This is a genomic window from Megalodesulfovibrio paquesii, assembly GCF_054653055.1.
In genome coordinates, this window is sequence record NZ_BAAIGQ010000007.1 from 342,228 (window position 1) to 399,078 (window position 56,851).

Consider the following 56,851-nt stretch of genomic DNA (forward strand, 5'->3'; position numbering starts at 1 on the left):
TGATGGCTGTGAAGGGCAGTTTGTGCCCCAGCTCATTGCGGCGGACGGTTTCGAAGCGGATGGGATTCAGGACGGTGACCGCGTCCACCACCCAGCGGATTTCCGGCTTCCAGTAAATGGCCTCCAGCACGCCGCGGGCCGCGGAAGGGGTGATCGTGTCGTAACTGACCCGCTCCGCCTTCATCTCCGGCCGCGTAAAACAGGCGCGCTCTCCCCAGACAAGCATCGTGACGCCATACGGCATGGGCACCTCCTTGAGGCTCTGGCCAGGACGACGGTGCAGAGAGGATGATCTTTAAGTAATCGTTTCAACCCACGTCCTGGCCTTAATTGAAAATATAATTCATAACAACACGCAAAAGACTTAATCCGATTGACGATAGCAATGTACGGGGAGGAGGCCAGAGTGTCAATATGATATTTAATAATAGAAGAGGAAAACCAGTGTTCAACTGATGAGGTTTTCAGGTCGGCTATACGTCGGATCTGTGCAGTCCAAGCCGACGGTTTCGGAATACAGGTCCGGATTCTCCAGCACGGCCACGCCGCCCCCTGCCAGCCGGAGCGCGCCGGCCTTGGCCAGGTCCAGGAACTCCTGGTGGTGCACCTGCACGGTGTGCCGCTGCAGCTGGCGCAGGATGGGGCCGGGGAACTCGGCGAATTCCAGCCGATCCACAAGCGTCCGTGTCTCGGCATCCAGGGCCACCACCACGGGCTGCATGACGTCGTCCATCAGTCGGAATGCGTTGCTGACGGCTTTGAAGGGGAATTCGAGGTACGTCTTCTGGGACAGGCCGATCTGGAGCATGTTCATGATGCGGGGCTTGTCCAGCTGTTCAGCGCCCTTGACCCAGAAGAGGTGGCGGAAATACTGCTCCACCGCGGCCGGGGCAAAGGGGTCGTCACCGTGGTGGCGGAGGACTTCTTCGGTGATCTCTGCGCGTTGCCTGGCGTCTCCGTGTTTCGGGAGACCGGTCTCGGGGCGGAAGAGCACCACCAGCCCTGGCTCGGCGCTGCGGCCTTCCCGGTTGCAGCGGCCGGCGGCCTGGGCTGCGGAATCCAGGCCGCACAGCTCCCGGAAGACGATGGGCAGGTCAATATCCACCCCGCATTCAATCAGGGATGTGCTGACCACAAGGCAGGGCAGCCCGTCCCGCAGGCGGCTGCGGATTTCGTCCAGCGCCCGGCTGCGGTGGGCCGGGGTCATGGTGGCGCTCAGGTGCCGGCAACCCTCGCGATGCTGCAGCCGATGAAAAAGCTCCCGGGCCCGGCGGCGGGTGTTCACGACGAGCAGGGACTGCGGATGGGGCGCCAGCCGGGCTTCGAGGGCGTCGTCCGTCAGCACGCCGGCCCATTCCAGGCGTGTCCGGCGCAAGCCAGTGTGCAAGGAGTTAGGATCGCGGATAATCTCCCGGACGTTCCCGGCAGGCAGGCCGAAGCGGAAGTCCTCCCGTTTGAGCAGCGCGGGCTGCGTGGCCGTGCAGAGGACTATGGTTGCGCCGTAATGGCGGGTCAGTTCCTGCAGGGCTTCCAGGCAGGGGCGCAGCAGGGGCTGGGGCAGCATCTGGGCTTCGTCCAGGATGATCACGCTCCGGGCCAGGGCGTGGAGCTTGCGGCAACGCGAAGGCTGGTGCGCAAAGAGGGATTCGAAGAACTGCACCGCCGTGGTGGCGATGACGTGGGCGTCCCAGTTTTCCGCGGCCAGGCGGTGCCGCCGGGCCGCGGCGTAAGATGCCGGCGCAGCGCGTTGCCTGCCATTGCGTTGGTCAGACTCTTCGTCCTGGGGGGCGTCATCCTTATCCGCCTCGTCCAGTGCATAGGCGCTGTGGTGCTCCAGCACGGCGTCTTCCCGGCCGAGGAACTCCCGGAAGACGTCGGCATTTTGTTCAATGATGCTCGTGTACGGGATCACGTACACGATGCGGCGCAGGTCGTGGGCCAGGGCGTGGCGCAGGGCGAAAGCCATGGAAGAGAGGGTCTTGCCACCGCCTGTGGGCACGGTGAGGGTGAACAGCCCCGGCGGCAGTGCGGCCGCGGTCAGGCAGTCTTCCAGCACCTGGGCGCGCAGATTGTTGACCGGGCCGGGGTGCTCGCGTGCGGCCTGGGCGGCTTTTGCTTCCAGACGGGGAAAGAAGCGTTCGGCCAGTTCCGGCAACGCAGCCCAGCCGGCCCGGGCCTGATACTGCGCCGGGTTGAGGAAGCGTTCCGTGTCCAGAAAATCCGCATCCACCAAACAGGAATACAGCATGCGGATGAAAAAGGAGATGGCAAAGGGGGAGGGGGTATTGCCCAAAGGCCAGAAAGTGGGCTGCACGGGGTGTAGCCCCAGGCTTTCCGGCGGACAGCGATGCACGGTGCGCTTGAGACGGCTGCGAAGATCGACGTTGGGGGTGCCTTGCCCATCGGGCAGGCCGCCATGATGCCCGGCGATGCAGGCGGCCAGCATCTTGCCAAGATCCCCCCACTGCTCGGCGGCCCATTGCGCCCCGCAGGATGCATGATCCCCGCCGCGCCGGCGGCGCTCGGGGTTCTGGTCTCGCAAATACTCCTGAAATTCCGGGCTACATTTGCCAAGATCATGCAGCAAGCCAGCCGCTTCGCCCCACGACCCGGCACAAAAGGCCTCGGCAAACCCGCGGGCCAGGGCGGCGGTACGTTGCAGGTGCTCATCCAAGGGCTGCCAGTCGGCAGCAAGCGTACCAGCCTTTGAATGCGCAAGGTATTGAGGCATGGCGCCACCTGTTTTTGATGTGGTGATAAAAGATCACCAGCCGTTCAAAAAATGGCTACCATGTCAAATCTAGCCCCATCAAGGCCGCAATTGGAGGCTGAGCACATAATCAAAGGTGGAGCATTGCGAGATACCGTCTCTCTCTCTGCCCCCCTCGCACCAGCGGTGGTTCGCGGCCGCAGTGTGAGCTAGAGGGAGATTTGGCGCAGGCGGGATATGATGGGAGGGTCGTGGGGCCAAAGCCCCCCCAAAAAGGCTTGCGGAGTCTACGCCCCGACGCTTTTTGGAGATACTGTTCTGGGTACGTTTTAGGAGGATGTGGAGTGCCCTAGGGTTTTCTTGGACACCGAATATGACATACACGAGGTGCGTCCAGGAGGAGTCCGATGGAGAAGGGAACGAGCGCGCCCGGGCGGTTTCAGGCCAGGTGCAAGGCCGAGGCGGTACTTCGATTGCTGCGCGGCGGGGCCGTGCTCACGCCACGGCCGGCGAGCGACGTGGTCGAGGCCAGACGGTTCACGGCGAAAATCGGCGAGTTGTCCATGGATAACGAATTGTTGCGCGAGAAGATCGCCCGCATGGAGGCTGGCCGCCTTTTGGCCCGCAGGAGATCGAGGAAGCGAGCCGCGCCACCTCGCGCTGCACAGAAAAAAGTACGGTGTGGCGATGACTTGTCGCGTGTGGGACATGGCAATGCCCACGGTCTATTTCAGGCGCAACGCTCCGGCCCGCTCGCCATTCGGATCCCGAGCTGGTTTGGCACATCCGGACCACCCGCACAGAAAGTCCTTTCTTCGGTGAGGATGGTCCGGGCCATGTTGCGGGACAGGAAGCAGGCGTTGCCGTCTTTTTTCTGCCATTGGCGCAAACCCTTGGGAACGACTCGCGAGTGGCGCACCCGCTACTATTATGACAGCGCGATGGCTAATATGGTGGAACTGCCAACTCCAGCCCGCAACGAGATCGTCAGCACGCCTGTGCCTCCAGTTCCCAGGGCTGCAGGGCCATGGGCGTGTAGCCGGCCTGACGGGCGCGCAAGTCCAGGGGAAGCATGGCCAGCATGGCGATGGAGGCATTCGGAATATCGATCATGTCGGATGCATCCAGACAGAGCAGGTAGGCCTTGCAGACGTCGCAGGCGTCCACGCGGTCGCCGGGACGGGCTTCGTTGCGCAGGACAGTCAGCGTTGAAGGCTCCTCGTTGCCGCAGGCAGGGCAGCTGATGCGCTTGTATTTCCATTCCGTGGCGCAAGTGGCGCACCGCAGGTGGCGCGCGCCGCCGTGGGCGGTGATGAATTCGGCGTTGTCCACCGGCCGCAGCAGGCGGGAGAAATCGGGCCCCCCGCCGCAGATGGGGCAGGTGGCCTGCGTCCAGGGCAAGTGACGGATGAGGGATGCCAGATCCTGGGCCTGTCGCTCCAGCAACGGCTTGACCAGCTGCCAGGCGGCAAAGCGCAGCACCTCTGGCGACACGCCGGCCAGATGGATTTCTTGTTCGTCCAGGGCTGCGGTTTCCAGGTCGGCAAAGGGCAGGGTTCCGTCTTCGAGGCCTTGTTGCAGCGTGCCCAGCTCCTCAGTCAGTCCGGGATAGGCCTCGGTCATGGCCGGCAGCAGCCGCTGAGCGGCCAGAGGGAGCAGCGGGGCGAGGGCCTGAAATCCCGACTCGGCCAGCAGGCAGTTTCCCTGGCAGAAATGCGGCTCTTCCACCTGAAGCAAAGGTCCCTGCCAGCCGGGAAGCGCCTCCAGCAGCTCGGCCCGGGCGGCCAGCAGCGGAGCAACACTCTCGATCAGTCCTTTCAATTCCGGCAGTTCCCTGGAGAGTGTTGCCGCATCGGCCAGCAGACGGGCTGCGGAGGGGGAATCGTTCATGGATTTCATGGAGAGTGCTCCTGATTCGGGTGTGTGTGTCCGGACCGGACCTTGTGTAACGCTGGTGGCAGAATGCGCTAGCCGTGGAGGGTGCGGGCCAGGCCCTTCAAGGGATTGGCCCTGGCCAGGAACTGTTGACGCGAGAGCGGCCCGGCAGGTGCGTTCAGCTGGGCCACGGCATGGGTGTGGTAGCGTTTGGGATCATCCTCCACCAGGAAGATGACGGCCACATCGTCCGCATCCAACAACTTTGCGGCGGGGAATTCAGCCTTGATTTCGGCCAGACGGGCCTGGGCTATTTTGAGCATTTCCTCGCGTTCGCCAAACTGCATGGCCCCCATGGCGCAGCTTTTGACGCACATGGGCAGGCGGTTGGCCTGGACGCGGTCGATGCACATGTCGCACTTGGTGAGCAGGCCGGTTTTCTCGTTGAGCCGCGGAATGTCGTAAGGGCAGGACTCCCGCACGGCTTCCTGATCGGCCTTGTTGATTTCCTCGGTTTTTTCCGTGAAGATCACCGCGCCCGTGGCTTCGTCCTGGATGACGGCCCCTTCCACGCTCATGTCCGCCGTGTTTTTGCAGGGCGGGAAGACGCAGTGGCGGCACTGGTCCGGGAAGAAGTACCATTTGACCACGCCATCGAGCAGATGCTCGCTGAAGCGGACGAGTTTGTAGTTGTAGGGGTTCAGATCCGGCGGGTTCTGATGCGTGCCGGTCTGTTTGGTGGCCACGGGCGGATGATCCTTCCATTCCTTGCAGGCCACCTGGCAGCCGCGGCAGGCCGTGCAGCGGGTGGTATCGACGAGAAACGCCTTGGGCATTTCGATTCTCCCTGTAATCCTACAGTTCCGTCACCTTGTCGCACTTGCGCAGGTTCACCAGGCAGGCCTTGTATTCCGGAATGCTGGTATTGGGATCGCCCACGGAGGGGGTGAGGCGATTCACGGAGTCTCCGCATTTGGGCTTGGTCCAGCCGAAGGCAAAGGGCATGCCCACCAGATGCACCGTTTTGCCCTGCACCTGGAAGGGCCGGATGCGTACCGTGACCATGGCCACGGCCTGGACCTTGCCGCGCAGGCTTTCCACTTCCACCACGTCGCCGTTCTTGATGCCTTTTTCCTTGGCCAGCTCGTGGCTCATCTCCACGTACTGCTGGGGTTCGGCCTCCAGCAGGGCCGGGCCGTTGCGGGTTTCGGAGCCGGAGCACCAGTGTTCCGTGAGGCTGTACGTCGTCAGGACAATGGGGAAACGTGGATCGCCGGGTTGGGCCAGCTTGTCCATGTCGCTTTCCATCACCTTCATGCAGGGGTTGTTCATCTGCTTGGAGAGGGGGTTGCTCTTGACCGGGGTTTCAGCCGGCTCGTAGTGCGCCGGGAAGGGCCCATCCGCGCGGCCGGGGCCATAGAGCTGGGAGCGACCTTCGGTGGTCATGATGAAGGGATAGGTGCCTTTTTCCATGGCCATTGGCGGCGCGCCGCCGTCGGGGATGTCGCCCACCCACTTGCCGTCTTCCCAGGCGATGACCACGCGCTCGGGGTTGAAGGGCGTGCCGTTCTTGTCCACCGAGGCGCGGTTGTAGAGGATGCGCCGGTTCATGGGCCAGGCCCAGGCAAAACCGGGGTACAGGCCCAGCTTGGCCTGCATGGGTGTCTGGGTCAGGTCGCGACGCTTGGCCAGATTGCCGGAATCGGTGTAGCCGCCGCAGTACAGCCAGTTCAGGCTGACGGTGGAGCCATCATCTTGCAGGGTGGGGAAGCCGGGCACCTGCTGGCCCTTTTTGTATTCCTTGTCGCCGATCTTGACGTCGCGGGTGAACCAGCCGTTGGTCTTGCGGCAGACGAGATCCGCGTCGAAGGTTTCCTGGAAATCGGCCTTGACCACCGGATCCGGGAAAGTGCCGCCCTTGGCGTAGAGCTTCTTGACGCGGGTCATCATTTCCACGAACATCTCGCCCATGTTCCGGCTCATGCCCAGGGGCTCGGCGGCCTTGTAGTGCCACATGTGCCAGCGGCCGGAGTTGGAGACCGTGCCTTCCTTTTCCGCGCGATAGGCCGAGGGCAGGAGGAAGACTTCAGTCTTGATGGTCTTGGGATCCACGCCAGGGCGCTGCCAGTTGTCCGTGGTTTCGTTGTGGAACACCTCGCCGATGACCAGCCAGTCCAGCTTGTCCAGGGTCTTGCGGGCCTTGTGCACGTTGGGCATGCTTTGGGCCGGGTTGTGACCGAAGCACAGGCCGCCCTTGATCTGCCCCTTGTACATGCGATCGAAGATGAACAGGTGCGAGCAGTCCATGTCCGGATCGAGCTTGGGCACGTAGGAATAACAGAAGTCGTTTTCCTTGGTGGCGTGCTCGCCGTACCAGGCCTTGAGCAGGCTGACCATGTATTTGGGCCGGTTCTGCCACCAGTTGACGCTCTTGGGGTCCTTGGAGAGCGGAGTCTGGGATTTGATGAACTCGTCCAGGGTCTGGTAGTTGGCCGTGGGCACGTTGTAGTAGCCGGGCAGGTAGCCGTAGAGCAGGGCATGGTCCGTGGTGCCCTGCACGTTGGGTTCGCCGCGCAGGGCGTTGATGCCCCCGCCGGCAATGCCGATGTTGCCCAGCAGCAGCTGCACCATGGCCGAGAGGCGGATGTTCTGCACGCCCACGCTGTGCTGGGTCCAGCCCAGGGCATAGACCACGGTGCCGGCCTTGTCCGGCCTGCCCGTGGCCGTGAAGGCCTCGTACACGCGCAGGATGTCCTTGACCGATACGCCGGTGATGCTGGAAACCTGCTCGGGGGTGTAACCTTTGTAGTGTTCCTTCAGCAGGTTGAGCACGCAGCGGGGGTGCTTGAGGGTCGGATCCTTTTTGGGAAGACCGGCCTCGTCCTTTTCAAAGGCCCAGGCGCTCTTGTCGTACTTTTTCTTCTTGGGGTCGAAGCCGGAGAAGATGCCATCCGTGAAGGAGAACTTCTCGCCGACGATGAATGCGGCGTTGGTGTACTCCATCATGTACTCTTAGAAGTGGGTGCGCATTTCTGGACAGCTCTGTAAGGTGGAGTCCACCGACGAGGAGACGGTTAGGCTATCCCCACCCCCCCAAGGCTTTGGGCCTCATGGTTTATGCCCCCTGAAGTTGCCATGTTCACGACCAGGAGATCAACCTGTCGTGAGCACCCCGGACTTCAATTCCACCCCAAGCTGTGGCATCCTCACCGTTGAGGAGGTCGCCCAGTTCCTGCGCAAGAGCCCTTCATGGGTCTATCGGCATTGGCAGGAGCTTGGCGGTGCGAAGCTCGGAGGCTCACTCTTTTTCCCGTCAAGAGAGGAGCTGTATGAGCGCTTATTTGGACAAGGCGAAGGGATGGAGATACGACTTCCAGTTCAAGGGCAAACGCTTCAGCGCAGCGGGCTTCAAGACCAAAACCGAGGCTCGACGCGCCGAAGCCCGAAGAAGAGAGGAGGTGGAAGAACAGCTGGCCCTCCTGCAGGAAGCGCAGGAAACAGGGATGCTGCCGCAGATGCAGTCCCAGGCGATGCCGCAGACGCCGCTGGTGACTCAAGCCACGTCACAGACCGGCATGGACTTCTTGGAGCTGGCAAACAGACGACTTGACCATGTGCAGGCGTACAACTCTGCGCGCCATTATGCAGAATTGCGTTACATGGCGGGAAGATGGGTTGCAGTGTGGGGGGACCTCAGCATTACCCGAATCACACCGGAGATGCTTCAAGACTTTGTGCTCGAAAGAGTGAAGGTCTCGCCACACGTTGCCAACAAGGAGATCAGGTACCTGCGAGCGCTCTTCAACTTCGCCGTCAAGTGGAAGTGGCTGCGGGAAAATCCGGCCAACGAATTGACCTTTTTCCCGGTGGAGAAACGCCTCAAACGAGTTCCGACTCCGGATGACATTGACAAGGTCATCGCAGCTGCGGACCAGGACACACAGGATTATCTCTGGACCTTGCGGGAAACCCTGGCGCGGGTCAGCGAAGTCAACCGTCTGACCTGGGATGACATCGACCTGGAAGGCCGCTTCGTGGTGCTTTACACCAGGAAGAAGAAGGGAGGGCACTTGACGCCGCGCAAGGTGCCCATGCCCCAACGGCTCTTTGACATCCTGTCCCGCCGCCACGCCAGTCGAGATCAGTCCAAGCCTTGGGTGTTCTGGCACGAGTACACCAGCAGCAAGACCGGGGAGCGCAAGGCGGGGCCGTATCAGGACCGCAAGAAGTTCATGAAAACGCTGTGCGAGAAGGCCGGGGTGGAATACTTCCGCTTCCACGCATTGCGGCATTCCGGGGCATCGGTGCTGGACAGCCTGAACGTCCCCATTGGGTCAATCCAGCGCATCCTGGGGCATGAGAACCGCACGACCACGGAAATCTACCTGCATGGCATTGGGGATGGGGAAAGACAGGCCATGGAAGTGTTCGAACAGGCACGCGGGGGAAAAGTCCCACACTCGGTCCCACACCAAGAAGAAAGGGGTCAGAGACATAGTCTCTAACCCCTTGAAATTCTGGTGCGCCCGAGAGGATTCGAACCTCTGACCTACGGATTCGTAGTCCGATTTCAGACAATTTTTGAGTATACCTGGGCATACTTGTGCAATAAATTTCAATTGGTTGCATGTGGTCACTCTCCCTGGGCATCCCTTGACCCGGAAAAATTCCGGGACTATTCCGGGACCATGTCGCGAAACTGGTGCAAAGCAAATTTTCCGGGGGTGCGCTATCGTGAGCACGACTCCCGCAAGCACAACGGTCGGCCGGACCGCTATTTCTGCATTCGGTATTCGGCCAATTACAAGGACTACGAAGAGGGTGTCGGCTGGGCCTCGGAAGGCTGGAACGCCGAGAAGGTTTACAAGCTCCTCTCCAAGATCAGGGAAGGCATCAAAACCGGGGACGGGCCGAAAAGCCTCGCCCAGATGCGGGCCGAGTCCGAGGCCCGCAAGGAGGCAGAAGAAAGAGCCGCTTTGCTGGCCGAGTGCAAGGGCATCACTCTGGCCGAATTCCTGCGCAATCACTACCTGCCCGAGGCCAAGCGGACGAAGCGTACTTGGACCGATGACAAAAGCCGCATTGAGAAGCACATCCTCGGCCAGTTGGGAGTGTATCCCCTTACAGCCATCAACCGGCAGCACGTCCGCTCCTTTCTTGAGTACCTGCGCGAGCAGGGGCTCGCCGAAGCCACCGTCCTGCAATACTTCGCCATCCTGCGCCGGGCTTACAACCTCGCACGCCTGACCATCGCCGATGGCGCGCCCCTGTTCGAGGGCATGAGCCCGGTGGAGGGCGTGCCCATCCCCAAGCCGAAGAACGCCCGCGAACGTTTTCTTTCCTACGCCGAGGCGGACCAACTCGTTGAGGCGGCCAGGGATTCCGGCCATGAGGACTTGCACGCGGCCATCGTCATTGCCCTGAACACCGGCATGCGCCTGGGAGAGATCCTCCGCCTGGAATGGGTGGACGTGAATCTTGAGCACGGCATCGTCACCATCCGGGAAGAGCAGAGTCGCAAGCCGGGGGGCAAGGTTTTCATGAACGCCGATGCGGAAGCGGTTTTCAGGGATCGCTACGAAGCCGCCCAAGCCGCTTGCGAGGAATCGAACGGCAAGGTTCCTGGCAACCGCCTGGTCCTTGCGCCTCCCAAGGGAGGCAGGGAGCGGAGTTCCCTGTGTCATCGGTTTTCCGACCTGGTCGAAACCCTCGGCTACAACGAGCACGTGGAGGATCCCCGCCACAAGGTCGTCTTCCATACCCTCCGCCACACCTTCGCCTCGTGGCTGGCCCTGGCCGGGACGGACATCTACCGCATCAAGTCGCTGATGCGGCACAAGACCATCACCATGACCATGCGCTATGCACACCTCATCCCCGACGCCACGCGCTCCGCGGTGAACAACCTGCGGCCGGCGAGGGCCAAGTCTACAGTGTCTTGAGATTTGCAAGGCGCACCACGCCGTACCGTTCGACGATCCACTTGACCAGTGACTCCGTGCGATAAGCCACGGAACGCCCCACCCGATAGGCCACCTCCGGCCCCTCGCCCGCGGCATCAGCGTTGGAGAGGGTCTGCGGCGCGATGATGCCGCCCAGGAATTTCCCGACTTCCTTGCGGGCGATGATGGGCGGCAAATTATTTGTCAGCGTATGGATGAACTCCAGCTCCTCTGCGGAAAATTCATGCTGGCACTGCATTGGCCGCCTCAGTGGTTGTTATAATTACGCTGTGATGTTGATCTGTTAGTGAATTCTTGACCTGGCCGTGAAAGAACACACCATCAGAATTTCGTGTTTTATTCTTATAAAACTTAATAAGATTCAATAAGAATTTCTTTGGATACAAGGACAGTGAAAGCCCGCCAGGGGCGGGCTTGTTGCTGGTTATTTCTGGGTCAGGGAGCGCAGAATGGCGATGAAGGCCTTGAGCGCCTGATGCGACGCAAGCGCCAGGGCGCACAGTCCTTTGTAGGGCATGGGCAAGGGGTCTCCCTTTCTGCCACCCTCTGGGTGGCACGCCTGGCAGAGTTGATACCCCATGGACACCACCTTTTCCGCCTGCAATTCGAATTCCTTCAACTGCTCGTCCAACATGCTGGACTCCTAAAGGATTCGGGTCGGCGCACAGCGTCTCAGTCATGGCGGCAGTCCTTTATGAAGCCTGTAATCGGGCGTTTTCCTTGGCCAAGGACAGCAGAAACGCCAGGTCCTCGCCAAGGGCTTCGGCCATGCGATGAGCGTCGGAGATAAGAACGCCTTGCGGCTTGCCCGTGTTTGTCGCTCTGGTTCGAATGGCTGCCCACTTGCCTGCGGCCGACTGGGGGTGTGTTTCGGGCCAGACCTTTTTTGCGAACTCGCCCTTGCCCCAACCCCGCGCATCTGCTCGCTGGTCTACAAGTTCCACAAAGGATCGTTCCAGCATCTCTGCAAAATCTCCCATGATCGCACCCCGCTTCCCGGTTACGTAAGAAATTTCGACGGTAATTAAAGTAAATTTCTTCTTGTGTAAAGCAATAGCGTTCAGTAGCTTTCGGATTGTGCGTGGGTCACTGGCAATGTTGTGCGCCAGCAGCCTAGAATGAATGGAGAATTTTTATTTCTGCCGCAGGGCGATCCGCCAGGCGAACCGGTGTTGAGGTGTACTCGATATGCAAGGAGCAAGCACATGACAGTGAAGCGGACGCGAATCCATCGCAATGTGGGGCGAATCGAATTCATTGCCTGCCGCAAGATCATCCTGACCATGAAAGAGCGGGGATACGATGCAAAGAAGATCCATGCCAGACTGCGCAAGCAAGGACGCATCACCATGTCCTACTCCACCATGTGCTATCACCTCGCCCGGCATCTGGAACGCGAGGCACAGGAAAAGGCGGAGGCAATGGCCCAGCACAATCTGGCTAACGCCACGGCGGCCATGTCGCTGCTTGCGCCGCGACAACGGGGCTTCGGCGTGAACAAGACGCCGCAAGCAGGGGAGATGATCTGATGGCTGCCATCCACTTCATCCTCCAGGGCAAGGGCGGCGTGGGCAAATCGCTGACTGCCTCGCTGCTGGCCCAGTACCTGCGCCACAAGGGGCTGAACGTCAGTTGCTTTGACACCGATCCTATCAACGCTACCCTGGCTGGCTATACGGAACTCGGGGCCGAAGCGGTTGACATCATGGACGGCTCAGATATCGACCCGCGCCGCTTTGACTCGCTCATGGACCGGCTGCTCAACTTGCCCGACGACGCCCACGCGGTGGTCGACAACGGCGCTTCCTCCTTCGTGCCCCTTGGGTCGTATCTGTTGGAGACCCAGGGCATTGCCGTGCTCGGCGAGCAGGGGCACGACGTGATGCTCCATACTGTGGTCACCGGCGGCCAGGCCATCCTCGAAACCCTGGCCGGGATGCAGTCCTTGGCCTTGCACTTCCCGGACATTCCTGTTGCCGTCTGGCTGAATCGCTACTTTGGAGACATCGTCCTGGACAGCAAGGAATTCTGGGATTTCAAGATCTTCGCTGAATGCGCCGCGAGCATACATGCCGTGGTGGAACTGCCGCACCGCAAACAGTCGCTGTTCGGGCGGGATCTGGAAGAGCTCTTCGCCAGGCGGCAGACCTTCGCCTCGGCCATCGCCTCTGACCTGCCCATCATGACGCGGCAACGGCTCAAGACCTTCTGGCGCGACACCGTGGCTGTGCTGGATGAAGCCAGGCTGTGCTGAGGCGGTCATGGGCAACGGCAATCAGGACAGCACAAAGCCGGGCCTGCCCGAGGGGGTGGGCCTGCCCGAAGGCGTGGGAATGGCATTGCAGGATGCGCGGTCGCTCCTGGAGGCGCAGCATGGTTCCAGGGTCAGCGCGGATGATCCCGTGCTCATGCTGGTGACGCTGCACAACGCCTTTCTCAAGGACTACGAACAGTTGTTAGCCAGGCACCATCAGGCCCTGACGGGACTTTTTGCCGACAAGGGCGCGGCGTACCTGGCCGAGGTAGGACGGGCTTCGGACGTCATCGGCAAGGAACTCTCCGCAGCTTCGGTGAAGAGCATCCGCGAGACGTTTCAGGCGCATGGCCAGGCCCTGCAGCGATTCCGGCGCGACATTACCTGGCTGACGGCCATCGTCATGACGGCGGCCTTTGTCAACGTGGCTGCCCTGGCCTGGCTGGGGGCGCGGTGATGCAGCGGTTGCGGGCGAGTTTGGAACACAATTTCGGTCCCGTGATCATGGCCGCCCTGGGCGATCCCGAGGTGGTCGAGGTCATGGTCAATCCGGACCAAAGCCTCTGGGTCGAACGTCTGGGCCGCGGCATGGAGCAGGCTGGGACCTTCCCTCAGGCCCAGAGTCGGCTGATCATCTCCCTGGTGGCCAGCGCCCTGGACACCACGGCCACGCCGGAGCGACCCATCGTCGAGGGCGAGCTGCCGCCGCTGTCCGCCGGGGGCGGCAGTCGGTTCGAAGGGCTCCTGCCGCCGGTGGTGGCCGGGCCAACCTTCGCCATCCGCAAGCGGGCCTCGCGGGTCTTCAGCCTCGACGAGTACGTCGCGGCAGGCATTATGGACGCCACTATGAAGGATGTGTTGGCCGAGGCCGTTGAGCAGCGCCGCAATATTCTCGTGGCCGGTGGCACGGGCTCGGGCAAGACGACCTTCGTCAACGCCCTGATCCAGGCCATGGCCGAGCGCTGCCCCGAGGACCGGCTCATCCTCATCGAAGACACAGCCGAGCTGCAGGCCGCCAGCGACAATCACGTCTTCCTGCGGACTTCGGACCATGTGGACATGCGCAGACTGGTCAAGGCCGCCATGCGTTTGCGGCCCACGCGGATCCTGGTCGGCGAGGTCCGTGACGGCGCCGCCCTCGATCTCCTCAAGGCCTGGAACACCGGCCACCCCGGCGGGGTGGCCACGGTGCACGCCAACAGCGCGGCTGGCGGCCTGCTACGCCTGGAGCAGCTCATGGCCGAAGCCTCACCCGCGCCCCTGCAAATGTTGATCGCCGAGGCAGTGAATCTCGTCGTCTTCCTGGAGCGGACCCCGCTGGCTCCTGGCCGCCGCGTGCGCGAAATCGCGCGCGTGAATCGGTATGACCCCAACACGCTAACCTATCTGACGGAGATGCTTGAATGAAACGGACGCTGTTTCTGGTGCTGTGCATGCTCGCCGTACCTGCCGTGGCCTGGGCCTCTGGTGGCATCGACGAATTCTCGGACCCGCTGGAAAAGGTGGTCAATACCGTGACCGGCCCCGCGGGCAAGTGGGTCAGCATCGTGGCCATGGCCCTGTGCGGCATCCTCTACATTTTCAACAAGGACGACCTCACGGGCGGCTTCAAGCTGCTGCTGGGCGTGGTCTTCGGGATCTCCTTCATCGCCTTCGCCAGCAGCATCGTCAACTCGGTCTTCTCCTTCTCGGGTGCGGTGATCTGATGCAAACGCCGCGCACTCTCCCGGTGCACCAGTCCCTGCACCGCCACCAGCACGTCATGGGCGCGGAACGCGAACTGGTGCTCACCGCCGCCCTGGTCGCCATCCTGGTGGGCGTGGGTGGGTTGAGCCTGCTCTCGGGCGTCACGGCCCTGGCCTTCTGGCTGGTCGCCGTGGCTCTCCTGCGCCGCATGGCCAAGGCAGACCCGATCATGAGCCGAGTCTATCTCCGGCACGTTCGGCAGCAAGAATACTACCCGGTCCGTACCGGGATTTGGAGACGCTGATGCTGCGGTTGCGCGACTACCGGTCCCATGCCAAGGGCCTGCCGGACCTGCTGCCCTATGCGGCCCTTGTCGCGCCGGGGGTGGTGCTCTGCAAGGACGGCAGCCTGCTGGCGGCCTGGGAGTTCCGGGGGCAGGACACGGCCTCCAGCACGCCCGACGAGCTGGCCTTCGTCTCGGCCCAGGTCAACGCCGCGGTCAAGATCCTGGGCACGGGCTGGATGCTCCACGTGGACGCTCTGCGCACGCGGGAGCGGGCCTACTCCCGACCGGAGGAAAGCCATTTTCCGGACCCGGTGACGCAAATGATCGACGCGGAACGCCGGGCCTTCTTCAAGGGTGACGTCTGCCATAGCACGCGCACGGTGTTCACGGTCTGCTGGAAGCCCAGCCTTGTCGAAGGGAAACTGGCTCGAGTCGCGACGTCCGGACAGGCGGAGCGCAATCACCTGGAAAAGAGCCTGGAGTCCTTCGGCCACTCCCTGCGGGCCATCGAAGACGCCCTGGCCGCGGTGCTGCGCCTCGAACGCCTGACGGAATACGAGCAGGAAGGGGCGACCTTCTCGGCGCTGCTTTCCCACGTGCAGCACTGTCTGACCGGGGAGGAGCAGCCCGTGCGCGTCCCGGCCACGCCCATGTACCTGGATGCGCTCCTCGGCGGTGAGGAACTCTTCGGCGGCCTCGCGCCCCGGCTGGGCAACCGGCACCTCGCCGTGCTGGGCATTGACGGCCTGCCCCAGGAGAGCTGGCCGGGGATGCTCGCGGCCCTGGATTCCCTGCCGCTGCCCTATCGATTTTCCACGCGGTTCCTGTGCCTGGATCAGCTGGACGCCACGCGCGAAATCGCTGTTTACCGCAAGGCCTGGCAGCAGCAGGTCTTTCGGTTCTTTGACCAGTTTTTCAACAATCCCAATGCCCGTGCCAACGTCGACGCCGCGCGTATGGCCGAGGATGCCGACGAGGCCCAGTTGGAAGTCCAGGGCGGCTTCGTCGGGGCCGGCTTCCTGACCTCCACCATCATCCTGATGCACGAGGAGGCCGAGACCCTCCAGGACTGGGCGCGGGAGCTGCGCCGGGCTGTGCAGGTGCTGGGTTTCGGCTGCCGGCTGGAGACCATCAACGCCCTGGAGGCCTGGCTGGGCTCGCATCCGGGCAACAGCTTCGCCAACCTGCGCCGGCCCCTGGTCAACACCCTGAACCTGGCCGACATGCTGCCTCTGGCCTCCACCTGGACCGGCGACGAGCACTGCCCGTGCCCCTTTTACCCGCCGGCCTCGCCGCCGCTCATGGTCTGCACCACGGATGGGGCGACCCCTTTTCGCTTCCACCTCCATCATGGCGACATCGGCCACACTCTCATTTTCGGGCCAACGGGCTCGGGCAAGTCCACGCTCCTGGCCCTCCTGGCCGCCCAGTTCCGGCGCTACCGGGATGCGACCATTGTGGCCTTTGATAAGGGCATGAGCCTGTACCCGCTTTGCCTGGCGGCGGGTGGAAGTCATTACCGCATCGGGGCCGACGCCCTGGCCTTCGCGCCCCTGCAGCACATCGACGATGCTTCCAGTGAACAGGCCTGGGCCGAAGAGTGGGTCGCCACCCTGGCCGAGCTGCAGGGTCTGGCCGTGCTGCCCGGCCACCGGGTGGCCATCCGCACGGCCATGGACGCCCTGCGCGCCAACCCGCGCCGCATGCGGTCCCTATCGGATATCTACCACGTGATTCAGGATGCAGAGCTGCGTCAGGCGCTGAAGCACTACACCGCCGCCGGAGCCATGGGCCATCTGTTGGACGCCAGCGAAGATGATCTAACCGTGGCCGATTTCATGGTCTTCGAGGTCGAGGAACTGATGCAGCTGGGCGACAGGAACCTCATCCCGGTCCTGACATACCTATTCCACCGCGTCGAACGCGCGCTCCACGGCCAACCGGCCCTGCTGCTGCTGGACGAGGCCTGGATCATGCTCGGGCATCCCGTGTTCCGGGAGAAGCTGCGCGAGTGGCTCAAGGTCATGCGCAAGGCCAACTGCGCCGTGGTCCTGGCCACGCAGAGCCTGTCCGACGCCGCCCGCTCCGGCATCCTGGACGTGCTCGTCGAGTCCTGCCCCACGAAGATCTTCTTGCCCAACGTCACCGCCCGCCAGGACGGCCAGCGCGAGTTGTACACCGGCATGGGCCTCAATGCCCGCCAGCTGGACATCATCGCCTCGGCCACGCCCAAGCGCGACTACTACATGACCACCCCGGCCGGCCGCCGGTTGATCCAGCTCGCGCTGGGTAAAAAGGCCCTGGCCTTCGTCGGGGCCTCGGACAAGGTCAGCCTGGCCCGCATACGGGAACTTCACACGGCGCATGGTTCGAATTGGACACACTTCTGGCTGAAGGAACGTGGAATATGACCAGGAAACGCATCGCTTCGCTTGCAATGGCCGTCTTGCTCACCTGCACCCATGGCGCAATGCCCTGCAACGCGCAATGGTTCGTCACCTGTGTCAACTGCAGCGACCAGTTAACCCAAGGCTTGATGCACGCGACCAACCTCGAACAGCTCGCAGAGATGGTTGCCATCTATGAGGAAAACGTCCAGCAGACCATCCAGCAAATCGAGCTCGTTGCCAATGCCGTCAAGCAATACGAGAACATGGTCAAGAATACCATTAAGCTGCCGGCCCAGATGATCAACAGCGTCGTCGGGCCGTTCAAGGACCTCGCCGACACCGTCCTTGGACTGCACGGCATGATCGGCGATGTCGCCGCCATCGGCGACCTGGTCGAACAGATCTATGGCAACCCCGACTTCCTGAAAGGCGTCGCCTCCGCCGGCCGCATGAGCCAGCCCCAGAAGAACAGCGAATACCACGCCAAGGTCGCCGAATGGTCCGCCCAGATCGAGACCGGCTGCGAGTCGGTGTTCAAGCTCACCGGCGAACAGCTCAAGCGCTTGACCGAAGACGGCGACGCCTTCAACGATCACATTCAGGAACTGCTCTCTACCCCGGAAGGCCACATGGAAGCCCTCGAGGCTGCCAACGCCTTGGCGTCCCTGTCCCTGGACGAGGCCCGCCAGCTGCGCGCCGTGATCACCAGCTCGGCCCAGCTCACCGCCGAAATCCAGATGAAAAAGGAACGCGCCGAGCAGTTCTCCGCGGAAATGATGCAGGAGTTCTGCCGCACGGACAAGCTCGAGGGTGTCAGCGGCAAGCACGCCACCCCGGACCCGTTCTGAGATGCGGGCCGCCCTCCTTCTCATATTGATGCTCGCGATTCCAGTCGCGGCGCATGCCCAGGCCCCCTCGCCGGACGCCATCTCCCAGATCGCCCAGGTCTTCTATGACAGGTCCTCGGCCTGGGGCTCGGCCCTGCAGGGTGCGGCCTTCACGCTCTTCCGCTGGACGCTGCTGCTTGAGGTCGCGCTGTTCGGCATCCGGATGGCCCTGCAACGCTCGCAGGTGGCGGACATCCTCGGGCAGTTCGTCATGGTCCTGCTTTTCGCCGGCTTCATCGCCGCGGTTATCACGAACTACCAGGAATGGGCCTGGAATCTCGTCAACGGTCTGGCCGGCTTGGCCGATTCGTTGGGTGCATCGCGCGAGGCCGTGGAGGCCCCCTTCAAGACCGGCCTGGCGCTCATGAAGACCATTCTCGACAAGATAGAGCCCCTGGAGATTGGGCAGGCCTTGGGATTCGTCGTCGCGGCGCTTATCGTGCTCGTCTGCTTCACGCTGATGACCGCCCAGATTCTGCTCATCAAGGCCGAGGCCATGATCGCCATGAATGCGGCCATCATCCTGCTTGGGCTTGGAGGCAGCGCCATCTTCAAGGAATATGCAGTCAACGTCATGCGCTATGTCCTCTCCGTGGCTTTCAAACTCTTTGTGTTGCAGCTCGTCCTGGGCATGAGCATGAGCTTCATCACCGATCTGGAGCTCGCCGAAGCCACGCTGCAGGACGTCTTCGTCGTGGTCGGCGTGGCCATTGTCTTCCTGGCCCTGGTCTGGACCATCCCGGACATCTGCGCCGGGATCATCAACGGTTCCAACACCTCTTCGGGCCAGGCCCTGAAAATGGCCGGAGCCGCCGTGGCCGGGGCGGCCATCGGAGCTGTTTCCGGCGGTGCGGCTACCGCCGCCGGCATGGCCATGGCCGGCCGTGCCGTGCGCAAGGCCTCGCAAGTGGCCGACGCGGAAGGCGCGTCCGGTTTCGCCAGGTTCGGGCACATGGCCAAGTCCCTGTACGCCGCCTCGGAGCAGGCCAGGGCAGAGCACCCCGGCGCGAGCCATGCCCGGCGAATTCACAGCAAACTCAACTCCCAGCTCCAACAGCGAAAAATGGACGCAGCCATGCAGCAGCAAATCCACCCGCAGACGCATAACGGTGAGGGCAATGACGAACCATCCTGACAATCCCTATTGCAATGGCCGACAGGAGTGGCTGGAGCGTTACGGCGACTACATCCAGCGGGCGGCTCATTGGCGGCTGATGGCCCTGGGCTGTTTGGGGCTGGCGGCCATTGCCGTCGCGGCCAACGTCTTCATGGCCCGGCAGTACAAGGTCGTGCCCTATGTGGTGGAGGTGGACCGCCTGGGCAAGGCCTCGGCCATGGCCCGCGCCGATCTGGCCTCCCCCGTGCCCGAGCGCATGATCCAGGCCGAGCTGTCGGAATTCGTGGCCAACTGGCGCACTGTGACGGCTGATCTCGACCTCCAGCAGCGCATGGTTGGCCGGCTGGCCTTCTTCACCGCGGGCAGCGCCAAGGGCCAGCTGCGCCAGTGGTTCGAAGCCCACAACCCCTACGACCGCGCCCGCCAGGGCAAGCTCGTCCAGGTGGCGGTCAAGGGCCTGCCCCTGCCGGTCAGCAAGGATTCCTGGCGCGTGGAATGGGTGGAAACCGTCCGCAACCATGCCGGCGCGCTCATGGACGAGCCCCAGGCCTGGGAAGCGACCTTCGCCATTCAGGTCCAGCCGCCCGAGACGGATGAACAAATCCTGCGCAACCCCGGCGGCATCTACGTCACCGGCCTGTCGTTCTCCAAGATATTCAAATGAGGTATCCATCTGCCATGACACGACATCCGCTTCTCGCAGGCCTCCTGGTGCTGACGTTGGCGACCCCTGCCTTCGCCCAACCTGAGGGGGGCCGGGGGGAATCATTCCCCCCGGAAACATCCGAGGCTCTGGCGCCCACGCAGTTGCCCTCCCTCATCAGTGATACACGCATCCCCTTGTCTCCGAAGGAGAAAAAGGCACTATCTCTCGTCCATTCCCACGCTGCCCAGGGACCGGCACCGTTCCAGGACGGCAGCGGCAGACTCGTCTTCGTGCACGGGGCCAGCGTGCCGACCATCGTCACCGCACCCCTGCATGTCTGCGATGTGGAATTGCAGCCCGGCGAGGCCCTGCACGAGGTGGTGGTGGGCGATTCTGCCCGCTGGCTCATGGACGTGGCCAAGGCTGGTACAGGCGACAACGCCACGGTGCATCTGCTGGTCAAGCCCGTGGACGCCGGCCTGGAGACCTCCGCCGTGGTGACCACCAGTCGCCGGGTCTACCATTTGCGGCTGGTCTCCCAGCGCCAGGAGGACGGCGGCTTCATGCCCTATGTCGGCTTCGCGTACCGCGATGACCACATCCGGCGCTTCGCCGAGCAGCAGGCCCGCGAGGAGAAGCAGCGCCATTGGCAGACCACGCCGGCCGGTGCTGACCTGGGCGCGCTTAATTTCGGGTATGTCGTCAAGGGCAAGGCCTCCTGGAAGCCGGCCCAGGTCTACGACGACGGCCGCCAGACCTTCATCCGCCTGCCCGAGGCCGTGGCCTCGGCGGGCATCCCGGTGCTGCTGGTGCGCGAGGCCGACGCCGATGTGCTGGTGAACTACCGCGTCAAGGACCGGACCATCATCATGGACGGCGTCTTCCCACGCGTGGTCCTGGTCTCCGGCGTGGGCAGTCAGCAGAAAAAGGTCGAGATTCGCCGGGAGGACAGCTGATGCGGGCCGCACTTCTTCTCATGCTGATTGTGCTGTCCGGCTGCGCAGCCAGACAACACGGCTCCTTTGCCGGCGACGGCCTTGCTCCCGAGCAGGCCCGATTGGTGGCCCGGGATGCGGCGGACCGGCTGGCCGCGGCCTATCCGCCCGGCCGGACTGCGTTGCAGGTGCCGGCAACTCCCGGCGTCTTCGGGCAGGTCCTGGATCAGGAGCTGCGGGCCAAGGGCTTTGCCCTGGAGCCCGGCGGTCTGGCCCTGGCCTTCGTCCTGGACGCCCTGCGCGACGAGCCCGGCATCTGGTACCTGCAGCTCTCGGCGGCGGATGGCTTCGCCTTTTCCAGGACGTACATGCTTGGGGCGCAAACAGGGCAGGGGCAGCCCCTTGGTGGCGTGGCCCAGACCGGCGTGACGCATACCGGTGCGCCGGCTGCCTCGCCGGCCCATCAAGCAGCAGGACAATAGGCGACCGCCATGCAACCCGACGACAACCCGAACCATCTTGCCCCGCAAACCGGCGCGGGGCAGGGGCAGATCGCCCTGCGCAAGGCCCCCTTGGCCGTGGTCCTGGTGGTGGGCCTGGGCCTTCTCGGGGTCCTGGCCTATTCCATTCACAAGGAATCGAGCCGGACGGCCGCACCTGCTGCGCCCATTAAGGCCGAGCCCGAGAAGCCCTTCCTGCCCCCGGCCGCCGGGTCGGGTCTGGTCGCGCCAAAGAAGCCCGAGCCGGCCAGGGCAACTCCGGACGCAAACCAGACCACGCCGCAGCCACTGATCACGGTGGTGCCCGTGCAAACAGACAAGCGCGCCGAGGCCCTGCGCCGCGAGCAGGACCAGCTCCGCCAGCAGCGCCGCAAGCTCCAACAAACCGCCCTGGCCTCGCCCCTCAAGGCCATCAAGGGCAAGGAGGCGGATCCGGCGGCCGACGCCAAGCCCCAGGAACGTCCGCAGCGGGTGGCCGCCCAGGCTGGCCAACTGGGAGGGACTGGATTGACTGGTCAGACAGGACAAATGCTCAAAACGGGTCAAGAACATGATGAGTTTCAGGCCGACAGCGGCAAGGAAGCCTTCCTGCGTCGCAACGCGGCCGACGACTGGTCCCTGGGCCATGCCCGCACCCCCGGCGCGGCCCTGGAGCTCAAGACCGGTGGCGTCATCCCGGCCCTGCTGCTCACGGGCATCAACTCCGAGCTCCCCGGCGTGCTTATCGCCCAGGTGGGGCAGAACGTCTTCGACACGGCCAGCGGCCGCCACCTGCTCATTCCCCAGGGCGCGAAGCTCTACGGTGTGTATGACTCGCGCGTTGTCTACGGCCAGTCGCGGGTATTGGTGGCCTGGAACCGGATCATCTTCCCCGACGGCTCGGCCCTGACGCTTGGCTCTAAAGAAGGCGCCATGCCCGGCGCGGACACGGCCGGCTACGCCGGTTTCACTGATCAGGTGGAAACGCATTTCTGGCGGACCTTCGGCACGGCCGCCCTCATGTCCCTGGTGTCCGGGGCCTCGTCGTACGCGCTGGAGCAGTTCGGGGCCGGCGGCGACTCGGACAACCCCTCCATGCAGGACCAGCTGGGCACGGCCCTGGCCAGCCAGCTGGGCCAGACCACCGCGAAACTCCTGGAGAAAAACCTCAGCGTCAAGCCGACGCTGCAGATCCGCCCCGGCTACCGCTTCAACATCGTGGTCACGAAGGACCTTGTTTTTGAGGAGCCTTATGCGCCGTGGCAGTAGCCTTGAATTCCAGGTAGTCGGCCACGGAATCGGCCATGGCCTGCCGCAGCTCCTGCAGGGTCTGGCCCTGGAAGGTCACGACGTCCTGGGGCAAGACGAGTTCGCCATGGTAAATGTCGGCCTCAGGATCGAATTCGTAGCGGCCTTCGAAACCGTCGCAGTGCATGCGTTCCATAAGATTGCTCCCTGGCCGGCAGGGTACCGCGTCCACGGCCTGCGTCAAGGCCCGAGGTGGCAGAGTGTGGGGCCTCGGCCATGACCTCCTACGGCCTCGGCGGCTCCCGCCCCATTCCGCGCAAGAAACCATGGGGCTGGCTGGTCTTTGCGATCCTGCTGGCCCTGGGGTCCCTGGGCCTGGCCACGCAGCGTGTGGCGGCACACTTTGGTGACCATCCGGCCCTGGGCGCGCCGCTGTTTCGTGCCGGCGGCATGGCCTGGCATGCGCCCTGGCAAGTCATCGTCTGGCAGCAAGCCTTGCCCGATGCCGATGGCTTCATGGACCAGTCCATCACCCTGGCCCAGGCCTGCTTCCTGTTTCCCCTGCTGGGAGCCGTTGCCCTGAGCAAACGGCGCTCCCTGAGCAAGGGACGGCCGGACCTCCACGGCTCGGCCCGCTGGGCCACGGAAGACGAAATCCGGGGCATGGGGCTCCTGGACGGCCGCGGCGTCTATGTCGGCGGCTGGGTGCAGCGCCGGTGCCGCACAGAAACGCAACTGTACCTGCGTCACAATGGCCCGGAACACGTCCTGTGCTTCGCGCCCACGCGCTCGGGCAAGGGCGTGGGGCTGATCATCCCCACGCTGCTCTCCTGGTCCGATTCAGCGGTCATTTTCGACATCAAGGGCGAAAACTGGGCGCTTACGGCAGGGTTTCGTCGGGAATTGGGACAAAACGTCCTGCGCTTCGACCCCTCCGACGCCTCCGGGGCCTCGGCGCGCTTCAATCCCCTGGAAGAAATCCGTCTGGACACGCATCAGGCCATCCCGGACGCCCAAAACCTGGCCCAGATGCTCATGGACCCACAAGGCAAGGGCCTGGAGGACTACTGGGCCAAGGCGGCCTTCGCCTTTCTGGGCGGGGCCATCCTGCATTGCCTGGTCATGACCCGCGCGTCGGAAGGTCGCACCGGCACCCTGCACGGCCTGGCCCATCTTCTGGCCGATCCCGAGCGGCCCATCCGCGAGGTGGTGGAGGGCATGCTGGCCCTGGACCATGCCGCGGCTGTGCCCGGCGATCCGGGTCGGGAAATCGACCTCTTCGTCAAGGCCGCCGCCCGCGAGCTCCTCAACAAGGCCGACAAGGAATTTTCCGGCGTGGTCTCCACCGCCCTGGCCACCCTGGCCCTGTACCGCGATCCCGTGGTGGCCCGGAACACCAGCCGCTGCGACTTCAGGATTCGGGATCTGATGCACCACGTGCACCCCGTGAGTCTGTATCTGGTGATCAGTCCCGCGGACATCGACCGCCTCCGTCCCCTCGTCCGCATCGTGGTCACGCTGCTCCTCAACAGGAGCACGGCCACGCTGGAGACGCCGCCCCATCGACTGCTGCTCATGCTGGACGAGTTTACGGCCCTGGGCCGCCTGGACGCCGTGGAACGGGCCATCGCCTTCATGGCCGGCTACCGCGTCAAGGGCTACTTCATCGTCCAGGACATCACGCAACTCAACGCCATCTATGGAAAAGACAACGCCATCATGGCCAACTGCCACCTGCGCGCGGCCTACGCCCCCAACACCATCGAGACCGCCCGCCTGCTCTCGGAAATGACCGGCAAGACCACGGTGGTGGAGGAACGGACCTCTCTATCCGGCGCGCGCTCCGGGGGCCTGAAGACGGCCTCGGTGAGCGTCTCCGAGACGGCGCGACCGCTGCTGACGGAGGACGAGTGCATGCGCCTGCCCGCGGCCCGCAAGGACGCCGCCGGCCAGGTCGTCGCGCCCGGCGACATGCTCCTCTTCACGGCTGGACGCCCGCCCATCTACGGCCGACAGATCCTGTACTTCCTGGACCCGGTCTTTGCCGAGCGGGCGACAATCCCAGCCCCGGCGACCTCGGATTCCCTCCTCAAGACGCGGCCAGAAGCAAGGGAAGATGCTCATGCGGACTATTGTTCTCGTTTGTAGCGTCCTGGCCGCGACGCTGCTGGCCGGCTGGCTAGCGGACCTGCGCTGGAACGGGACGCCCTCCATGCCCCGCGGACTCTACCAGGTACAGGACCGCGCACCGCGCCGCGGTGATGTGGTGGCCTGCTGCCTGGAGGGCGAAACTGCCGCCCTGGCTCTGGCCCGCGGCTATCTACGGCCCGGCAGTTGCCCCTCAGGCGCACAGCCACTGCTCAAACGCTTGGCCGGCCTGCCGGGCGACTTGGTCGAAGTCGGCCCGGAAGGCGTCCGCATAAATGGCGTCCTGCAGCCCGACTCCCGCCCTCGCCAGGCTGACCGCCAGGGCCGGGAGCTGCCGCAGCAAGCCCTGCACTCCGGCATCATCCCACAGGGTCAGGCCCTGACCCTCTCAACCCAGCATCCCGGTAGCTTCGACGGCCGCTACGTCGGCCTTGTGCCCCTCGACTCCTTGCGTACCGTCGAACCCCTCTGGACCATTCCCTAGGAGGAAGCATGCAGCATCGTGAAGAAAAACAGGAACGGGACCGCCTCCTCGCCGCGGCCCGCATGGTGGACCGCCAGGCCTCGGCTGATCCGGCCATGGGCGTGCCCGTGGATCCAGACGTCGCCGATTGCATGGGCGCGTTCGTCGAAGACGCCCTGGATCTAGAGGAGTTGGATGATCTTGATGACGACACAGATGAAGGCGCCGCAGGGTATGGCGCTTCGTAGCTGCGACGTATCGCTCGAAATTCTCACACCCAAGGAGGTGGAAATGGCAATTTTCCATTTCTCCGTGCTGGCTGTCCGCCGCAGCACAGGCGACTCCGTCGTCAAAGCGGTCGCCAACATGCACGCCATCGTGTTGACCGATCATCATACTTGTCTGACGCACGATTGCCGCGCCAGAGGCCCTGCAGCGGCCTCGTGCATCCTGTTGCCGGCCGGGGTCTCCGCTGCGCCATGGATGCTTGACCGCGGCGAACTGTGGAACCGCGCGGAGCACGCGGAACGTCGAACCAACTCCCGCGTTGGACGCATGCTGATCATCGCGCTGCCAGCAGAGCTTGCCCAAGACGCTCGCGAAGCGCTGGCCAAGCGCATGGCCAAGCATGTGGCGGACCGATACCGCATCGTCGTGGATCTGGCGATCCGCGTTCCCAGTGCTGGCGGCGACCCAAGGAACCATCACGCCATTGCCATGTTGAGCACCAGGCGCGTCGAGGAGCAGGGCTACGCCGAAAAGGTCCGCGAACTCGATGATCGCCGCGGCCCAGGGGAAGTGCTGCACCTCAGGGCCATATGGGCCGAGTTTGCCAACCACGCACTTGCCCAGGCAGGGCGGCCAGAGCGGATCGACCACCGGAGCCTGAAGGATCAGGGGATCAACAAAGCCGCAACAAGCCATCTTGGTCCCATCGCCACAGCCATCGAGCGCCGGGGAGAAGCCTCCGGCATGGGCGATCACAACCGCGCCGTCATGCGCATGAATGACGAATATGCTCAACTACTGCAGGAGCAGGAAGCGATAGAGGCAGAGTTGGCGACCCTGAAGGCGGTGCCAGCCGCTGCGGGAGGCAACGGGCATGGCCGGTAAGTCTCCCAAGAACGCCTCCCCAAAGCCGCCCTTCCACGAGACCTTCGCCGCCCAAATCACTGAGGACCTGCAGAAGGGCACCGCGCCCTGGGTCCGGCCCTGGCAGGCCGGTACGCTGCACGCGCCCTTCAATCCCGTCTCGGGCACGATTTACAAGGGCATCAACCGCGTCATGCTCTCGCGCCGCGGCTTCGAGGACCCGCGCTGGATGACCCTCAATCAGGCCAACACATTGGACTGCCGTGTGCGCAAGGGCGAGAAAAGCCAGGCCATCGTCTTTTGGCAGTTCTCCAAGGAAGAAAAGGTGTTGGACGGCGACGGCAAGCCAGTGCTCGGCGACAACGGCGCACCCCTGACGCAGGAAGTCGAGCTGGCGCGACCCATCATCCGGTTCTCCTCGGTCTTCCACGCCAGCCAGCTGGACGGCGACGTGCCGCCCTTCGACCCCAAGACCGTGGCTCACGACTGGGATCCGCACCAGAAGGCCGAGGCCATCCTGGCCAATTCCGGCGCGAAAATCCTGCACAATCAACGAAACCGGGCCTTCTACAGCCCTATAAAGGACCGCATCGAGCTACCGCCGCGCGAGCAGTTCCCCGCCGCGGACGGCTACTATGCCACGGCCCTGCACGAGCTCGGCCACTGGACCGGCCATCCCTCGCGCCTGGATCGTGAATTCGGCCCCTTCGGCTCCCAGACCTATGCCCGCGAGGAGCTGCGGGCCGAGATCGCCTCCTGGATGTTGGGCCAGGACCTAGGCATCGGCCACGATCCCGGCCAGCACCTGGCCTATGTCGACTCCTGGGTCTCGATCCTCAAGGAGGACTCCTTCGAAATCGTCCGCGCCTGCCGGGATGCGGAGAAAATCAAGCACTTCGTCATGGAACTGGAGCAGCAGAAGCACATCGAAACAAGCCAGCAGACCCGGCCCGCTTCGGATGTCTCATTGGAGTCCAAGATCTCAGAGAAGTCCACACAGGCGGAGCCCGCAGCTGAAAAGACCTTCCTGGCCGTCCCGTATCGTCAGAAAAACCAGGCCAAGGCCCTGGGCGCGAAGTGGGACCCTGCCGCCAAGCTTTGGTTTGCCCCGGCTGGCGCGGATCTCGCTCCCCTGAAACCCTGGCTGCCGGAGCAGGTCCCGGCGGTGGAAGCCACGCTGTCGCCGCATGCGGAATTCGGCCAGGCCCTGCGCGAGGCCGGTCTGGACCTTGGCGGAAGCGATCCGATCATGGATGGCCAGATCCACCGCGTTCCGCTCCTCGACGGCTCGTCTCATAAACCGGACGGTGCCTATCAGGGCCACCTGGATGGCGTCCCGGCCGGCTTCATCCAGAACCACAAGACCGGCGAGAAGCAGACCTGGAAGGCCACGGGTCATGTCCTGACGCCCGAGCAAAAGGCAGCCCTCCAGGCCGAGGCCGCCCAGCGCCGCGAGGCCCGGCAGGTCGCTTTGCAGGAACAGCACGCCAGGGCCGCAGCCCACGCAAAAGAAACCTTCGACCGCGCCGCCCCGGCCTCGCCGGAGCAGGCCTACTTGGCGGCCAAGGGCATCCCGCCTCTGGACACACGCATGGACGAGCAAGGCCGTCTCCTCGTTCCCGGCTGCGACATTGACGGTAAAATCCAAACCCTCCAGACCATCAGCCCCGAGGGCAAGCGCTTCGAGCCCGGCAGCCGCAAACAGGGCGCGTTCTTCCTCATCGACCCCGAAGGCCTCCTGGCCCGTACCCCCGACACGCCTTTATGCGTTGCCGAGGGCTTTGCCACCGCCGCCAGCATCCACCAGGCCACGGGCCTGCCCACGATCACCGCTTTCGACGCCGGCAACCTCGCCCCAGTGGCCCAGGCCCTTTGCAACAAGTACCCCAACGCACCCATCCTGTTCATGGCCGACAACGACCACGCCCTACCGTCAAACGTGGGCCTCGAAAAAGCCACCCGCGCCGCCAAGGCCGTGGGTGGCAAGGTCCTCGCTCCGGAATTCTCGGCGCAGGAAAAGGCCAGGGGGCTGACGGACTGGAACGACCTGCACCATGCGAGGGGGTTGGAGGCAATGAGGAAGGAGCTGCAACAGGAGATTGCAAAGGCGAAGACACTGCGAGCGAAGACGCAAGAGAATGGAGTGGAACTGTAATTTCATGTCAGTCGCAAGGAGTGAAAGATGCGGAGATTCATACCGATCATTCTGGTGCTTTGTCTTATTCTCATGAGCGGATGCAGTAAAGACAAGCTTGCTGCAGGAAAAGGTTCAGAATTCATCGGCACGTGGCACAGCAAGGCCTACTCGATTGAAATCAAGCGCAATGGCGACTCCTTCATCCTCGTGATGTTTCGCGGCAAGGAACAGCCCAAGGAATTCCCCGCCACCCTCAGCGGAGACGTCCTTCACGTCTCCAACGGTGTCGGTACCGTCCAGTTCTCGCACGTGAAGGCCGACGACACGCTGCTGACCAATGGGAAGAGTTTTACCCGGCAGAAATAAAGCTGCTCGGCACGGGGCTGCCTTGCCTAAAACAAGCCGGCGCGCTATTTTAGATTTTGCCGTCTTCCTGAAACAAGCTGAAACCTTATTTTACCCTCGCACCGCCTTTATGAAGCGCAACCTCCAGGGCCACTACGAGACGACCACCACCGCCGGCGAAAAGGTGCAGGCCTTTGTCCCCACGCCCTTGCCTCCGCGGCCTCCCATCGACTGGACTCCGCAGCTGCGCGGCAAGTTCGACCAGGCGCTATTGGCGCTGGGCCGGCTGGATAGCGTCTCCACGTTGCTGCCCGACACCTCCCTCTTTCTGTATATGTATGTCCGCAAGGAGGCGGTGCTCTCGTCCATGATCGAGGGCACGCAGTCGTCGCTTTCGGACCTGCTGCTCTTCGAGCTGGATCAGGAGCCGGGCGTCCCCCTCGACGACGTCCGCGAGGTCAGCAACTACGTCGCCGCGCTCGACCATGGCCTGCGCCGCTTGGCCGAGGGTTTCCCGCTCTCCCTGCGACTGTTCAAGGAAATTCACGGGGTGTTGCTTGCCAAAGGGCGCGGGGCGGCACAGTCTCCGGGCGAATTCCGGCGCAGCCAGAACTGGATTGGTGGCACGCGGCCCGGCAACGCCGCCTTTGTACCTCCACCAGCCGAGCGCGTCCAGGAGTGCATGGGCCAGCTTGAACTCTTCCTGCACGATCAGCCCGAGCCAACACCGGTGCTGCTCAAGGCCGCCTTGGCGCATGTCCAGTTCGAGACCATCCACCCGTTCCTTGATGGCAATGGCCGCCTCGGCCGCCTGCTTATTACGCTGCTCCTCTGCGAACAGCAGGTATTGCAGCTGCCAATGCTGTACCTCAGTCTCTATTTCAAGACGCACCGGCAGTACTACTACGAGCTGCTCAATGGCGTGCGCCTGACTGGCGATTGGGAGGCGTGGCTGGACTTCTTCGCAGAGGCAGTCATCGTCACGGCTTCGCAGGCGGTGGAGACGGCCCGACAGATCCACGACCTCGCCAATGCAGACCGCCTGGAGATCGCCACCCTCGGCCGCGCTGCACCTTCCGCCCTCCAGGTGCACCAGGCGCTGTTGGCGCACCCCATCGCCACGGCCGGCTGGCTGGTGGCGCAGACCGGCCTCACCGCGGCCACGGTCAACAAATCCCTTGCCCACCTGCAAAGCCTCGGCATCGTGCGCGAACTCACGGCGCAGAGGCGGAACAGGGTGTTCAGTTATTGGCGGTATGTCGAGATTATGGGGCGAGGGACGGAGCTTCCGGGTCGGTAGAAGTGGGGTATGCCAAAGCGGCATGCTCTTGACTGCCTGTGATCTAAAAGTTACACTATTGGCATGAACATTGTCCACCGGTACCGAACCCAGGACGGAAGGGAAGTCATCACAGAATGGATGGACAGCCTCCGTGACATCCGTGCGCGTGCGCGGATTGCTGCCAGGATAGACCGCCTCAAGGCCGGAAACTTCGGCGATGCCAAAGCGCTTCGGGAGGGGGTTTCGGAATTGCGAGTGGACTACGGACCGGGGTATCGTGTGTATTTTGGCATCGTAGGCAAGACGGTGGTGTTGCTGCTCCTCGGCGGGGACAAGCGGACACAGGAAGCCGACATCGAAAGAGCAGTCTTCTATCTGGCTGACTTCAAAAGGAGAGTGCAATCATGAAGAATTTTGAGAGTGCCAGCGTCAGCCATGACGAAGCCCTTGTGCGAGAGCTTCGCAACGACCCGGATTTCGCGGCGGAGTACCTCCAGGCTGCCATGGAAGATACCGATGAACCGGCAGTGTTGCTCATCGCGTTGCGTCATGTTTCCGAAGCGTTCGGCATGGCCGATGTCGCCAAGGCTGCGGGCATCAAGCGGGAAAGCCTCTACCGGGCCTTGTCGCCCAAAGGCAACCCGACGCTCAAGACCCTGATGGCCGTCCTCAAGGCGGTTGGACTTCGCCTCGCTGTTGCTCCTGGGACCCAGGACGACCGGGGAGTCTGTGCAAATGGACAACTGACCTCGTGTTGATGCAGTGGTGGCAGTGCATGTTGCTGTTTTAGTTAACAATGCTGGAACAGCCGGAATAAGGCTTGTTACCAGCTATTCCGTTGGCCCCCAAGCCTCTTTGCTGGCCTTGACCAATGCAGCCCATCCGGCAGGAGGATGACCGCGGTGCAGCATTTTTTGGAAGACAGCATATGGGTCTGACCGACTGCCGGCCGAACGCAGGGGCTGCTCGTCGTTAGCCCAGGCGAAAATTATGACCTTGGAATTGGAGTCAAACCGGAAATACAGCCGGAAGCGCCGACCGACCTTGACCCTACACCAATGCCGGAACGCAGGCCCCATGGTGTTGCCTTGCCGGTACCCCTCGCGAGTGGGATCCTCGGGAATGGTCTCCAGGATGAGGCGGGACAAGGCGCGGAACAGTTTGACGTTGGCGTTGGAGGCTGCCTCTTCGGGGTTACGAGCCAAGGCACGCGCAGCCGCCTGTTCCAGTCGCTGCAGTTGTTCGACCAGGCATTCGTGGAAGAGCAGTGTCCACCCGTGACGCTGCATCACAACGCCACATCGCCATCAATGTCTTCGTCGGCAGCATGGGGAGGGGGCAATGCAGCAGCTTCGTCCATGTAGCGCGCTAGCCCCTCGGGCAACGTGCCAATATGCTTTCCATTTCGGATGTCCTGTTCCAGCAGCGCCAGGAAGCCCGCGATGGCCGGGTCCGTATGCGGCTGCTCCTCGGCGCGGCTGACAACTACCTGCGAACCCTGCAGTACAAAGGCAATCTTGTCGCCAGCGTCCACGCCGAGCAGTTGGCGGACGGACTTGGGCAACGTGATCTGGCCCTTAGACGTAATGGAGGCAACTTCGCGGATGGCACCCATGGTAAGCTCCTTGGTTGGACGATGTAAAGGGCAAGGATTTTTCCTTACTTTGTCAAGGTGAGGATGGGCAATGGACTGAGCCGCTGTAAGGTAGGCTGGTTCATGTTGCCGGCGGGGCTGCCAAGGCAATACAGAATTGATAGGTGCAATATCCCCTCGACATTTTCGGGGGGTTGGGTCAAAAAGTGCGTGTGAACGCATACGCCAATATCTGCCAGTGTTCACCGCCGACTATGCGGATGGCACAGTAGGCCAAACCGATGTGAAAGGAGCTCCATCCCATGACGCTTCCGAACATGTTCGAGGTCTGCACTCCGCACGAGAAAGCACCTTCTTTTCAACGAAACTGGGCATGTCCTCAAGCACGGCTGCAAGGAAGTGGCCATTGAAGGGAATGGGCTCGATGTCGCAACAGAATAAAAGGCCCGCGTCTTCGCACGGGACAAGCTCATCCCGCCAGCGGCCTTGCAGCAATTTCTGGCTGAAGGCAGGTCCCCCCTGACAACTATTGAGCTCTGCGCCGAAGAAGTCGGAATAACCCCGGGCACTCGTGGCGGGACGGCTGTAGCATGACTGCGTCGCGTCCTACCGTATCTGACATTATCTATTTTATACATCACGAAAGAAGGGACTGTCTATTTGACGGAAAAAATGAGCGCCTTCATATTTTGCCGTCATCATGACGAACAAATTCTAGGTTCACATTGGTGCAGGAGCTACTTTGAACACTGAATGGAACTGGGCAGGTGCGAGATGGTGGAAGTTCGACTTCCACAATCATACTCCAGCATCGGACGATTATGGGAAAGGTCCAGACCAGGCCCAGCATAGGCAGATCTCCCATAAGGATTGGCTGCTCAACTACATGCGGCAAGGCATCGATTGCGTCGCGCTGACGGATCACAATTCAGGTGCCTGGATTGATCCACTCAAGCAGGCACTCCAGGAGCTGGCATCCGAAGGTCATCCGGATTATCGACCGCTCTACCTCTTCCCCGGCGTTGAGATTACCGTTCAGGGGAATATTCATATCCTGGCCATTTTCGGCCCAAATAAGACCACCTCAGATATCGATTCGCTGCTCGGTGCGGCGAGGTATCGCGCCACCAAGGGAAAGAGTGATGGCTGTTCTGAATGTTCCGCTATTGAGGTGATTGACGAAATTGCAAGGTCAGGCGGGCTTGCAATACCTGCTCATGTCGATAAGGCCAACGGACTTTTTACGGTTTGTACCGGCAACACACTGGAGCAAGTGCTCGACAACAAGTGCGTATTTGCCATGGAGGTCACGGACCTCGCATGTGCAAAGCAGCAGCTTTACATCGACAAGAAATTGAATTGGGCAGAGGTTCTTGGAACCGATTCCCATCACCCGTCCGGAACCAGCGGTCAGCGCTACCCAGGGAGTCATTTTACTTGGGTAAAGATGTCAGAGCCTTCCTATGACGGATTACGGCTGGCACTCATTGATGGAGCTCTCTCCCTGAAGCGTTCGGATCACTTCACTGGTGACCCCAATACCCATGGACAACTCGCCATCGAAAGCATCGTGGTTGACGATGCGAAGTACCTGGGCAGAGGGCAATCCTTTTCTTGTCAACTGAACCCCTGGCTCAACACCATCATTGGTGGACGAGGCACCGGGAAATCGACTTCGTTGGAGTTCCTGCGGATTGCTCTCAAACGGAAGGAAGAAATCCCCAAGAGCCTTGAAAAGGACTTTACCAAATACAGTCAAACGTCGAACAACCGCCAGGATGAAGGGCTGTTAAAAGATGCCACAAAAATCACCATCGGCTTTCGAAAAGACGGTGGCCGCTTTCGAATCACCTGGTCTAACGCCGACAACAGACACTCCATAGAGGAAGAAACCGTTCCCGGAACCTGGAGTGCTTCCGAGGGAGACATAGCACAACGATTTCCCGTCAGGATTTACAGCCAGAAACAAATTTTTGAGCTGGCGAAGCATCCCCAGGCGCTCTTGAAGGTGGTCGATGATGCCCCTGCGGTCAATCATCGTGATTGGCAACTTGAGTGGGAGGAACTGGTTTCCAAATATCTCTCTATTCGCGCCCAGGAGCGTGAAGTTCAGGCCGGACTTCAGGAAGAATCGGTAATCAAAGGTCAGCTTGCGGACGTCATACGCATGCTCGAGGTTTTTGAAAAGGCAGGCCATGCGGACGTCCTTAAGGCTTACCAGCTCAGACAGAACCAGAGCAAGGCCATCGATTCCTGGGAAAAGATCTGGGAGGGTTCCGCCGAAAAGGTCCGGGACATCTCAGGAAGCCTGTTGCCACCAGAATTGGATTCGCATCATTTCGACGTTGGGAATGCGGATGATAAAGAGCTGATCGACGCTGCAGCGGACATCCGTGCGACGTTTGCGAAACTCCAAAGTGAGATGAATTCAATCGCGCAGCGGATTGATGATGCGAAGAGCGCATGGAATCAAGCGCGGCCTGGCCTGGAAATATCAAAGAAAATCACAACAGCGAACCAGGAATACACCGACCTCCTCGGTCAACTCAGCGCAGCAGGTGCGGGCGATCCCTCGGCATATGGTGTTCTGGTTAAGCAACGGCAAGATCTCGAGGAGAAGCTCAAGGGGTTCAACAAGAAGAGAGAAACTCTTGCGCAGCATCAGACGAGCGCGGAAGAGTGCTTGGCCAAGCTCCATGAGCATCGTGCCACGATAACCAAGCTTCGAGAGGACTTTCTTAAGGATACCCTCGGCGGCAATGCATATGTGCAGATCAATGTCATTCCGTTTGGAAACAAGATCACGGTTGAGGAAGAGTTCCGTAACCTAATCGACCGAGGCAATGGCGGATTTGACCGCGACATCGGCGTGGTCGACGGGGATGAGGGTCTGCTGGCTACACTGACGCAGAACTCTTCCAAAACCATGGAAGAAAAAATTGCGGCGTTGAAATCATCGCTACTGGCAATCCATGCGAACGATACGGCAACGATGACAGCAGTCAAAGATCGACGCTTTGCCATCCACATTCAGGGATTAAAGCCAGAGCAAATGGATCGGATTCGGTGCTGGTTTCCCGAGGACTCTCTAAATATAAAATATAGCATAAATGGCCAAAAGCGCTTCAATGCAATAGAGCAAGGATCGCCTGGGCAAAAAACGGCTGCACTCCTAGCTTTTATCCTTTCGTATGGCAATGAGCCTCTGGTGCTTGATCAGCCAGAAGACGACCTCGATAATCACTTGATTTATGACCTCATCGTAACACAACTAAGAGAGATCAAACAGAATCGTCAGGTTTTGGTGGTTACGCACAATGCAAACATTGTTGTGAATGGTGATGCGGAAAATGTTATCGCCCTTGATGTGCGCGAAGGACAGACAACGATTATAACTAAGGGAGCTTTGCAAGACATTGATGTGAGAAACGAGATATGTCGAGTCATGGAAGGTGGCAGGATCGCACTTACCGATCGCTACCGGCGAATAATGGCTGGGGAGGTTGATGCATAATTGTAAGCTCAAAAAATGCGTCCATGCGTTTTTTTGTTAGACAAGGGAACTGTCCGAATTGTATCGTTTAGTCTTTGCCCATAAAATAATATGAAGGCCGAGTGTATAGGCTAGTTCAAAAAATTGTATTATTTCGAACGGCTGTTTTTGTTCCTCCTCCATGTCTAGTCACCCTCGGGCGGCATTTGATTTTCACCACTCCTCTTGTAAATGCATCCTCCGAAGACTTGCTCGACCACACATAGGCTTCGCCGGTTCCGAGATGGCTCATCTTGTCGGAGGTCAGTTCGCCAAGGGCGGCATTCGCCTTCTGGATATGCTTCAGCCAAGCGGGTGAGTTGAATTTGTGCATGATGATCTGCGATGACAGCTCGATCAGCGAGACTGGGACCGATGGCGGGTCCTGAGAGGCGACCATGATGCTGGTCCCCTTGTGTCGCATCTCACGGACAACCTCTACCAGGCCGGAAACTAGGTCATCGTTCTCGATGTACTTGTGGGCTTCATCAAAAACCACCAGCTTGTTGAAGGCGCTTCCCTGGTAGGTTGCTTCCGAGAAAATCTGCAGCATCACCACGAACAGACCGAGGGCCTCGTTCTTTTCGATGTATTCATCTCGCAGATCCACGATGATCAACCGGCCTGGCCGAATCAGATCCTGGAGACGCTGGTTGTCATCGATATATTCGCTGGCGAACAGCAGACGCGTCTGGGCCAGCTCTTTCAGGTGATCGGACAGGCCAGAGTTATCGATGCCTGCTCGCAGGGCATCCAAGGTCAGGTTATCCCGCAGCCCCCGCATGATGAGATTGATTTGCCGCATATACATGCTCTGACTGCCAATCGCTCCCATCAAGAATTTCCAGTGAGCCGCCTTGAGTTCGGAGGCAGAAAAGGCAATCGGCTTAACCTCGATATCCGGGTACTCGGCCCGGCGATTATCCACCTTGTTTGCCGGGGTAAGAATCAGGACATCCTTCAGGGCCTCCGGGTTGGCCTTGTAACGCTCACGAAGGATGCGGATCTCTTCGTCCACCGAGTTGGCATTGATCATCGATGTAAACTCCGGCGCATAATCCTGCGTCGGGCTGTAATGGAAAATGACCGTAGCGAGCGGGCTTGGCAGCACATTGATGTGTTGGAGCGGCATGGAGGCCATTTCAATGACGGTTCCAAGGGTGTAGCTCTTGCCGCCGCCTTGAACCCCAAAGAGACTGATCGTGTGTGTGTGGTTGAGGTCCAGGGCGATCTTTCTGCCGGAAACCTCTCCGAGCAAACCGTACTGAGGCGAGTCACCATTGACACCCAGCATGATGTCAAAACTGGCCTCGGTTTGAGGCGCGGGCTCTGGTGTCGGATGCTCCGGCGCTTCATGCTCGGGTTGAACAGGTGCTTCCGGTTCAACAGCGACGACAGCGGACTGTTCGGCTTCTTTGCCTTCTTCAGGCGCGATGGTGGAAAGTCGAGGTGCTTGCTCGACGGGTTCCGCCTGTTCTTCCTTTTCCTCTTGGGCAGGTGCGGGTGTCTCCTCTGCGGCAGGATGTGTTGTCTCGATGATTGGTGGCTCCGGCTCTTCGTCCCAGAGCTCATCCACCGTCCAGGACGTTGACCGGGCTCTCTTGGGCGCGATGAAAGCGGCTGTCTCGAGCTTCGGCACGTTCGGAATGAACTGCTCGCTCAGGAGATGGGCGGTCGGCTCCTCCTCAATCTCGATGGACACATGCTTGCGGCAGTTCTCCAGCAAGGCGTGAATGAGATCCTTGCCGATGCGGTGGAATTCGATACCCACCTCGTTGTCCGGGGCTTCGGTTCCGGCCTTGTCAAAGTCGAAGATCAGGGCGCACCGTCTGAATTGAAGCGAGTAGCCCTGTTCGATGGATTCAAGTAGCCCTCGCGCTTCCTGCGCGGCGGTGACATCAAAGATCCCGTAACGCAGTGAGCGTTCCAGATAGAACCGAAGGATCTGCGCCAACTCCCGGCTCTTGAGCAACCGATCCGGCCGGTCCGGCTTTTTCAGTGCCGGGTCAAAGTGGCGCTGTAGGATGCGCTCACTCTGATTGATTTGGGCAGAAATATCCTGCTTCAGTCGATTGAAATCTGCAAAACTCATTTCCCTTTGATAACACTTCACCTCGACCAGGTTGCAAGTGATCGTCCTGGTGTTCAAATCCAGGTCGAACAAACCCAAGTCGGTGCGTTGCAGGCTGATGGCATCGTTGACGTCGTCTGATTCACCGCTTGAGCGGTAGAGGTCCGTGTGTGCATCCAGCGGCACAATGACCTGATTGCTCAACGCGCCCTGATATTCGAGATAGAGCCGCGCCAGGGCCAGGCCAAGAGCCTCCGCCTGTTGCGTGCGTGCGGAAATCAGTTTCAGCGCAAGCTGGCCGGAAAGCGACCGCAGGTTTGCCAGGATTTGAACCGACTGCTCGCCGTCGGCGGACAACCCGTGCTCAATCAGCACCGGCTTCAGCATGGCCTCCAGCTCATCGTTCGAGCGCGAGGAGATGATCAGGTTATGAGTCGCCTGGGAGCTGGCTCCCGGCACATAGTCAATCAGATAGTCCGGTCTATTCTTCCGACCGCCATGGTCGAAAAACTCAATCCCCATATTTCGGTCGATGGTGAACACCCAATCGCTGATCTGGTGAACCTCGTAGATCAGCTCTCGTTGGGCCACGTCGAGGCCAAGGGTCACGACGGGTACGGCTTTGAAACTGGCACCAGAAGCAGCAACCGCTGAGGTGGCGAAACAGAGGTGACGGCTAAGTGATGACAGCAAATCGAAACACCCAGCGTGGTTGTCCGCGCCGAGGGAGCGCCCAACAATCGGCCGCTTATTCCAGAAGGTACCCGAATCGTCATCAACGAATTCGGTGTCGAAGTCCTGTATCAACCCATGCAGCGGAGTCACTCCCATTGGCCTCTCGGCTATGGAAAGCTCCTCGGCGGGGAACACATCCAAAAGAATGCTGATGTGCGCCAGAAACTCCTTGGAATTAGCATGGAATTCATTCAGCGCGTGCTTGGCCAAGTTCAGCTTGGAAAACAGATGGCTGCCAGTTGAAGTCGCAAACGCGTCGGCTGCCTCGTTCACATTGGCTCCAGGACGGACCATGGATTCAATAGCCTCACCCAAAACAGGCGAGTCGGGATCGGAGGTAAAGAGCCGGATGTCATAGCGCAAATCGGCATGCTCACGTTTCTGCTGGAGCGATATCAGGGCCTCCGCTATCACCGAACCGCCCCCGGGGTTGAAGATGTTCAGGGATAGCTCTCGCACATACGGATGCTGTGAGAGATAGCGCTCGATCTTGTCCGCAATGACCTTTCCGGAAATATCGGTTCCCGCCGCAGAGGGCTCGGACAATCCGAGGGCCGAACAGATCTCCGCCATCAGGCCACGGGAATTCTCCTCGGTGGTCGGGGCGTAGAGCGCCCAAAACGCATTCAGGTTGTCTACCGACGTGAAGATGCGGCCGTCCTCTACCGGAATACCGACCGGATAGGCAGAGGGCACAAGGCCATCCAACAGGGCGAAACGGACGTGAGGAATGTGATCTTTCCCACCTGACTTGATCTTCTCGATCCAATCCTTGCCCAGGGTGACCCAACTGCTCAGCCACAAGGCACGGAGCGGATGGGTTGGTGAGACCAAAACAGCCTCGCGATGCCTTCCACGGAAGTCGGTCAAGATGACATGAATGGAATCAACGGCCAGCACATTTCTGAGTGCTTGTATGTGTTGCTGACGCTCGGCACCGGAAGTCGTCTCGGCCTGACGGATGAGGTTCCTGACCAGGTCAAGGTAGCTTTCAGCATAGGCGAGGCATTCCTTTTCCGAGTCCCGGAACGACAGCCCCTGCATGATCAGCTCGGCAGTGTCTTTGCGCACCGCTGCAAAAAACTCTTCGCGGGCAGCCAGGAAGGAAGCCATCGCAGCAGAAGGTGGCAGCGTGAGTCCGACCTCGGAGGGCGGCTCGGCGGTATCCAGGTTGATCTGCATTCGCCAGCCTGACGGGTGCTTGGGCTCCGCCAAGATGCGCTGCTCGATGGTTTTGAGCATACGCGAAAGCGGGATCTGAACCGCTCCCTCACGACCGAATTTTGCGTGCAGGGTTTCCTGGCGGGAGGTCTTCTTGGAACGACCGCCCACGGCCCAGGCGACACCGCTGATGGCGATATCATCGGGATCGCGTTCATCGCCCAGGGCAGTCAGTTGCAGCCGGAAACGTGCATGCTCCAGGCTCTGCTCAATGGGGATGGCGCGTTGCGGCGGTTCTTCCTCAATGTTGCCACCGGGCAGGACGTAGAAAGGTTCGCTCTCATAAGAGCGTTTAGCGCCCTCGGAGGCGGAATCCGCTTCCAGCGGAATCGGATCGCCATCGGCCGTCCAAGGCATTACACGGATGAAATGCCATCCTTCCTCGAATTCGATTTTATTAAGTTTGGCCAGGTTGGTCCTGCATTGCAGGCGGTTGGGCGTCCAGGCTTTGACCTTTTTGGATTTTCCTACCGGGCCGTCATTCTGCGAAATGATCTGAACCGTAAAATGGTCAAGCCCGCTGACCTTGCCGGGGTGAGGGTTAACCTCAAATACCACGTTCATTTTGCGGCGATCGTTCGGGACCAGAACCTGTTGCCCGATGAGGCCGGAGAGTTGGTCGTCGGACTCATCCTCTTGAACGACCGGCAAGTCGGTCTCCAGCACTGTCAGAAGAACCTTGTCCAGCGAAAGCTCTTCCTGGAAGGTCCATTTGTCGAAAGATATGCTCCACCAGCTCTTGTCGGTCGCGATGGGCGCCGTCCAGGATTCGGGCTCCTGGACATCGTATTTTTCAAAGTAGGCGAATAGGCGCGACTCCAATGCCGTATCGCTGAGCCCCAGATCAGCGATACGGCCACGAACCGACTTGTGCGAGGTCATCAGACTGCGGACGCTGCCGAGGTTACGGCGAATCTTGCCATTGACCATGCCGGGATCGGCAAAGAGCTTGAAGTCAGGAATCAACGTCAATTCATAGAGGCTGGCCCCGAGGGTTTCTCCATCAATCCCGTTTTCGAGCGCGGTGAGCAGATACCTCACGCGGGAAACATCGTCGGCAAACAGCCATCCCTCCTCGGTGAAGATGCCAAAAAGATCACTGACATGGCCGACCAGCGTTGCCGGGAGCCGGTCAAGCAGCGAGTCGATCAGGTCCTCGTAGATGCCGGTGAAAGCCAACTCCTCGAAGGTCGCCACGCCAAAAGAGTCCTCGGCGCTGGTACGGAGCGAGGTCGGAATAAAGACCAGCAATGGCTGGCGCAGCTCGCCATTCGCGTCAGGGTTACGCAGTTCCACCAGCTTGGTGGAGGTCACCCGGAAAGGCATACCCTCCTGGTCATGGCTGCCGAGGATAAAGATGTTTCCGTCGGGCCGGGTTCGCCGCAGTTCCTTGCAGACCGACTCCATGACATCGTCATCAAGATCGGTGACCCGCATGCAGTGGCCTGGGCCACGATCACCCAGGATCGCTTCGATACGAGGGCACAGCAGACCAGCTACCGCCGCGTTCAGTTTATCCTGGGAAAGCTTGGTGAACGCGTTACTCATGCGTGCCTCCCGTTCTTATCAGTTCCGTCATTTCTCTCAATCGCATAGCGGGGCGATACCTTCTGGGTCACGTAGGCATCCGACAGGTCTTCGTAGAATCCGATTTCACGCAGGCGGCGCTTGAAGGCCTCGAGGTTGAGGCGCAGGGCGCGTCTATCCAGGATGCTACTGTTGCCCTGAGCTCCTTCCGGTAGCCGGTCGATGTGAAGGCCGTAGCGGTTTCTCAAAAAGGCCAGCAATTCCTCGATGCGGACCTCGCGGGTCACGAAACGCCCGCCGTCCTGGGTGAGCACGGCCACCTGAAGGAGCACTTCGAGCAGTTTGCTTCCCAGCACAAATCGCCGAGGACTTCCCTTGGTCCGGGATTGGGCCAGCAGGCCATTCTCTTTGTTCTTCAGCATCAGCGAGTCCAGACACTCGGTGATGTACTGGCGGTGATACTTGCCGCGATACGCCATCAGTATTTCGATGAAGGATTCGAATTCGCCCAGGCCCATGCCAGTGACTTCCCGGATCTCCGGATCGACGTCCTCGTTCCCGGAGGTCGATTCCTCGATCAGGCTCGCCAGACGGAATTTGAAGTAGGCTTGGCGCTCGGCGTCGTGCTCGGGCTTGAGCAGGGATACCAGGTCGCCAACGGTGAACACGCCGCCCCCAGGGGTAGCCAGCTTGCCCGTCTTCTTGCTCAGGTATTCCGCCATCTCATCGAGCTTCTTGACGACGAAATTGGCCTGCACAAAGGCCGGTATCTGACGATAGAGCCGGTCAGTGGACTTGCGAGCCAACTCGGCCATGTGCGGATTGTTGACGTCGCCCATATCCACGACCAGCGCCACGCGGTAAGGACAGCCTTCCAGTGCATTGTCGAGGCCCGGGTTGATCGGGCATTCCTTGGTGGTGCAGAGATCGTTGCCGGAGCGCTGTTTCACCAGCTTGGGCAGCATCTGCAGCAGCTTGAGGTGGTAAAGCGCCAGATGGAATGCCATCAGGGTTTTGAGATAGTCCACCAGCACCGAGCGCGGAATATAGGGCTCATAGGCCAGTAGCCGCAGAATGTCGTCGGCCATAATATCGGCCTGGCCGATACACAGCGGTTGGAAGCGTGAGGGCTCCTTGGAGTCCTTCATGTCCTGGGTAACCTGATGATCCAGACGCAGGATGGCCTGCGTTTCCACGTCCACGGAAGCGTTGGGATCGTAGCGGTCCGTCACCAGGTCGATTCCCGGGAAGAAGAAGCGCTTCAAGGCATCTCGCGCCGCTTGGCCTTTGCCTTTGCGGGCATAGAAAAGCATCCAGTAGATCTGCTCGGCAGCGCCGTAGTCACGGGTATGCTTGGCGTTGCGGAATTTATAGGTATTGCCATGCAGCGGCCTTGGAGCGGCCACGGCCTGATTGGCTTTGCCCCGATTGACCACATCCATCAGATCGGTTTCGATCCAGCGGTGTACCACCTGAGGAAAGCGATCAAAGCCCGCAAACCATTCAGGATGCTCAAGGAAGTCCTCCATGAACTCTTCAACGGTCAGGTCACCGCCACGGGGCGGGCGTCGGCTGGCATAACCATCGTATTTCAGCCGGGGAAAGAGCATGGTCAGCACACGATCCATCTCGATGTGCTTGAAATCGACGTAGGTGGTCTTGGGAGTGCGGAACTCCTTGTCTCTGCCTTTGATGCTCATGCTTCAGCCCTCCTGCTTACCTTTCCCAGATGCAGGATGCCTTTGTCGTCGCGCCGGATCTGGAAGAATTCGAAGCCGCTTTCAGTGAGGAGCACCTCCTGATAGGGAGCGGCGGATAGAACGTTCTTGAACACCGCCAGACTCAGGTAGAAACCTTCCTGCTCCTCGATGCTGGGACGGTAGCCGTTGTTGAGCCGCATCAGCATTTCATAGATGTCGAGATTGATGCGCAGGCTGGCCTTGTGCCCGTCGCCGGAGTCGTAAAGCAGCACCAGCGCCTGAGACAGGCACTCGAGGAAAGGATGAGCCGCCGTTTCCTGCTCGGTGCGGAGCGTAAAATGGTCGCCGTCAAAGAGGCGGTAACTGCGGATGGTGCCTTTATCCACCTGGCGAACACGCAGCGCCAACTGGTTGCCCAGCCGCGCCGGATCGCTCAGACCTTCGCCCCGGTTGACGGCCCGGAGAATAGCGGTCACCTCATCGGCGCTTTTCGCGCCTGGCTGCTCAATGGCATCCAGGAAGGGATCGATGCTTCCGTAAGGCAGCATCTCCTTCCAGCCGATGTCGCGTCGTTCAAAGAAATGGCGACGGCGCATGTGCGAGAGGTAATTCCGGTGCTTGGCGATCAATCGGGCACGGTTCTTCGATGAGTAATCGCGAGGCAGACTGCCAAACAACGTCTCCACCAGTTCATTGTCATACCCGGCTCGCTCCGCGAACGAGAAGCGGCTCATGGCCTTGGTCTTGGGATTGAGGAAGCCAAGCTCGCGGTCCAGATCGGGGTTGCTGACTTCGGCAACATCGATCTCGCGCAGCAAGGCAATCAGCCGGTCATTGGAGCCGTTCGCCCCGCCAAGCCACGAGTTGAAATAGAAACCGTCAAGGATGCGATTCTGAGTCTCCTCACCACCGTTCTGATAGAGCTGGTGAATGCCGTCGCAGTCCTGGGTGCCCACCAGCATGAAGGCCAGCGCCGAACGCAGGTCGCGCATGGTGATGTGCAGTCGGCCGCGCAGATGGGTAATGGTGTAGAGCATCTTCAGGCGCTCGATCACCTTGGGTCCGGCAACCGGGTCCTGGAAGGTTCGGGCGTTATGGTAGGCAAAGCACTTGCCCTTGAGGTCGCACTTCTCGCAGGCCTGCCAGTATTCCTGCTGCGTCATGCGGGCAATCAGCCGCTCCAGAATCGAAGGCTGACCTTCCTCGGGTTCGGCGACCACCGAGCGCAGGTTGAGGTTGATGACCGCGATACCGCCCTCCGGAGCAGCCCCGGCCAAACCCTGCTGGATCTGCTTGGCGAGCAGCGGGAACTCCTCTTCATGCTCCAGGAAGAAATCGACCAGCCGCCCCTCGTTGATCGCGATCAGGCGGGTCTGATTCGCGGGCCAACCGGAGGCGTCCTTACCCGCGAAGGGAGCAAAGAACTTCTGCAGCACGGCATCGTTGCGCTCGTCGCCTTCATCCTGGCTGCCGTCGTAGTTGCTCTGGTAGGTATGCCCCCTGAGCTGGAACACGGCCCCATTCGGGCCACGCTGCATCTGTGCGCCCTTGCTCTCGGCAAAGGCCTCGAACTGCTGAATGAAGGCCGTCTTGCCGTCACCGGCATTACCGCTAATGATGACAAGGCGAAACTCCCCCTTAAGCAGCGCTGGCTTGAGTTTTTCATCAAGATAGGTGGGCACGTAGGTGGCTTTGCCAACCTCGTCGAGGCCACGGGTGCCCGCGTTGGACACCTGACTCTGGCTGTAGAGGGTCAGAAGGTGCGTGACAAAGGGGTTGGTGTTGGGCCTGGTTGGCTCGAAGCCTAAAAGGCCGACGGATTTTGTCCCGTTCCCCAACTCGCCTGTCGAAAAAGTCTTTCGATATGGGGGCTTGACCTCGGCCATGGCCATCAGGAACTCCTCCACGGAAGCGAAGCGATCCTTTCGCTCCGGCGCGATCATCTTCATCACCACATGGACCAGCGATGAGCTGAGGTCGGCGCACCCTTTGAACTGCTTGGGGTCCTTGGGCTGAGTCTTGATTTGTGGCGTGGGGTCGTCGAAAGGATACTTGCCTGTCAGGCACTCATAAAACGAGATGCCCAGGGCATAGAGGTCGCGAGCCATCCGATCCGAGGCATCCGGCTCGGAGGAGTAATCGTAATCCGGCGGCAGGTAACGGCGCGTGCCGCCACCGCCTTGAACCTCGTCGTTCTCGGAGACAGCGACGTTGAAATCAATGATGCGGACCCCCTTGTCGGTCCACAACAGGTTGGAGGGCTTGACGTCCTGATGGTATACGCCGTGCTTGTGGAGATGGGCCAGTCCGTCGGCGGCCTCGCGCACGATGCGCACGGCATCATCCACGGATAACGCTTCGGCATTGATCAGCTCGGAGACGTCCAGGCCTTCCACGTACTCAAAGACGATGTATGGCGTCTGCTTGGCGTCGGCCATGCGGTCCGCCCAGATCACCTTCACCACATGCGGATGGTCCGGCAGGTTGGTCAGGGTCTTGTATTCGCGGCGCAGCCGTTCATAGACGCTGCGGCGATCCTTGGTCACCAGCTTGATGACTCGTACCACGTCGCCCAGGGAATCGAACACCTTGTAAGCCACACCGAAGCCACCGCTGCCCAGCTTCTGCTGAATGCGGAAGCGATCCCCCAGGATGCAATCCTTCGGCAAATCCATCAGGTCATCCTGGAGCCGAGGCTGAACCACGACCGGGGCGTTTCCATCCGGGGCGGAGTCATGCTTGGCCTCGGGCAGAATCAAGTCATCCAGGCCCTTGCGGGCGATGGCCGCGCTGGTATGGCGGTCCTCTGGGTCAAACTCGCAGAACTTCTGCAGCCACTCGTCGATCCCAGTGGGCAGGTCCGGCTTGTGTTCCGAGGGCTTCATCGAAAACTTGCCGTCGGCCTCCATCATCTGGTCGACGCTTTCATAGGGCAGCTCGCCAGTCAGCAGCTCATAGAAGATGATGCCCGCCGAATACAGGTCAGATGCAATGCTGGCCTGGTCTGGGTATCGTATGCATTCTGGTGCCTGGTAGTGCTCCTGCTCCTTTCTGGCCAATTCCTCGACGATGAGGTGCGCAATGGTCGAGGTGCGATGTTTTCCTACCCGCGCGTAATCATAGTCCGTGACGCGTGATTGCCCGCCCTTGGTCACCAGAATGGCGTCCGGGGTGAGATTGCGGTGGATCACCTCATGCCGGTGCGCGTGGTCCAGGGCCGACAGCACGTCGCGCATCACCTGGAGCTTTTGGTCGAAAGTCAGCGCCAGGGAGGGTTTGTGGATGTGCAGGCGCAGGGCTTGGCCGGGAATATCATCAGTAACGATCGTAAACTGGTCTTGCTCCTCGGATTCTATGAACTCTCGAACCTTCAGGATGGATTCATGACTCGGAAGGTTCGTGACGGCTCGAAAGGCGTTGCTAATGAGCAGGTATTCCTGCTGGCGGTCTTCTTCGGACTGGTACGGGTCCGCCTTATACACTCGAAGTCGAACAACACCTCCGCTTTTGCCCATTCGATTATGCTTGGCGCGGTATTCGGTGTAGCGGTCGGAGCCCCCCAGCTTCTCTTCCACCTGCCAATCGCGGAACACCAGCGCCGCGCTCCTGGGCTTGGCGTTGCCGGTGATGGCCTTGGCGATCTGGGAGTGGAAGCGGGTGATGTTATCCAGCCGGTTGTCGGGGATGCGGCTCGTGTCGCGGAAGTATTTCAGGCAGTGCTTGAGGTCGGTCACGTCCGGACTGTCGATGCCTGCCTGGTCGAACACGGCGGCGTCATCAGCGGTGAGCAGCACGGCGGCATGCACATAGGCCTTGCGCAGCTCGATAAGCCCGGCGTTGCTCTCCCGGATGATGGTGGCCATGGCCTTGGCGTGGCCGCGCAACTTGGCCAGCGGCGAGAAAAACGGCTGCCGCCCCTCGGGATACCACTTGGAGCCATACACATCGATGTTGCCCCGCGTCCCTTTGACATCCACCAGGTACACCGCGTGGGGCGCGAGGATGGCGAGGTCGATTTCGAACACCTCCTCGCCCTGGCGCATCTCGAAGTTGTGGAAGAGCAGCCAGCCATCGGGCAGATGATCCCGCAGGAACCCGATGGCTTGGCGTTCAGAATCGTTCGCGGGGTGCCCGATGGGGATGACCTTGGCCATCAGCGACCTCCCTCCTCGATGGCGCGTTCGACAAGGGCGCGGGCTTGGTTTTCGCAGTCTATTGCCTCATGACGAAGTTTGGCGCTTTGAAGTCCAATATCGCCAACTTGCTCAATAATGTTGTTCGCAAAGTTTGGAATGAGGACTTGCCCTATCTGTGCAACGTCCAGATGTGGTATAGACGAGCCATATGCCCTTGTTTTCAATTGCCGAAGCCCATATTCTGACCTCAGCCAGATAAAAAGAAATCCTGAAACAATGTCTGTATTGCAATGAATGCGGATCGCATCTTCGGAAACAGCCCCTCCGGTTAGAGAACCATAAGGCAAGACTGCAATTCCAATAATGCCAGCTATTTGACCAGATCTTGGAATCAATACCGTTTTTTGGTCAACCAACAACTGCTCGACTCCTTCCATGCGCTTGGGAATCAGGTAACCAGCTTGCGGTTCTGCCCACATCAGAGCCGTAGTGCCAAAGAATGGGATTCCGTGTTCGGGATCGTCAACCTGAACGCGCTTGAATCGCTTGGGCTCAAAGATTGACTGCGCCATGGCTGACACAGTCGTCATTGGCACTGACGCTTCGCCGAGAGCCGTAATAACCTCCTGGTGAAATGGGCTATGAAAACCGCCATCCATTCGCTTGAGGATGTGAGCTGAAGAAACAGCAGAAAAGCCAAACGGAATGCCATCATGCTTTGCGTTTCCTGGCACTCGCAATCCGGCAGAGCGAGAGAGCAGAGCTATGCCATCGGTTACGGCCTTGCTGGCTGCAACACGTTTTGCGGCCGCTTCCTCCACCAGGGCATGGGCCTGCTGCTCGATGGCGTCGCCAAGGCGCGGGACAGGGAGGTCGGCAATGTGATGCGGCTCGATATGCTGGATGATCGCCCCGTAGGTGCCAGAAACAATGATGGGAATGCCGAACCGACTGGAAAGGAAGGCGTAAAGGTAGCCAGGAGAAATCTTGTTGGGATCAGCGACGACCTTCATTATGTCTTGGTTAGACCAGCAGTCAGCCATGTCTTGTCTGGCATATGCCATTCTCCCGATGCTTCCGGAGCAGGTAATAAGAGTCATGCCCTCTTCAACTTTCAGGTAACTTAGTTTTGGCGAGTGGGCATCTTTTGCACTAATCATCGGCAGGTTCGTCATATCTGCCTGAAGCATAGTCGAGGTCGTTAAAAAAGGAACTCCATAGGCAGGATCATCGACGTAATTACGAACAAATTGCGGTCCGTTATAGATTCCTCCGTTGTGGCCACTGGTAAGAGAACTAAGGCTCTCCGCCTTCATTTTTTTGAGCAATTCCTTGGCTTCCACTGCGCCCGACATGTACGGCCCGCAGTCCAGACGCCGTCCATTGCTTTCCAGCCAGGTGCTTGGCACCGCCTTCACCTGAAATTTCCTGCTCACAACGTCACCTCGCCGGTTGCGCGGAATTGTCTGTACTTCTCTGCCACCAGCGGCAGTTCGTCATGGATGCGGCGGTCGCGACGCGTGGTTCGGCGGATGGTGACGTTGCCGTCAATGCGAACCCGCTCCACAACGGCTTCCTCAAAGAGGAGCTCTTCTCCGTCTGGGGCACGCTGGAACAGCAGGTTGCCACGGGCATCCACGCCGGCCCGATCCACCACAGCCATGAAGACCTTGTATTCTGGGTGGGCTGTGTTGAGCAGCTCCTCCTGGCTGCGGCGGCGCAGGAGCAGCAGGCTCGGCAAGGCAGGCGTCAAGCCGTAGTCCTTCACGGTGACCTTGAACGGCTCCACCGGCAGGTCCACCGAGGCCAGGACTTCGCAGTGGCGCAAGATCCACCAGCGGATGTATTCATCCCCAGGATTCCCGAGAACGCCATCGGGCAGCAGGATGCCCACGCGGCCGGTGCCGGGCTTCACCCATTGCAGGGCGCGCTCGATGAACAGCACCTCGGGCGGCACGCCCCCCGTGTTGATGGTTCCGGTGTTGACGTACCCGTCGCCGTCTGGCTCCTTGTTCCAGATCTTTCCCAGGTCATACCGGGTGAGGATGGACTCGTCGGCGATGACATCCTTTGTGGAGAACCAGGGGTTGAGCAGAACGATATCCATGCTGCCCAGGGACATGGCCGGGCGGGCGGCCTCGATGCCATCCAGATCGCCATCAGGGAAAGTGCGAGCATCGATGCGAAACACGCGGCCAGGATTGCCGGTGGTGAACAGCAGGTTCATGCGGCTGGTCACGGCCAGGAAGGGATCGATGTCACAGCCCAGGGCGTTGCTGGCCGCCCAGGCGGCGGTTTCGTTTTGCGCCTGGCGGATCTGTTCGTTGATGGCCTCTTCAGGCGTGGTGCCCATGGCCGCCAGCTTCTTTCTGAAGATATGCACGGCGGTCATGGCCAGGAACGTGCCGGTGCCGCTGGAGCAGTCCATGATGCGCTCGCCGGGTTGCGGATCCAGCATGGCCACGGCCAGCTCGGCCACATTGAGCGGCGTGGGGTAGCGGCCCTCGCGGCCGTCCATCACGCTGCGGGCGACCGCACGGAAGGCCCCGGTGCGGTAACGGGGCTGGGTTTCGCTTAAGTTATAGCGAGCCAGCTCCATGACCACGCGGGCGGTCTCGTGGGGCGCTAGTGTCAGATTCCAGCCACGAGCCAACAGGTTCGGCTGCCAGGCAGTTGCGGCGGTAATGGCGTTGTTGATGCGCTGGGCAATGGCCTGTTGGCCCGCCGCGGTGAACGGCTCGTCGCCCCGGATCCAGAAGTTGCGTTGGCCGGTGGGCAGGGTCTCATCGTACATCTTGGCCAGCATCAGCACGGCCAACTGCTTGAAAGCATCCTTGTGGTCGAGGCCGAGGTTGCGGTTCAGGTACTGCCGGCAGCGCAGGAGCGCTTCCTCCAGGTCATCCGCCTCGGCGCTGACCTGCATGACGCCGCCGGTGCGGTTGAGAACCGCCGTGGCTTCTCCTGGGGCGGGCCAAACGCCCAGCGGCTTAATCAGCGTTTCAAACCGCGTGTGCTCAACCTGAAGAAGGAACTCTTCCTGCCCGTTGGTCCACATGCCCAGCGTCGCGTTGGGAATGTGCTCAAGCAGTGCCCTGAGAGGGAGCAGATCAGCATCCGCCTCGGCAAAGGAGCGCAGCTTGTCTCGCTTCTTCTGATCCTTGCAGACGATGACCCGCTGCAGATTGTCGTTGGTGTGCTCTTCGCCGGGGCGGAAAATGGCGACATCGACGCGCTTGCGCCCCTGGCCGGGAATCTGGGGGGTGTAGTTGACCTCCAGATCGTTCCGGTCAAAGCCGTAGCTCTCAATGAGCTGGCGCAACACCTTCTGCACCAGCAGCTTCTTGGCCGAAACGCTCTCCTTGTTGCCAGTCAGGATGTCGATGAAGAAATTGTCCGGGCCGCCCTCTTCGGCAGCCTCCTGCGGGGCTTCGATGATGTCGTCCTGATCGCTCATCCGTTTTGCTCCTGGAGAAATTCGCGGTACTTCTCTGCAATCACCGGCAGATCGTTATCCTCGATCTTTTCATTGCGAGTCAAGGTCCGCTCCACGAACCTTCCGCCAATGCGGATGCGCTCGGAGTGCTGTTTTGGCTCGACAATCTCTTCGCCGTCGGGGGTGCGCTTGTAGAGCTTGTTGCCTCGGCGGTCGAAGCCCACCTTGTCGGCCACAGCCATGAAGACCGGATATTCATCAATGCCGCCCAGGGCCTCGGCGCGTTTCTCTTCTTCGCTCTTGCGGCGCAGGAACAGCAGGCTGGTGAGGATATTGACGTTAGCCTCGGCAATGAAGGCCTCCACTGGAAGATCGACGGAGGCTAGGACCTGGGTTTCGCGCATGATCCACCAGCGGATGTATTCCGCCGCCGGGTTGCCAAGAATACCGTCGGGCAGAACGATGCCCATGCGGCCAGTGCCAGGCTTCAGCCACTTGATGCAGCGCTCGATGAAGAGAATCTCGGGAGCAACACTCCCCTTGCGTGTGCCGGTATTGCGGAAACCTCCGTCTCCGTCAGGTTCCCAGGTGTGGGCAAGTTCGTACTGCTCCAGGATGTGCTCGTCGGTAATCGGGATGTCGGAGCCGAAGGGAGGGTTGGTGGCAATGATGTCCATCGATCCCAGAGGAATATCCTTTTTTGCGATGGGCAGGTCGGCCAGATGCCCGAGCGGGAATTCCAAGGAGTTGATGTTGTAGATGTGGCCTCGGCCATCGCCTGCCAGCACCATATTCATTTGGGCGGCCCGGATAAGAAACGGATCAAAATCCGCGCCGAATACATTGGCTGCAGCGTACTCTTTCAGCCGTTCGTGGACGTTCAGAAACTCTGAGGTGTCCTCGTTTCCAGCCTGGGTGTTTTGCTCCTTGCGGAATTTTTGCAGCATGTGCCCCAACGTAGCCACCAGGAAGCCGCCGGTGCCACAAGCCGGATCCAGCAGGGTCTCGTTCTCCTTGGGGTCAAGCATTTCAATCGCAAGTTTTACAACCCCTCGTGGGGTAAAATACTGGCCACGGTCGCCGCGAAGGTTGACCCCCACCAACTCCTGGTACGCCACACCTTTGGCATCCACATCCGTGCGAGTGAAATCATATTTGGCCAATTCGGAAACGATGAACGCCAATGCCCTGTCGGAGAGAGTGATTTCCTCGTTGCCCCGAAAAATGTTCCCGTACTGTTTCTTGACCTCGATAAAGAGTGCTTCGATTCGTGCTCGAATGGCCTTGCGGCCCTGTATCTCGAACTGTTCTTTCGGACCAGCCCAAAAGCGCCGCTGCCAGGCCTGGCGTTGCTTGGCGCGCAGGTTTTCATCGTGCATCTTGCAAAAAATCAGGTAGAGGAATTGCCAAAACGCGGCATCCTTGGGCATGCCCTCGTTGCCATGGATAAAGTTATGGCAGCGTCGGAACGTGATTTTGAGCATCTCTGTGTCGGCGACGCGGGTATGGGCATCGGAGATGACCTCCTTGGTGCCGACCGACTCTTCGGCCATGGGCCAGTCGCCGATTGGGTTGCACTTGATTTCGAATCGCCTCTGCTCCTTCTCTACAAAGAAGAACTCCAGGCCATTGGTCCACAGGCCATACTGAACTGCCTCGACCTCACGCATGATGGCTTCGAGCTCATCGAGGTCCTTGGCGGCCTGCTCGAAATCCCGAAGACGTACGGCATTCTTGCCGACGTTTGGCTCCTGGCGGCAGAGCACGGCTCGGCCCAAATTCTCAATTGTGTGCTCATTGCCATGATGGAAGATGGCTATGTCTACTTTCTTGCGGCCACCAATGGAAAAGTCTAGCTCCATATCTTCCGGCGAGAATCCGTATTCATGAATCAAGGCACGAACAACGCGTTGGCGGACCAGCTCTTTCTTCGATTCCTTGATTCGCTTGCCGGAGACGTAGTCGAGAGTGTATCCTGCCGGGATGGTTGATTCGCTTGTCATTTTCTTCATTTTATTTTTTGGTCATTGTAGACCTTTGTTAGAGCCATCATGACAACGCTGATGAGCAACGCCTTCAGCCTGTTCTCTTTCAAGATTATCAAGCGTGTAGGTCAGTGCAGAAGTGGCCAGATGGTATCTGGCACGAGTTTCTCTGGGTGTCCAAGCAATTTCGTATAATTGACCCCTTCCAGAGTAGGCTTGTGTTTTGTGTTGCAAAACACTAAACAATTCGCTATGAAAAATCCATGAAAAATTTTGGCGAAACACTACGGGCTCTTCGGGCAGCTCAAGATCTTGGGCTGCGTGAAGTTGCTGCTAAGGTTGGGATGTCGCCTGCCTATCTCAGCCGTATAGAGCGAGGAAAGGAAAGCCCTCCAAAGCCTGAAATAATCAAGGCGCTTGCGAAGGAATTGGCAGCGGACCCAGATGTCCTTTTTCGCCTTTCATCTTACACTGACCCTGAACTCGTCGACTTCCTTCGTTGTAATTTTGAAGCGATGCGACTGTTGCGCTACCTGGCTGAATATAAATTTAGTGATAAAGAGATACGAAGACTCAATCAAGTTGCAGAGAGTATTAGATCATCCAGGAATTGCGAGAGAGATTTAACTTGCCATGTCGCAACTGAGTAAATATGCCCTCGACGATTAAAGCGCCTAGTGCCTTGCTGCTATACGTTCACGAATTCAATTCCTCCCTGAACTTCCTCGACAGCCTGAATACCACCACATGCCGCTGGGGCAAGGTGATTGTCTCGCCCGTCTGGGGATTGCGGCCAGTCCGAGACTGCTTGGCGTAGGCCTCGAACTTTCCGAAGCCGCTGACAAGCAGGGCGTGGTCCTTCTGGATGGCCCGCTTCATAATCTCGATCATTGAATCAACGATGGCCTTGACCTCGGACCGATTGCGATGGGTCTTCTCGTAGATGGCGTCGACGATGTCGGCTTTAGTCAGTGTCTTCTCGCTCATGAACATGCTCCCAGCTGTCAGAAAATTTCTCCTGCTGCCGCCTCGGAACGAGGCTCGCCCTATTTCGCCACCGGCAGCTCCCCCCAGCAGGTCGTGTACCGTGGCGACTTGGACGCCTGGCGCATCTTCCACGGCCGGTCCAGGCCGGCGGCGGCGTAGCTGAGGGTGCCGCGGCCCCATTTGGCGTTGGCCCGGTCCAGCACGGTCATGAGGGCCTTGCGCCGGGCGTCCTCTTCCTCTGGCGGGTCGAGGAGTGAGAGCTGGCGCGGGGTCTCGGGCTCGAGCTGCGTGGCCATGACGCCGGCCTTCTTGTAGACGTAGCCGGGGCGGTAGAGCCGCTCCAGCAGGCCCAGGGCCGCGGCGATGAGCTCTGGCGTGTGCGCGGTGGGCCGCGGCAGGGCCGCCTGCATGGCGTTGCTGTACTGGGGCACGTCCTTGTGCGGATTGGTCAGGATGTAGACCTGGAGCCGGCCGGCCCGGCTCTGCTGGGCGCGCAGCTTCTCGGCCACGCGGCTGACGTAGGCCGCCACGGCCTCGCGCAGTTCGGGCAGGGTGGTGACCGATTTGCCAAAGGACCGCGAGGCGCAGATGGCTTTCTTGTCCGGGGCGACGTCCTCCAGCTCGATGCACGGCCGGCCCCGCAGCTCCAGCAGCGTGTGCAGGCCGGTCACGGTCATGCGCTTGCGTACCCAGTCGGCCGGGGCGTCGCGCAGGTGCCGGGCGGTGTGGATGCCGAAACTCTTCAGCATCCTTGAATGCTTGCGTCCCACGCCCCAGATGTCCGCCACCTCCACCCGGTCCAGCAGGGCCTCCACCTCGGCCGGCGTCATGGCCGTGAGATCCAGCACGCCCTCGTATTGCGGATGCTTCTTGGCGAAACGATTGGCGATCTTGGCCAGGGTCTTGGTGGTGGCCAGCCCAATGGAGACGGGAATGCCGGTCCACTGCCTGACCGTGGCTCGCATCTGTCGGGCCAGGGCCGTCAGCTCGCCTGGCTTCGGATTCTCAAAGGCCAGGAAGGTTTCGTCAATGGAATAGACCTCCATGGACGGGCAGAACTGCGCCAGGGTCTGCATCACGCGGCGGCTCATGTCGCCATACAATGCATAATTGGACGAAAAGACGCGCACGCCATGCTTACGAAAGAACTGCTCCCGCAAGAAAGCCGGCTCGCCCATGCTGATGCCCAGGGCCTTGGCCTCGTTGGAGCGGGCGATGACGCAGCCGTCATTATTGGACAGCACCACCATCGGCGCATACTGCAGCGTGGGATTGAACACGCGCTCGCACGAGACATAAAAATTGTTGCAGTCGACCATGCAGAAGACGTGCGACATGGCCTAGACCTTGTGTATCACATATGCGACCACGCCCCAGACCTCGAAGCTGGAGTCTGGCTCCACGCGGATGGGCTCGTAGTCCGGATTCTCGGGCAGAAGATAGAGGGCGTCGGCAGTCTTCTTGATGCGTTTCACGGTCAGTTCGCCGTCCAGGGCGGCGATGACGATGCGCCCGCTGACCGGTTCCAGGGCGCGGTCCACAACGAGGAGGTCGCCGTCGTGCACGCCGGCATCGCGCATGGAATCGCCGTGCACGCGGACGAAAAACGTGGCCGCGGGGTGGGCGATGCAGTGGTCGTTGAGGTCCAGGCTCTGGTCGATGTAGTCGTCGGCCGGCGAGGGGAAGCCCGCGGCCACGGTGGCCAAGTACAGCGGCAGCTCCAGCTTCGTCTCGGTGCGGACGCCGAGGACTTCGAGAGCGGGTAGCGCCGGCCGCGGCGGGCGCGGAAGGGGAAGGATGCTTCGTGCAGTCATGGTCGAACCAGTGTATCGTGCCCGCAGACGGCTCGCAAGGAGGTCGGCATGTGCGGACGATTCGGCTTTGTCATCCCCAAGGCCCAGGCAGTAGAGTATTTTCAGCTGGTTGACGCAGACTACGAGCCCCGGCGCAACCTCGCGCCCACCATGGACATTCCCGGTATTGTGCAGACTGACGCCGGCCGCGTGTTGCGGCGCTTCCACTGGGGGCTGGTCCCTTTTTGGGTGAAAGATCGCAAGATGGCTGCGAAAATGATCAACGCCCGCAGCGAGACCGTGGCTGAGAAGCCGGCCTTCCGCGCGGCGTTCAAAAAGCGCCGCTGCCTGATCCCGGCGACGTGCTTTTATGAATGGCAGAAGCTGGACGCCAGACGCAACCAGCCGTTCGCGCTGATGATGGCCGACGGTGCGCCCTTTGCCATGGCCGGGCTGTGGGAGGTCTGGGACGATCCTGATTCCGGAACGCCGCTGCACTCGGCCACCATCCTGACCACCGCGGCCAACGCCCTGATCGCGCCTATCCACGACCGCATGCCGGTCATTCTTCCGCCGGACGCCTGGGCGACGTGGCTGGACCCGGCCACGAATCCGGCCGCGCTCCCCTCGTTGCTGACCCCCTTCCCGGCCGAGGGCATGCAGCAGGAGGCGGTGGGGATGGGGGTGAACAAGGCGGGGAATGAAGAGTTCTGAGCGGTCGGCCTATGCTTAGCGCTCAAGGCCCTGACGCTGCTCCCGCCCCTGCCGCTGTTGTCGCTCCTTCGTCACCTCCCGGAACGCCGCCCAGGTCAGGAAGGGCATCTCGTTGCGGATATGATCGCGCTGCTGCATCGCCCTTTCGTAGAGGGCTCGCCTGACCTGTCGCTCGTTCTGCCGGGCGCGATGGAGCAAGGCCGCCCGGTCGCGGCGGGAGACAGGCAAACGGCCGATATCCTGGCGGGTCTTCTGCCAGTGGGCCGTGATGGTTGCGACCTCGGTCCGGGCCTGATCGCGGATTCCCAGCAGCTCTGCCTTGCGGGCGGCCATGGCGGCCTGCCAAGCTTTGAAGAGCTCGCCGTTGCCGGCGTCCCTGTGCCGGGCATTGGGGCGGGGGGAGTAACGCTCCAGGGACTGGATTGCTGCGGCCCCCAGATCTGGCGGCCCCGGAGGTTGGTATGGCCCAAAACGGGCCTCCAGCCTGGATTTTGAAAGACTTCGATCCACCGCGCTGGCCTTGCAGGCCTGCCTGCCGTGGCGGTTTCTGATGGCGAGGCCGTTGCCGTGGGGGGCGATGGCCAGGCCGTGGGTGGCCAGGGCGACATGCACGTCCCGCCATGACGTGGCGTCCTGCATGGCGTGCAGCAGCGCCTTGCGCGTGGACTTGGCGTAGCTCTCGAAGGATTCCAGGCCGGAATGGGCTTCCATGGTGGAGGGCTTGTCGCCCAGGCGCTCGGCCTCGGGGGTCTGGCTCTGGCCACGGCCGTTGTCCATGGCCAGGCCGAAGCGTTGTTCCAGCTCCCGGCAGACGCGGTCGCGGGTGTGGAAATCCCGGAAGGGCTCGTGGCGGGTCAGGCGCTCGGGGTGGATCATGTTGTAGGCGATGTGCAGGTGCAGGTTGCCGGTGTTCTGGTGCACGCCGCAATGGCGTTGGTGCTCAGCAAAGCCCAGGGCCGCGGCGAAGGATTGATCGATTTCCTTGAAGATTTCTTGCGTCAGCTTGTCGTTGTCTTCCGGACGGAAGCTGACGATGAGGTGGTAGGTTTTCTCCTTTTGCGAGCGCAGGTTCATGTCCTGGGTGGCCACAACCTCGTGAATGCCCCACTCGTAATCGTCGCCGGCCCAGCAGCCTTCGGCCCAGCAAAACAGGACCTTGTCTTGCTCCGGGTGCGACCCGGCACCGGCGATGTAATTGGCCAGGCGGCGGTAGTTGTCGTTGCCCGGCTTGCAGGTGATGCGGCGGCTGATCATCAGGCGATCCTGCCCACGGCGGCCCGCAGTTCGCGCTGCCGGGTTTCGATTTCCCGCAGCAGGCGGCGGACCTGGGACGTCAGTTCCGGGGCCGGGCGGCGTTCATCGCCGAGCCACAACTTGAACAGCCCGCCCAGCCGGCCAAGGTCGGCATTGACCCGAGAAAGCTCCCGCACGGCCTGCTGATGATCCCGGGCCGGCAGTGGCTGGCCCAGGCACACCCGGC

The 56,851-nt window shown here is 60.9% G+C and carries 49 protein-coding genes and 1 pseudogene (2 of these 50 only partly in view); 27 read left to right on the top strand and 23 right to left on the bottom strand.

Annotation, left to right across the window (positions count from 1 at the left end; genetic code table 11):
* The 6 genes and pseudogenes from cas5c to fdnG all read right to left on the bottom strand — a co-directional run.
* A protein-coding gene (gene cas5c, locus ACYQ00_RS17925; protein ID WP_460033458.1) for a type I-C CRISPR-associated protein Cas5c crosses the window boundary here: on the bottom strand, window positions 1–244 show its 5' portion. The gene continues 419 nt to the left of window position 1, outside the view; 244 of the gene's 663 nt are visible here — the first part of the coding sequence; it begins with the start codon at window positions 242–244; its stop codon lies off the left edge, out of view.
* Between the two features lie 204 nt (window positions 245–448).
* Window positions 449–2,731, bottom strand: a complete 2,283-nt coding sequence (locus ACYQ00_RS17930; RefSeq protein WP_460033459.1) for a CRISPR-associated endonuclease Cas3'' — start codon at window positions 2,729–2,731, stop codon at window positions 449–451.
* Between the two features lie 418 nt (window positions 2,732–3,149).
* The gene (locus ACYQ00_RS17935) at window positions 3,150–3,275 is read right to left on the bottom strand and encodes a hypothetical protein (RefSeq protein ID WP_460033460.1); all 126 of its coding nucleotides are present in this window, start codon (window positions 3,273–3,275) and stop codon (window positions 3,150–3,152) included.
* Window positions 3,276–3,697: 422 nt separating this feature from the next.
* A complete protein-coding gene (locus ACYQ00_RS17940) occupies window positions 3,698–4,609 on the bottom strand; it encodes a formate dehydrogenase accessory protein FdhE (RefSeq protein WP_460033461.1) in 912 nt (303 codons plus the stop codon).
* Between the two features lie 68 nt (window positions 4,610–4,677).
* Complete coding sequence (locus tag ACYQ00_RS17945; protein WP_460033462.1) at window positions 4,678–5,421, bottom strand: 4Fe-4S dicluster domain-containing protein; 744 nt, start codon at window positions 5,419–5,421, stop codon at window positions 4,678–4,680.
* A 19-nt stretch (window positions 5,422–5,440) separates the two neighbouring features.
* Window positions 5,441–7,597: pseudogene (fdnG, locus tag ACYQ00_RS17950) on the bottom strand (formate dehydrogenase-N subunit alpha); the annotation flags it as partial.
* Window positions 7,598–7,914: 317 nt separating this feature from the next.
* On the opposite strand from fdnG, the gene ACYQ00_RS17955 reads away from it, so the two are divergent.
* The gene (locus tag ACYQ00_RS17955; protein ID WP_460033463.1) at window positions 7,915–9,090 is read left to right on the top strand and encodes a tyrosine-type recombinase/integrase; all 1,176 of its coding nucleotides are present in this window, start codon (window positions 7,915–7,917) and stop codon (window positions 9,088–9,090) included.
* 219 nt (window positions 9,091–9,309) lie between these two features.
* Complete coding sequence (locus tag ACYQ00_RS17960; RefSeq protein ID WP_460033464.1) at window positions 9,310–10,527, top strand: tyrosine-type recombinase/integrase; 1,218 nt, start codon at window positions 9,310–9,312, stop codon at window positions 10,525–10,527.
* Here ACYQ00_RS17960 and ACYQ00_RS17965 read toward each other — a convergent pair.
* The 3 genes from ACYQ00_RS17965 to ACYQ00_RS17975 all read right to left on the bottom strand — a co-directional run bounded on the left by ACYQ00_RS17965 (window position 10,514) and on the right by ACYQ00_RS17975 (window position 11,528).
* Window positions 10,514–10,786: a hypothetical protein gene (locus ACYQ00_RS17965; protein WP_460033465.1), complete on the bottom strand. Its 273-nt coding sequence runs from the start codon at window positions 10,784–10,786 to the stop codon at window positions 10,514–10,516. The genes ACYQ00_RS17960 and ACYQ00_RS17965 overlap by 14 nt on opposite strands.
* Window positions 10,787–10,972: 186 nt before the next feature.
* Window positions 10,973–11,182 carry a hypothetical protein gene (locus ACYQ00_RS17970; RefSeq protein ID WP_460033466.1) on the bottom strand — a complete coding sequence of 70 codons (210 nt, stop codon included), beginning with the start codon at window positions 11,180–11,182 and terminating at the stop codon, window positions 10,973–10,975.
* Between the two features lie 58 nt (window positions 11,183–11,240).
* On the bottom strand, window positions 11,241–11,528 hold the full coding sequence (locus tag ACYQ00_RS17975; protein ID WP_460033467.1) for an immunity protein: 288 nt from the start codon (window positions 11,526–11,528) through the stop codon (window positions 11,241–11,243).
* Between the two features lie 225 nt (window positions 11,529–11,753).
* Between ACYQ00_RS17975 and ACYQ00_RS17980 the strand changes: the two genes are divergently transcribed.
* The 13 genes from ACYQ00_RS17980 to ACYQ00_RS18040 all read left to right on the top strand — a co-directional run bounded on the left by ACYQ00_RS17980 (window position 11,754) and on the right by ACYQ00_RS18040 (window position 22,497).
* On the top strand, window positions 11,754–12,077 hold the full coding sequence (locus ACYQ00_RS17980; RefSeq protein ID WP_460033468.1) for a TraK family protein: 324 nt from the start codon (window positions 11,754–11,756) through the stop codon (window positions 12,075–12,077).
* Entirely contained in the window at window positions 12,077–12,802 is a 726-nt protein-coding gene (locus ACYQ00_RS17985) for a nucleotide-binding protein (protein ID WP_460033469.1), read from the top strand. The genes ACYQ00_RS17980 and ACYQ00_RS17985 overlap by 1 nt, the downstream gene beginning before the upstream one ends.
* Window positions 12,803–12,809: 7 nt before the next feature.
* Entirely contained in the window at window positions 12,810–13,259 is a 450-nt protein-coding gene (locus tag ACYQ00_RS17990) for a hypothetical protein (protein WP_460033470.1), read from the top strand.
* Window positions 13,259–14,209: a P-type conjugative transfer ATPase TrbB gene (gene trbB / locus ACYQ00_RS17995; protein WP_460033471.1), complete on the top strand. Its 951-nt coding sequence runs from the start codon at window positions 13,259–13,261 to the stop codon at window positions 14,207–14,209. The genes ACYQ00_RS17990 and trbB overlap by 1 nt, the downstream gene beginning before the upstream one ends.
* Window positions 14,206–14,508, top strand: coding sequence for a TrbC/VirB2 family type IV secretion system protein (locus ACYQ00_RS18000; protein ID WP_460033472.1), 303 nt, complete (start codon window positions 14,206–14,208; stop codon window positions 14,506–14,508). The genes trbB and ACYQ00_RS18000 overlap by 4 nt, the downstream gene beginning before the upstream one ends.
* Window positions 14,508–14,792 carry a conjugal transfer protein TrbD gene (trbD, locus tag ACYQ00_RS18005; protein WP_460033473.1) on the top strand — a complete coding sequence of 95 codons (285 nt, stop codon included), beginning with the start codon at window positions 14,508–14,510 and terminating at the stop codon, window positions 14,790–14,792. Before ACYQ00_RS18000 ends, trbD begins: the two co-directional genes overlap by 1 nt.
* Window positions 14,792–17,185 (top strand): VirB4 family type IV secretion/conjugal transfer ATPase, encoded by a 2,394-nt coding sequence (locus tag ACYQ00_RS18010; RefSeq protein WP_460033474.1) that lies wholly within the window; start codon window positions 14,792–14,794, stop codon window positions 17,183–17,185. The genes trbD and ACYQ00_RS18010 overlap by 1 nt, the downstream gene beginning before the upstream one ends.
* The gene (gene trbJ, locus ACYQ00_RS18015; RefSeq protein ID WP_460033475.1) at window positions 17,182–18,012 is read left to right on the top strand and encodes a P-type conjugative transfer protein TrbJ; all 831 of its coding nucleotides are present in this window, start codon (window positions 17,182–17,184) and stop codon (window positions 18,010–18,012) included. The genes ACYQ00_RS18010 and trbJ overlap by 4 nt, the downstream gene beginning before the upstream one ends.
* 28 nt (window positions 18,013–18,040) lie before the next feature.
* Window positions 18,041–19,186: a P-type conjugative transfer protein TrbL gene (gene trbL, locus ACYQ00_RS18020; protein WP_460033476.1), complete on the top strand. Its 1,146-nt coding sequence runs from the start codon at window positions 18,041–18,043 to the stop codon at window positions 19,184–19,186.
* The gene (locus tag ACYQ00_RS18025; RefSeq protein ID WP_460033477.1) at window positions 19,170–19,832 is read left to right on the top strand and encodes a VirB8/TrbF family protein; all 663 of its coding nucleotides are present in this window, start codon (window positions 19,170–19,172) and stop codon (window positions 19,830–19,832) included. Before trbL ends, ACYQ00_RS18025 begins: the two co-directional genes overlap by 17 nt.
* 176 nt (window positions 19,833–20,008) lie before the next feature.
* Complete coding sequence (gene trbG, locus ACYQ00_RS18030) at window positions 20,009–20,770, top strand: P-type conjugative transfer protein TrbG (RefSeq protein ID WP_460033478.1); 762 nt, start codon at window positions 20,009–20,011, stop codon at window positions 20,768–20,770.
* Window positions 20,770–21,231: a hypothetical protein gene (locus ACYQ00_RS18035; protein WP_460033479.1), complete on the top strand. Its 462-nt coding sequence runs from the start codon at window positions 20,770–20,772 to the stop codon at window positions 21,229–21,231. The genes trbG and ACYQ00_RS18035 overlap by 1 nt, the downstream gene beginning before the upstream one ends.
* Window positions 21,232–21,240: 9 nt before the next feature.
* The gene (locus tag ACYQ00_RS18040) at window positions 21,241–22,497 is read left to right on the top strand and encodes a TrbI/VirB10 family protein (RefSeq protein WP_460033480.1); all 1,257 of its coding nucleotides are present in this window, start codon (window positions 21,241–21,243) and stop codon (window positions 22,495–22,497) included.
* Here the strand turns inward: ACYQ00_RS18040 and ACYQ00_RS18045 are convergent.
* Entirely contained in the window at window positions 22,451–22,672 is a 222-nt protein-coding gene (locus ACYQ00_RS18045; protein WP_460033481.1) for a hypothetical protein, read from the bottom strand. The genes ACYQ00_RS18040 and ACYQ00_RS18045 overlap by 47 nt on opposite strands.
* Before the next feature lie 80 nt (window positions 22,673–22,752).
* On the opposite strand from ACYQ00_RS18045, the gene ACYQ00_RS18050 reads away from it, so the two are divergent.
* The 9 genes from ACYQ00_RS18050 to ACYQ00_RS18090 all read left to right on the top strand — a co-directional run bounded on the left by ACYQ00_RS18050 (window position 22,753) and on the right by ACYQ00_RS18090 (window position 30,701).
* On the top strand, window positions 22,753–24,624 hold the full coding sequence (locus ACYQ00_RS18050) for a type IV secretory system conjugative DNA transfer family protein (protein ID WP_460033482.1): 1,872 nt from the start codon (window positions 22,753–22,755) through the stop codon (window positions 24,622–24,624).
* A complete protein-coding gene (gene traF / locus ACYQ00_RS18055; protein ID WP_460033483.1) occupies window positions 24,599–25,108 on the top strand; it encodes a conjugative transfer signal peptidase TraF in 510 nt (169 codons plus the stop codon). Before ACYQ00_RS18050 ends, traF begins: the two co-directional genes overlap by 26 nt.
* Window positions 25,109–25,116: 8 nt before the next feature.
* Entirely contained in the window at window positions 25,117–25,335 is a 219-nt protein-coding gene (locus tag ACYQ00_RS18060) for a hypothetical protein (protein WP_460033484.1), read from the top strand.
* On the top strand, window positions 25,292–26,200 hold the full coding sequence (locus ACYQ00_RS18065; protein WP_460033485.1) for a MobA/MobL family protein: 909 nt from the start codon (window positions 25,292–25,294) through the stop codon (window positions 26,198–26,200). The genes ACYQ00_RS18060 and ACYQ00_RS18065 overlap by 44 nt, the downstream gene beginning before the upstream one ends.
* Complete coding sequence (locus tag ACYQ00_RS18070) at window positions 26,190–28,334, top strand: zincin-like metallopeptidase domain-containing protein (RefSeq protein WP_460033486.1); 2,145 nt, start codon at window positions 26,190–26,192, stop codon at window positions 28,332–28,334. Before ACYQ00_RS18065 ends, ACYQ00_RS18070 begins: the two co-directional genes overlap by 11 nt.
* A gap of 27 nt (window positions 28,335–28,361) precedes the next feature.
* Complete coding sequence (locus ACYQ00_RS18075; protein ID WP_460033487.1) at window positions 28,362–28,682, top strand: hypothetical protein; 321 nt, start codon at window positions 28,362–28,364, stop codon at window positions 28,680–28,682.
* Window positions 28,683–28,791: 109 nt separating this feature from the next.
* Window positions 28,792–29,961 (top strand): Fic family protein, encoded by a 1,170-nt coding sequence (locus ACYQ00_RS18080; RefSeq protein WP_460033488.1) that lies wholly within the window; start codon window positions 28,792–28,794, stop codon window positions 29,959–29,961.
* A 63-nt stretch (window positions 29,962–30,024) separates the two neighbouring features.
* Complete coding sequence (locus tag ACYQ00_RS18085; RefSeq protein ID WP_460033489.1) at window positions 30,025–30,351, top strand: type II toxin-antitoxin system RelE/ParE family toxin; 327 nt, start codon at window positions 30,025–30,027, stop codon at window positions 30,349–30,351.
* On the top strand, window positions 30,348–30,701 hold the full coding sequence (locus tag ACYQ00_RS18090; RefSeq protein ID WP_460033490.1) for an addiction module antidote protein: 354 nt from the start codon (window positions 30,348–30,350) through the stop codon (window positions 30,699–30,701). The genes ACYQ00_RS18085 and ACYQ00_RS18090 overlap by 4 nt, the downstream gene beginning before the upstream one ends.
* A gap of 72 nt (window positions 30,702–30,773) precedes the next feature.
* On the opposite strand, the gene ACYQ00_RS18095 is transcribed toward ACYQ00_RS18090, so the two are convergent.
* The gene (locus ACYQ00_RS18095; protein WP_460033491.1) at window positions 30,774–31,232 is read right to left on the bottom strand and encodes a type II toxin-antitoxin system YhaV family toxin; all 459 of its coding nucleotides are present in this window, start codon (window positions 31,230–31,232) and stop codon (window positions 30,774–30,776) included.
* Entirely contained in the window at window positions 31,232–31,558 is a 327-nt protein-coding gene (locus tag ACYQ00_RS18100) for a type II toxin-antitoxin system PrlF family antitoxin (RefSeq protein ID WP_460033492.1), read from the bottom strand. The genes ACYQ00_RS18095 and ACYQ00_RS18100 overlap by 1 nt, the downstream gene beginning before the upstream one ends.
* A gap of 721 nt (window positions 31,559–32,279) precedes the next feature.
* On the opposite strand from ACYQ00_RS18100, the gene ACYQ00_RS18105 reads away from it, so the two are divergent.
* The gene (locus ACYQ00_RS18105) at window positions 32,280–35,051 is read left to right on the top strand and encodes a TrlF family AAA-like ATPase (RefSeq protein WP_460033493.1); all 2,772 of its coding nucleotides are present in this window, start codon (window positions 32,280–32,282) and stop codon (window positions 35,049–35,051) included.
* 115 nt (window positions 35,052–35,166) lie between these two features.
* Here the strand turns inward: ACYQ00_RS18105 and mads8 are convergent, their stop codons facing one another.
* From mads8 to mads2 (ACYQ00_RS18135), 6 genes are read right to left on the bottom strand one after another with little or no spacing between them, the layout of a single operon-like run.
* A complete protein-coding gene (mads8, locus tag ACYQ00_RS18110) occupies window positions 35,167–40,644 on the bottom strand; it encodes a methylation-associated defense system ATP-binding protein MAD8 (RefSeq protein ID WP_460033494.1) in 5,478 nt (1,825 codons plus the stop codon).
* Entirely contained in the window at window positions 40,641–42,323 is a 1,683-nt protein-coding gene (gene mads7 / locus ACYQ00_RS18115; protein ID WP_460033495.1) for a methylation-associated defense system protein MAD7, read from the bottom strand. Before mads7 ends, mads8 begins: the two co-directional genes overlap by 4 nt.
* A complete protein-coding gene (gene mads6, locus ACYQ00_RS18120) occupies window positions 42,320–46,477 on the bottom strand; it encodes a methylation-associated defense system protein kinase MAD6 (RefSeq protein WP_460033496.1) in 4,158 nt (1,385 codons plus the stop codon). Before mads6 ends, mads7 begins: the two co-directional genes overlap by 4 nt.
* Complete coding sequence (gene mads5, locus ACYQ00_RS18125; protein ID WP_460033497.1) at window positions 46,477–47,895, bottom strand: methylation-associated defense system restriction endonuclease subunit S MAD5; 1,419 nt, start codon at window positions 47,893–47,895, stop codon at window positions 46,477–46,479. Before mads5 ends, mads6 begins: the two co-directional genes overlap by 1 nt.
* Entirely contained in the window at window positions 47,892–49,913 is a 2,022-nt protein-coding gene (gene mads2, locus ACYQ00_RS18130; protein WP_460033498.1) for a methylation-associated defense system DNA methyltransferase MAD2, read from the bottom strand. The genes mads5 and mads2 (ACYQ00_RS18130) overlap by 4 nt, the downstream gene beginning before the upstream one ends.
* Window positions 49,910–51,904: a methylation-associated defense system DNA methyltransferase MAD2 gene (gene mads2 / locus ACYQ00_RS18135; protein WP_460033499.1), complete on the bottom strand. Its 1,995-nt coding sequence runs from the start codon at window positions 51,902–51,904 to the stop codon at window positions 49,910–49,912. The genes mads2 (ACYQ00_RS18130) and mads2 (ACYQ00_RS18135) overlap by 4 nt, the downstream gene beginning before the upstream one ends.
* 236 nt (window positions 51,905–52,140) lie before the next feature.
* On the opposite strand from mads2 (ACYQ00_RS18135), the gene ACYQ00_RS18140 reads away from it, so the two are divergent.
* Window positions 52,141–52,527 (top strand): helix-turn-helix domain-containing protein, encoded by a 387-nt coding sequence (locus tag ACYQ00_RS18140; RefSeq protein ID WP_460033500.1) that lies wholly within the window; start codon window positions 52,141–52,143, stop codon window positions 52,525–52,527.
* Between the two features lie 46 nt (window positions 52,528–52,573).
* Here the strand turns inward: ACYQ00_RS18140 and ACYQ00_RS18145 are convergent, their stop codons facing one another.
* The 3 genes from ACYQ00_RS18145 to ACYQ00_RS18155 are packed head-to-tail and all read right to left on the bottom strand — an operon-like array spanning window position 52,574 to window position 54,678.
* Window positions 52,574–52,864, bottom strand: coding sequence for an integration host factor subunit alpha (locus ACYQ00_RS18145; protein ID WP_460033501.1), 291 nt, complete (start codon window positions 52,862–52,864; stop codon window positions 52,574–52,576).
* Between the two features lie 59 nt (window positions 52,865–52,923).
* Window positions 52,924–54,201 (bottom strand): Y-family DNA polymerase, encoded by a 1,278-nt coding sequence (locus ACYQ00_RS18150; protein ID WP_460033502.1) that lies wholly within the window; start codon window positions 54,199–54,201, stop codon window positions 52,924–52,926.
* A 3-nt stretch (window positions 54,202–54,204) separates the two neighbouring features.
* Window positions 54,205–54,678, bottom strand: a complete 474-nt coding sequence (locus ACYQ00_RS18155; RefSeq protein WP_460033503.1) for a LexA family protein — start codon at window positions 54,676–54,678, stop codon at window positions 54,205–54,207.
* 48 nt (window positions 54,679–54,726) lie between these two features.
* Between ACYQ00_RS18155 and ACYQ00_RS18160 the strand changes: the two genes are divergently transcribed.
* The gene (locus ACYQ00_RS18160; RefSeq protein WP_460033504.1) at window positions 54,727–55,371 is read left to right on the top strand and encodes an SOS response-associated peptidase; all 645 of its coding nucleotides are present in this window, start codon (window positions 54,727–54,729) and stop codon (window positions 55,369–55,371) included.
* Window positions 55,372–55,386: 15 nt separating this feature from the next.
* Here ACYQ00_RS18160 and traI read toward each other — a convergent pair whose 3' ends face one another.
* Complete coding sequence (gene traI / locus ACYQ00_RS18165; protein WP_460033505.1) at window positions 55,387–56,625, bottom strand: TraI/MobA(P) family conjugative relaxase; 1,239 nt, start codon at window positions 56,623–56,625, stop codon at window positions 55,387–55,389.
* Window positions 56,625–56,851: the 3' portion of a plasmid mobilization protein gene (locus ACYQ00_RS18170; RefSeq protein WP_460033506.1), read on the bottom strand. It continues 106 nt past the right edge of the window; 227 of the gene's 333 nt are visible here — the last part of the coding sequence; the start codon falls outside the window, past its right edge — the gene reads right to left on this strand; the stop codon is at window positions 56,625–56,627. Before ACYQ00_RS18170 ends, traI begins: the two co-directional genes overlap by 1 nt.

Bases quoted from the DNA above. Each gene is read 5' to 3' on its own strand.
- ACYQ00_RS17930 (WP_460033459.1), bottom strand. From the start codon at position 2,731: ATGCCTCAATACCTTGCGCATTCAAAGGCTGGTACGCTTGCTGCCGAC.
- ACYQ00_RS17935 (WP_460033460.1), bottom strand. From the start codon at position 3,275: ATGGACAACTCGCCGATTTTCGCCGTGAACCGTCTGGCCTCGACCACG.
- ACYQ00_RS17940 (WP_460033461.1), bottom strand. From the start codon at position 4,609: ATGAAATCCATGAACGATTCCCCCTCCGCAGCCCGTCTGCTGGCCGAT.
- ACYQ00_RS17945 (WP_460033462.1), bottom strand. From the start codon at position 5,421: ATGCCCAAGGCGTTTCTCGTCGATACCACCCGCTGCACGGCCTGCCGC.
- ACYQ00_RS17955 (WP_460033463.1), top strand. From the start codon at position 7,915: ATGAGCGCTTATTTGGACAAGGCGAAGGGATGGAGATACGACTTCCAG.
- ACYQ00_RS17965 (WP_460033465.1), bottom strand. From the start codon at position 10,786: ATGCAGTGCCAGCATGAATTTTCCGCAGAGGAGCTGGAGTTCATCCAT.
- ACYQ00_RS17970 (WP_460033466.1), bottom strand. From the start codon at position 11,182: ATGTTGGACGAGCAGTTGAAGGAATTCGAATTGCAGGCGGAAAAGGTG.
- ACYQ00_RS17975 (WP_460033467.1), bottom strand. From the start codon at position 11,528: ATGGGAGATTTTGCAGAGATGCTGGAACGATCCTTTGTGGAACTTGTA.
- ACYQ00_RS17980 (WP_460033468.1), top strand. From the start codon at position 11,754: ATGACAGTGAAGCGGACGCGAATCCATCGCAATGTGGGGCGAATCGAA.
- ACYQ00_RS17985 (WP_460033469.1), top strand. From the start codon at position 12,077: ATGGCTGCCATCCACTTCATCCTCCAGGGCAAGGGCGGCGTGGGCAAA.
- ACYQ00_RS17990 (WP_460033470.1), top strand. From the start codon at position 12,810: ATGGGCAACGGCAATCAGGACAGCACAAAGCCGGGCCTGCCCGAGGGG.
- trbB (WP_460033471.1), top strand. From the start codon at position 13,259: ATGCAGCGGTTGCGGGCGAGTTTGGAACACAATTTCGGTCCCGTGATC.
- ACYQ00_RS18000 (WP_460033472.1), top strand. From the start codon at position 14,206: ATGAAACGGACGCTGTTTCTGGTGCTGTGCATGCTCGCCGTACCTGCC.
- trbD (WP_460033473.1), top strand. From the start codon at position 14,508: ATGCAAACGCCGCGCACTCTCCCGGTGCACCAGTCCCTGCACCGCCAC.
- ACYQ00_RS18010 (WP_460033474.1), top strand. From the start codon at position 14,792: ATGCTGCGGTTGCGCGACTACCGGTCCCATGCCAAGGGCCTGCCGGAC.
- trbJ (WP_460033475.1), top strand. From the start codon at position 17,182: ATGACCAGGAAACGCATCGCTTCGCTTGCAATGGCCGTCTTGCTCACC.
- trbL (WP_460033476.1), top strand. From the start codon at position 18,041: ATGCTCGCGATTCCAGTCGCGGCGCATGCCCAGGCCCCCTCGCCGGAC.
- ACYQ00_RS18025 (WP_460033477.1), top strand. From the start codon at position 19,170: ATGACGAACCATCCTGACAATCCCTATTGCAATGGCCGACAGGAGTGG.
- ACYQ00_RS18035 (WP_460033479.1), top strand. From the start codon at position 20,770: ATGCGGGCCGCACTTCTTCTCATGCTGATTGTGCTGTCCGGCTGCGCA.
- ACYQ00_RS18040 (WP_460033480.1), top strand. From the start codon at position 21,241: ATGCAACCCGACGACAACCCGAACCATCTTGCCCCGCAAACCGGCGCG.
- ACYQ00_RS18045 (WP_460033481.1), bottom strand. From the start codon at position 22,672: ATGGAACGCATGCACTGCGACGGTTTCGAAGGCCGCTACGAATTCGAT.
- ACYQ00_RS18050 (WP_460033482.1), top strand. From the start codon at position 22,753: ATGACCTCCTACGGCCTCGGCGGCTCCCGCCCCATTCCGCGCAAGAAA.
- traF (WP_460033483.1), top strand. From the start codon at position 24,599: ATGCGGACTATTGTTCTCGTTTGTAGCGTCCTGGCCGCGACGCTGCTG.
- ACYQ00_RS18060 (WP_460033484.1), top strand. From the start codon at position 25,117: ATGCAGCATCGTGAAGAAAAACAGGAACGGGACCGCCTCCTCGCCGCG.
- ACYQ00_RS18065 (WP_460033485.1), top strand. From the start codon at position 25,292: ATGACGACACAGATGAAGGCGCCGCAGGGTATGGCGCTTCGTAGCTGC.
- ACYQ00_RS18070 (WP_460033486.1), top strand. From the start codon at position 26,190: ATGGCCGGTAAGTCTCCCAAGAACGCCTCCCCAAAGCCGCCCTTCCAC.
- ACYQ00_RS18075 (WP_460033487.1), top strand. From the start codon at position 28,362: ATGCGGAGATTCATACCGATCATTCTGGTGCTTTGTCTTATTCTCATG.
- ACYQ00_RS18080 (WP_460033488.1), top strand. From the start codon at position 28,792: ATGAAGCGCAACCTCCAGGGCCACTACGAGACGACCACCACCGCCGGC.
- ACYQ00_RS18085 (WP_460033489.1), top strand. From the start codon at position 30,025: ATGAACATTGTCCACCGGTACCGAACCCAGGACGGAAGGGAAGTCATC.
- ACYQ00_RS18090 (WP_460033490.1), top strand. From the start codon at position 30,348: ATGAAGAATTTTGAGAGTGCCAGCGTCAGCCATGACGAAGCCCTTGTG.
- ACYQ00_RS18095 (WP_460033491.1), bottom strand. From the start codon at position 31,232: ATGCAGCGTCACGGGTGGACACTGCTCTTCCACGAATGCCTGGTCGAA.
- ACYQ00_RS18100 (WP_460033492.1), bottom strand. From the start codon at position 31,558: ATGGGTGCCATCCGCGAAGTTGCCTCCATTACGTCTAAGGGCCAGATC.
- mads8 (WP_460033494.1), bottom strand. From the start codon at position 40,644: ATGAGTAACGCGTTCACCAAGCTTTCCCAGGATAAACTGAACGCGGCG.
- mads7 (WP_460033495.1), bottom strand. From the start codon at position 42,323: ATGAGCATCAAAGGCAGAGACAAGGAGTTCCGCACTCCCAAGACCACC.
- mads6 (WP_460033496.1), bottom strand. From the start codon at position 46,477: ATGGCCAAGGTCATCCCCATCGGGCACCCCGCGAACGATTCTGAACGC.
- mads2 (WP_460033498.1), bottom strand. From the start codon at position 49,913: ATGAGCGATCAGGACGACATCATCGAAGCCCCGCAGGAGGCTGCCGAA.
- mads2 (WP_460033499.1), bottom strand. From the start codon at position 51,904: ATGAAGAAAATGACAAGCGAATCAACCATCCCGGCAGGATACACTCTC.
- ACYQ00_RS18140 (WP_460033500.1), top strand. From the start codon at position 52,141: ATGAAAAATTTTGGCGAAACACTACGGGCTCTTCGGGCAGCTCAAGAT.
- ACYQ00_RS18145 (WP_460033501.1), bottom strand. From the start codon at position 52,864: ATGAGCGAGAAGACACTGACTAAAGCCGACATCGTCGACGCCATCTAC.
- ACYQ00_RS18150 (WP_460033502.1), bottom strand. From the start codon at position 54,201: ATGTCGCACGTCTTCTGCATGGTCGACTGCAACAATTTTTATGTCTCG.
- ACYQ00_RS18155 (WP_460033503.1), bottom strand. From the start codon at position 54,678: ATGACTGCACGAAGCATCCTTCCCCTTCCGCGCCCGCCGCGGCCGGCG.
- ACYQ00_RS18160 (WP_460033504.1), top strand. From the start codon at position 54,727: ATGTGCGGACGATTCGGCTTTGTCATCCCCAAGGCCCAGGCAGTAGAG.
- traI (WP_460033505.1), bottom strand. From the start codon at position 56,625: ATGATCAGCCGCCGCATCACCTGCAAGCCGGGCAACGACAACTACCGC.